The sequence below is a fragment of the Prevotella sp. lc2012 genome, from assembly GCF_900107065.1.
Lineage (GTDB): Bacteria > Bacteroidota > Bacteroidia > Bacteroidales > Bacteroidaceae > Prevotella.
The window spans coordinates 922,745-968,558 of the sequence record NZ_FNUF01000001.1 but is presented as its reverse complement, the minus strand read 5'-3'; the positions used below and the strand labels follow the sequence as shown (position 1 = coordinate 968,558).

The 45,814-nt window shown below is 49.6% G+C and carries 38 protein-coding genes, 2 tRNA genes and 1 other RNA gene; 22 read left to right on the top strand and 19 right to left on the bottom strand.

All coding sequences use genetic code 11. The features are described from left to right. Window positions 1-237: 237 nt before the first annotated feature. Window positions 238-1,035 carry an alpha/beta hydrolase gene (locus BLU99_RS04190; protein ID WP_091899886.1) on the top strand — a complete coding sequence of 266 codons (798 nt, stop codon included), beginning with the start codon at window positions 238-240 and terminating at the stop codon, window positions 1,033-1,035. Window positions 1,036-1,142: 107 nt separating this feature from the next. Here BLU99_RS04190 and BLU99_RS04185 read toward each other — a convergent pair. Continuing rightward, a tRNA-Thr gene (locus tag BLU99_RS04185) sits at window positions 1,143-1,216 on the bottom strand. Next, an RNA gene (ffs, locus tag BLU99_RS04180) (signal recognition particle sRNA small type) lies at window positions 1,217-1,315 on the bottom strand. A 147-nt stretch (window positions 1,316-1,462) separates the two neighbouring features. On the opposite strand from ffs, the gene BLU99_RS04175 reads away from it, so the two are divergent. The 10 genes from BLU99_RS04175 (at window position 1,463) to BLU99_RS04130 (ending at window position 10,627) form a co-directional block, all read left to right on the top strand. Then, window positions 1,463-1,999 carry a DUF4199 domain-containing protein gene (locus BLU99_RS04175; protein ID WP_091899885.1) on the top strand — a complete coding sequence of 179 codons (537 nt, stop codon included), beginning with the start codon at window positions 1,463-1,465 and terminating at the stop codon, window positions 1,997-1,999. A 19-nt stretch (window positions 2,000-2,018) separates the two neighbouring features. Next, complete coding sequence (locus tag BLU99_RS04170) at window positions 2,019-2,972, top strand: glycosyltransferase family 2 protein (RefSeq protein ID WP_091899884.1); 954 nt, start codon at window positions 2,019-2,021, stop codon at window positions 2,970-2,972. Then, complete coding sequence (locus BLU99_RS04165; RefSeq protein ID WP_091899883.1) at window positions 2,969-3,448, top strand: DUF6452 family protein; 480 nt, start codon at window positions 2,969-2,971, stop codon at window positions 3,446-3,448. The genes BLU99_RS04170 and BLU99_RS04165 overlap by 4 nt, the downstream gene beginning before the upstream one ends. Before the next feature lie 40 nt (window positions 3,449-3,488). Beyond that, complete coding sequence (locus BLU99_RS04160) at window positions 3,489-4,088, top strand: DUF6048 family protein (RefSeq protein ID WP_369807694.1); 600 nt, start codon at window positions 3,489-3,491, stop codon at window positions 4,086-4,088. A 14-nt stretch (window positions 4,089-4,102) separates the two neighbouring features. After that, window positions 4,103-5,128: an FAD:protein FMN transferase gene (locus BLU99_RS04155; protein ID WP_091899881.1), complete on the top strand. Its 1,026-nt coding sequence runs from the start codon at window positions 4,103-4,105 to the stop codon at window positions 5,126-5,128. Between the two features lie 2 nt (window positions 5,129-5,130). Beyond that, the gene (locus BLU99_RS04150) at window positions 5,131-5,793 is read left to right on the top strand and encodes a Crp/Fnr family transcriptional regulator (protein WP_091899880.1); all 663 of its coding nucleotides are present in this window, start codon (window positions 5,131-5,133) and stop codon (window positions 5,791-5,793) included. Between the two features lie 81 nt (window positions 5,794-5,874). Beyond that, window positions 5,875-7,959: a M3 family metallopeptidase gene (locus BLU99_RS04145; protein WP_176771039.1), complete on the top strand. Its 2,085-nt coding sequence runs from the start codon at window positions 5,875-5,877 to the stop codon at window positions 7,957-7,959. A gap of 8 nt (window positions 7,960-7,967) precedes the next feature. Beyond that, window positions 7,968-8,408: a dCMP deaminase family protein gene (locus tag BLU99_RS04140; RefSeq protein WP_369807693.1), complete on the top strand. Its 441-nt coding sequence runs from the start codon at window positions 7,968-7,970 to the stop codon at window positions 8,406-8,408. Further along, window positions 8,401-10,104, top strand: coding sequence for a S41 family peptidase (locus tag BLU99_RS04135; RefSeq protein WP_091899877.1), 1,704 nt, complete (start codon window positions 8,401-8,403; stop codon window positions 10,102-10,104). Before BLU99_RS04140 ends, BLU99_RS04135 begins: the two co-directional genes overlap by 8 nt. After that, window positions 10,097-10,627, top strand: a complete 531-nt coding sequence (locus BLU99_RS04130; protein WP_091899876.1) for a 5-formyltetrahydrofolate cyclo-ligase — start codon at window positions 10,097-10,099, stop codon at window positions 10,625-10,627. The genes BLU99_RS04135 and BLU99_RS04130 overlap by 8 nt, the downstream gene beginning before the upstream one ends. Here BLU99_RS04130 and BLU99_RS04125 read toward each other — a convergent pair. Both BLU99_RS04125 and BLU99_RS04120 read right to left on the bottom strand, forming a co-directional pair. Further along, complete coding sequence (locus BLU99_RS04125; RefSeq protein ID WP_091899875.1) at window positions 10,624-10,914, bottom strand: DciA family protein; 291 nt, start codon at window positions 10,912-10,914, stop codon at window positions 10,624-10,626. The two genes, BLU99_RS04130 and BLU99_RS04125, sit on opposite strands and share 4 nt — an antisense overlap. Continuing rightward, window positions 10,907-12,040 carry a DNA replication/repair protein RecF gene (locus BLU99_RS04120; RefSeq protein WP_091899874.1) on the bottom strand — a complete coding sequence of 378 codons (1,134 nt, stop codon included), beginning with the start codon at window positions 12,038-12,040 and terminating at the stop codon, window positions 10,907-10,909. The genes BLU99_RS04125 and BLU99_RS04120 overlap by 8 nt, the downstream gene beginning before the upstream one ends. 156 nt (window positions 12,041-12,196) lie before the next feature. Here BLU99_RS04120 and BLU99_RS04115 point away from each other — a divergent pair, with 156 nt between their 5' ends. Together BLU99_RS04115 and ribH are read left to right on the top strand one after the other, a co-directional pair. Further along, the gene (locus tag BLU99_RS04115) at window positions 12,197-12,874 is read left to right on the top strand and encodes a tetratricopeptide repeat protein (RefSeq protein ID WP_091899873.1); all 678 of its coding nucleotides are present in this window, start codon (window positions 12,197-12,199) and stop codon (window positions 12,872-12,874) included. A gap of 16 nt (window positions 12,875-12,890) precedes the next feature. Further along, on the top strand, window positions 12,891-13,367 hold the full coding sequence (gene ribH, locus BLU99_RS04110; RefSeq protein ID WP_091899872.1) for a 6,7-dimethyl-8-ribityllumazine synthase: 477 nt from the start codon (window positions 12,891-12,893) through the stop codon (window positions 13,365-13,367). Between the two features lie 81 nt (window positions 13,368-13,448). On the opposite strand, the gene BLU99_RS04105 is transcribed toward ribH, so the two are convergent. The 3 genes from BLU99_RS04105 to BLU99_RS04095 are packed head-to-tail and all read right to left on the bottom strand — an operon-like array spanning window position 13,449 to window position 18,216. After that, window positions 13,449-15,272, bottom strand: a complete 1,824-nt coding sequence (locus BLU99_RS04105; RefSeq protein WP_091899871.1) for an ABC transporter ATP-binding protein — start codon at window positions 15,270-15,272, stop codon at window positions 13,449-13,451. Continuing rightward, the gene (locus BLU99_RS04100; protein ID WP_091899950.1) at window positions 15,269-17,062 is read right to left on the bottom strand and encodes an ABC transporter ATP-binding protein; all 1,794 of its coding nucleotides are present in this window, start codon (window positions 17,060-17,062) and stop codon (window positions 15,269-15,271) included. The genes BLU99_RS04105 and BLU99_RS04100 overlap by 4 nt, the downstream gene beginning before the upstream one ends. Continuing rightward, window positions 17,062-18,216, bottom strand: coding sequence for a glucuronyl esterase domain-containing protein (locus BLU99_RS04095; protein ID WP_091899870.1), 1,155 nt, complete (start codon window positions 18,214-18,216; stop codon window positions 17,062-17,064). Before BLU99_RS04095 ends, BLU99_RS04100 begins: the two co-directional genes overlap by 1 nt. Window positions 18,217-18,495: 279 nt before the next feature. Here BLU99_RS04095 and BLU99_RS04090 point away from each other — a divergent pair, with 279 nt between their 5' ends. The 5 genes from BLU99_RS04090 (at window position 18,496) to BLU99_RS04070 (ending at window position 23,706) form a co-directional block, all read left to right on the top strand. Continuing rightward, the gene (locus BLU99_RS04090) at window positions 18,496-19,245 is read left to right on the top strand and encodes an exodeoxyribonuclease III (protein ID WP_091899869.1); all 750 of its coding nucleotides are present in this window, start codon (window positions 18,496-18,498) and stop codon (window positions 19,243-19,245) included. A gap of 1 nt (window position 19,246) precedes the next feature. Continuing rightward, window positions 19,247-20,044 carry a polyphosphate polymerase domain-containing protein gene (locus BLU99_RS04085; protein WP_091899868.1) on the top strand — a complete coding sequence of 266 codons (798 nt, stop codon included), beginning with the start codon at window positions 19,247-19,249 and terminating at the stop codon, window positions 20,042-20,044. Between the two features lie 33 nt (window positions 20,045-20,077). Further along, window positions 20,078-20,731 (top strand): DUF4956 domain-containing protein, encoded by a 654-nt coding sequence (locus BLU99_RS04080; protein WP_091899867.1) that lies wholly within the window; start codon window positions 20,078-20,080, stop codon window positions 20,729-20,731. Window positions 20,732-20,752: 21 nt separating this feature from the next. Further along, entirely contained in the window at window positions 20,753-21,532 is a 780-nt protein-coding gene (locus BLU99_RS04075) for a DUF2490 domain-containing protein (protein ID WP_091899866.1), read from the top strand. A 149-nt stretch (window positions 21,533-21,681) separates the two neighbouring features. After that, complete coding sequence (locus tag BLU99_RS04070; protein ID WP_091899865.1) at window positions 21,682-23,706, top strand: M13 family metallopeptidase; 2,025 nt, start codon at window positions 21,682-21,684, stop codon at window positions 23,704-23,706. 55 nt (window positions 23,707-23,761) lie between these two features. Here the strand turns inward: BLU99_RS04070 and BLU99_RS04065 are convergent, their stop codons facing one another. The 3 genes from BLU99_RS04065 to BLU99_RS04055 all read right to left on the bottom strand — a co-directional run bounded on the left by BLU99_RS04065 (window position 23,762) and on the right by BLU99_RS04055 (window position 27,497). Then, entirely contained in the window at window positions 23,762-25,786 is a 2,025-nt protein-coding gene (locus BLU99_RS04065; RefSeq protein WP_091899864.1) for a protein-disulfide reductase DsbD family protein, read from the bottom strand. A 3-nt stretch (window positions 25,787-25,789) separates the two neighbouring features. Beyond that, window positions 25,790-26,785, bottom strand: a complete 996-nt coding sequence (locus BLU99_RS04060) for a carbohydrate-binding domain-containing protein (protein WP_091899863.1) — start codon at window positions 26,783-26,785, stop codon at window positions 25,790-25,792. Window positions 26,786-26,948: 163 nt separating this feature from the next. Then, a complete protein-coding gene (locus BLU99_RS04055) occupies window positions 26,949-27,497 on the bottom strand; it encodes a hypothetical protein (protein ID WP_091899862.1) in 549 nt (182 codons plus the stop codon). A 152-nt stretch (window positions 27,498-27,649) separates the two neighbouring features. Here BLU99_RS04055 and BLU99_RS04050 point away from each other — a divergent pair, with 152 nt between their 5' ends. Beyond that, a complete protein-coding gene (locus tag BLU99_RS04050) occupies window positions 27,650-29,344 on the top strand; it encodes a SulP family inorganic anion transporter (protein WP_091899861.1) in 1,695 nt (564 codons plus the stop codon). Between the two features lie 60 nt (window positions 29,345-29,404). Here the strand turns inward: BLU99_RS04050 and glmM are convergent, their stop codons facing one another. The 6 genes from glmM to BLU99_RS04020 all read right to left on the bottom strand — a co-directional run bounded on the left by glmM (window position 29,405) and on the right by BLU99_RS04020 (window position 40,876). Beyond that, window positions 29,405-30,790, bottom strand: coding sequence for a phosphoglucosamine mutase (gene glmM / locus BLU99_RS04045; protein ID WP_091899860.1), 1,386 nt, complete (start codon window positions 30,788-30,790; stop codon window positions 29,405-29,407). 17 nt (window positions 30,791-30,807) lie between these two features. Then, on the bottom strand, window positions 30,808-31,443 hold the full coding sequence (locus tag BLU99_RS04040) for a DUF4827 domain-containing protein (protein ID WP_091899859.1): 636 nt from the start codon (window positions 31,441-31,443) through the stop codon (window positions 30,808-30,810). Between the two features lie 116 nt (window positions 31,444-31,559). Beyond that, entirely contained in the window at window positions 31,560-32,600 is a 1,041-nt protein-coding gene (locus tag BLU99_RS04035; RefSeq protein ID WP_091899858.1) for a DHH family phosphoesterase, read from the bottom strand. Further along, window positions 32,601-33,542, bottom strand: coding sequence for a glycosyltransferase family protein (locus BLU99_RS04030; protein ID WP_091899857.1), 942 nt, complete (start codon window positions 33,540-33,542; stop codon window positions 32,601-32,603). Between the two features lie 135 nt (window positions 33,543-33,677). After that, the gene (locus BLU99_RS04025) at window positions 33,678-36,059 is read right to left on the bottom strand and encodes a translocation and assembly module lipoprotein TamL (RefSeq protein ID WP_091899856.1); all 2,382 of its coding nucleotides are present in this window, start codon (window positions 36,057-36,059) and stop codon (window positions 33,678-33,680) included. 5 nt (window positions 36,060-36,064) lie between these two features. Then, complete coding sequence (locus tag BLU99_RS04020; RefSeq protein ID WP_091899855.1) at window positions 36,065-40,876, bottom strand: translocation/assembly module TamB domain-containing protein; 4,812 nt, start codon at window positions 40,874-40,876, stop codon at window positions 36,065-36,067. Window positions 40,877-41,847: 971 nt separating this feature from the next. Between BLU99_RS04020 and BLU99_RS04015 the strand changes: the two genes are divergently transcribed. After that, window positions 41,848-42,462 carry a formate/nitrite transporter family protein gene (locus BLU99_RS04015; protein WP_091899854.1) on the top strand — a complete coding sequence of 205 codons (615 nt, stop codon included), beginning with the start codon at window positions 41,848-41,850 and terminating at the stop codon, window positions 42,460-42,462. 176 nt (window positions 42,463-42,638) lie between these two features. Continuing rightward, on the top strand, window positions 42,639-43,082 hold the full coding sequence (locus BLU99_RS04010; RefSeq protein ID WP_091899853.1) for a hypothetical protein: 444 nt from the start codon (window positions 42,639-42,641) through the stop codon (window positions 43,080-43,082). A 116-nt stretch (window positions 43,083-43,198) separates the two neighbouring features. Here BLU99_RS04010 and BLU99_RS04005 read toward each other — a convergent pair whose 3' ends face one another. From BLU99_RS04005 to BLU99_RS03995, 3 genes are all read right to left on the bottom strand, one after another. Beyond that, window positions 43,199-43,894 (bottom strand): RluA family pseudouridine synthase, encoded by a 696-nt coding sequence (locus BLU99_RS04005; protein ID WP_091899852.1) that lies wholly within the window; start codon window positions 43,892-43,894, stop codon window positions 43,199-43,201. A 4-nt stretch (window positions 43,895-43,898) separates the two neighbouring features. Then, window positions 43,899-44,636, bottom strand: coding sequence for a 3-oxoacyl-[acyl-carrier-protein] reductase (gene fabG, locus BLU99_RS04000; RefSeq protein ID WP_091899851.1), 738 nt, complete (start codon window positions 44,634-44,636; stop codon window positions 43,899-43,901). A 61-nt stretch (window positions 44,637-44,697) separates the two neighbouring features. Next, window positions 44,698-45,291, bottom strand: coding sequence for a TetR/AcrR family transcriptional regulator (locus BLU99_RS03995; protein WP_091899949.1), 594 nt, complete (start codon window positions 45,289-45,291; stop codon window positions 44,698-44,700). A gap of 193 nt (window positions 45,292-45,484) precedes the next feature. On the opposite strand from BLU99_RS03995, the gene BLU99_RS03990 reads away from it, so the two are divergent. Beyond that, window positions 45,485-45,557, top strand: a tRNA-Met gene (locus BLU99_RS03990). Window positions 45,558-45,814 lie beyond the last annotated feature (257 nt).

Genomic DNA, 45,814 nt, shown 5'->3' with positions numbered 1-45,814 from the left:
TAAGCCCGCCTGCGCCGATGGTACTGCAATGCAATGCGGGAGAGTAGGAGGCCGCCACTTTTTCTTCAACCGAAGCCCTGGAACAGCAATGCTCCAGGGCTTCTTCGTTTTCCACGGTCCCTGAGTCCATCCTTCACGGTCCCTGAGCCTGTCGAAGGGCCATCAAACCTTCGCGTATTTTGCTTGTCTTTCCGTTTTTTTTCTTATCTTTGTAACCGAATAATATCTGTAACTAAAATGAAGAGAATTCTACTAACAATGATGGCCCTGATGTCTCTTACGATGGCGTGGGCTCAGGTGTATAAAACAGTGAGTGACATCAGCTATACAGTAAAGACAGATCCCTATGCTCAAGAACGACTGAAGTTGGATGTGTATTATCCTACTAATCTGAAGGACTGTCCAGTTGTCGTATGGTTTCACGGTGGAGGTCTGGAAGCCGGACAGAAGGAGATTCCGCAGAAACTAAAGGATATGGGTTATGTGGTGGTAGGTGCTAATTATCGTTTGTTGCCTAATGTCACAATCGACAAGACCATCGATGATGCCGCAGAGGCTGTCGCCTGGGTGTTCCGTCATGCGAAGGAATATGGTGGCGACCCGCATAAGATTGTGGTGACAGGTCATTCGGCAGGCGGTTATCTAGCCATGATGCTCTGTCTGAACAAGGTTTGGTTGAAAAACTATAAAACAGATGCTGACAGTGTGTGGATGTATGTTCCGTTCAGTGGACAGGCTATTACACATTATAATGTCCGGAAGATGCAAGGAATACCACCGTTTCAGCCCACCATCGATGAATATGCACCGCTTTACTGGGTGCGCCCTGATTGTCCGCCACTGGTACTGATCTGTGGAGACCGAGAACAAGAACTCTACGGCCGTTATGATGAGAATCAGTATTTGGCCAGGATGATGAAGCTCGTTGGTCACCAACACACCTATCTCTATGAGATTGATGGTCATGATCATGGGGCGATGGTCGACCCCTCCTTCCACATCCTCAATACTCACATCTCCCAGATGCAGAAATAGTATCTTTGCATCAGCAGACATACCTATATTATATAATAGGTGTAATGAGATATCTTTTATGATAGACGAAAAAAAGGATTGGCTTTAACCAATCCTTTGCTGTTTTGAGCCTCTTGTCGGATTCGAACCAACGACCCCGAGATTACAAATCACGTGCTCTGGCCAACTGAGCTAAAGAGGCGGGTGGGCAGCTACCTGCATCGCGCCGCTACAACCTAATACCCTTGCTGCGTTCCCACCCTGGGGGATTCAAAGGGAGCTGGCCGTACAGGACTGCCCGTTTTGCGGCTGCAAAGGTACATATTAAAATTCAGAAATAAGAATTCGGAAATAAGAAAATGTATCAATTTAACGATTTTTTGAGGCTGCGAACTCGTTATATGTGGGAAAATGCTTAATTTTGCATCTTGAACGTTTATATGTTAAAATGACACCACTGGAATATAAGCAATTGAAGGCATACGCCAGACAGGATGGGTTCTTTCTGTTCCTCTTGTGGGCTGCCAGTTTTGCCAGTTATATATATGGTCTCACCAACCAGTTGTTGGCGATGGTTGCCATCGTATTGGCTGTGATGACACCTTTCTTTGTAGCCGGTCGTCTCCGTAAGTTCCGCGATGAGGGTAGGGAGGGCATTATCTCCTTCCGTCGAAGCTATGCCTACACCATCTTCGTGTTCTTCTACGGAGCGGTGCTTCTGGCGGTATTGCAGTTCTTGTATTTCGCCTATATGGACCACGGCTTTGTGCTAAGTTCTCTTTCGAAGATGCTGTCGTCGGATGAAGGACGTTTGTTAGTACAACAGTATGGTATGACGCAGATGATTGACGAGAGTCTTTCTCAGATGGCTGCTGTCCGGCCGATAGATCATGCACTGAATTTTTTGACGATAAATATTATTCTGGGTTTTATCTTCGGTATTCCCATCAGTCTGGTGATGCAGCGGAATGTGGCCCCGAAATAGCCTATAAAGAAATAGAAGAATGGATATATCAGTTGTTATACCTCTTTATAATGAGGCGGAGTCGCTGCCTGAGTTGTATGCGTGGATTGATCGTGTGATGAACGCGAACGGGTATACGTATGAGGTGATCTTCGTGAATGATGGCTCTACAGACGACTCGTGGCAGGTGATTACAGACCTAAGTAAGACGTCTGAGCATGTGAGGGGCATCAAGTTCCGCAGGAACTATGGTAAGAGCCCTGCTCTGTATTGTGGTTTCGAACAGGCACAGGGGGATGTGGTGATCACCATGGATGCTGACTTGCAGGACTCACCCGACGAGATACCGGAACTCTACCGTATGATCAAGGAAGAGGGCTACGATCTGGTGAGTGGCTATAAGCAAAAGCGCTATGACCCAATCTCGAAGACCCTGCCCACTAAGCTCTTTAACGCGACTGCCAGGAAGATTAGTGGTATCAAGAATCTGCATGACTTCAATTGTGGTCTGAAGGCTTATCGTCAGGCCGTCGTAAAGAATATCGAGGTGTATGGTGAGATGCACCGTTATATTCCTTATCTGGCAAAGAACGCGGGTTTCAACAAAATTGGCGAGAAGGTAGTGCAACACCAGGCTCGGAAATACGGTTCGTCGAAGTTCATGGGACTGAACCGCTTCGTCAACGGTTATCTGGATCTGCTGACTCTCTGGTTCTTGAGTACCTTCGGTAAGAAGCCGATGCACGTGTTTGGTTTCTTGGGAACGATCATGTTCTTTATCGGTTTCCTGGCTGCCTTCTTGATTGGTGCCGACAAACTGTGGTGCTTGGCCAATCATATTCCGCAGCGTCTGGTGACAGACTCTCCTTATTTCTATATAGCCCTGACGATGATGATCATCGGTACCCAGTTGTTCCTGACAGGCTTCTTGGGTGATTTGATCAGTCGCTCGTCAAGTGGTCGTAACGACTATCAGATAGAGACGACAATATGAGGAAACTGACCTTTTGCTTCTGCTCTATCCTGCTGGCAGCTTGTTCATCTATCGATTGCCCGGTGAATAATACCGTGACCACCCGCTATTGTTTTTACAATACTGATGGTGACTCCCTGGTCTTGATGGATACGCTGACAATCTCTACTGTCCGTCAGGATGGCACGGACTCGATCATCCTTAACAGAAATGTAGGTAAGGCCTCGTTCAGTCTTCCTGTCAGTTATTCTCATCCGGAGGATATCTTGGTGTTTAATGTCTATAATAAGACTATGAGCATCTTTGATACCGTTTGGGTAAAAAAGGACGATATCCCGCATTTCGAATCTGTCGATTGTAATGCCTCTTTCTTCCATCGACTCACGGACGTACGTCATACAAAGCATTTCATTGATTCTATTGTGATAAAAAATCCATCAGTGGATTATGACAAGAATACCACACATTTCTATATCTATCCGAAGGTTAGCGATTAGTCTGCTGATGCTCTTGACGGTACCAACTGCTCAGGCACAGATGAAGTTTTTCAAAATGCAGAAAGACTCCATCCCCTTGTTCCGTGGTTTCTCCGTGTCGTTCGATCTTGTGGGTGCCGGACAGATGGCACTCTCAGACTACGGACAGTACGAGGGGGCTCTGCGAATCAATCTGCACGACGAGTGGTTCCCAATTGTCGAGGCAGGACTAGGAAAAGCCAGTCATGATGATGAGGTGACGGGTATGTGTTATAGTACGTCGGCGCCTTATTTCAAGATTGGTGTGGACAAGAATCTCCTGAAGTTTAAACATGGGCCCAACCGTCTATATGGTGGCCTGCGCTATGCCTTTACCTCGTATAAGGTTGATATCTCCTGCCCGGAATTCCCTGATCCTGTGTGGCAATGGCCGACCGGCTACGGAATGAATGATGTGGCATGTAACTACCACTGGCTGGAGGCTGTTATCGGTGTCGACGCCAAGGTGTTCGGTCCGCTTCATCTGGGTTGGAGCGTTAGGTATAAGAGGCGTATCGCCCATTCCGACGGTGAGATCGGAAAAACATGGTATGTCCCTGGTTTCGGCATTTATGGTGACACGCGTCTGGGAGGTACCTTTAATGTGATTATCGATATCTAAGCCGGTTGACGACTATGGAGGATAAACAGAAGAAAAAACTGATGTGGCAGCTGCCATTCTTGGCGCTTCTCATCGTCGGAACAGTCCTGGTCATCCATCAGCAACGCTCGATGCCTTATCAGAAGAATGCTGACCTAATCTTCGGCACATCTTATCATATTACCTACCAATGCGACTCGGATCTCAGTCGGAGCATCAAGGCAGAGTTGATGAAGGTTGACCGGTCGTTGTCGCCATTTAACAAACAGTCAATAATCACTGCCATCAACCAGAACGAGGAGGTTGTGCCCGATCAGATGTTCATGGATGTCTATCAGATGGCCATGAAAGTGTCACGGGAGACTGACGGAGCCTTCGATATCACGGTCGCTCCTTTGGTCAATGCCTGGGGGTTTGGTTTTAAGAATGGTATCGAACCTACGCGTGGACAGGTTGACAGTCTGATGGAGATTGTGGGTTATAGGAAACTGTCGCTGGAGAACGGAAAGGTTAGGAAAGGTGATCCGAGGATGATGCTCGATTGTTCTGCTATTGCGAAAGGTTATGGCTGCGATGTCGTGGCCCGACTGTTGCGCAAACGAGGTGTACAGAACTTCATGGTGGAAATTGGTGGGGAGGTCGTGACAAGCGGTCTAAACGAAAAACGTCTTCCATGGAAGATTGGAGTGACGAAACCAACCGATGATTCTCTAAATGTCGGGAATGAGTTGCAGACTGTTCTTAATGTGACCGATAAGGCGATGGCTACCAGTGGAAACTATCGTAACTTCTACTATAAGGGCGGCAAGAAATATGCTCATACCATTGATCCGAAAACGGGTTATCCAGTACAGCATAATATTCTGTCGGCTACGGTGCTGACAAACAACTGTGCGACTGCTGATGCCTACGCCACCTCATTCATGGTTATGGGTCTGGAGCGTGCCCAACAGATTCTGGAGCGCCATCCTGAACTGATGGCCTATTTTATCTATAGTGACGAACATGGGCGCAACGCCGTATGGTTCTCACCATCTCTGCGTGATAAGATAGCGGAATAGCTATGAGGATATATGACCAACTGCTTCAGTTCCCGCTGTTCCAGGGAATGAGCCACGATGATCTGGAGATTGTCGCGGGACATACTCGTCTCGGTTTTACGAAAGTGGGGGCGGGGAAACCGGTGCAGATGACGGGTGATGCCTGCAGTCAGTTGTATTTCCTGATTAACGGTGTTATCAAGATTGAGACCTTCTCGGAAGACCGTCAATATTCGGTTGTGGAACAGATGTCGGCGCCTTATATTCTTCAGCAGGAGGCTATATTTGGCTATTTCCAGCGTTACACGCATGATTTCACAGCGTTGACGGATGCGAACTTCATAACCATCGATAAAGAAGAGGTCGTCCGACTGGCGGAAGAATTCCTGGTGTTCCGCCTGAACCTGATGAATCTCTATGCCACACAGACACAGAAACTCTTAGGTCTGCCGTGGCGGCGGTGTCCACAGTCGCTCAGAGAGCGTGTTGTCCGTTTTTTTGTACTGCATTGTGTCTATCCGGCAGGGCCCAAGTCGTTCCATATTTTGATGACGCGTCTGGCCGAAGAATTGAACGACAGTCGCCTAAATGTGTCGCGTGCGTTAAACATGTTGCAAGGTGAGGGACTACTTGAGTTACACCGTGGTAGGATAGAGATACCACAACTGGAACGGTTGTTGATGTGAAATATTATAAAATAACAGGGGCAGATTTGTTTGGGTCTGTCTTTTTTTGTATTTTTGCATGCCGAATAATGTAGTGAAATGATGAACGAAAATATAGAAAGAAAGAATCCGTTTTTTCAGCCCTATGATACCCCCCATGGAGTGGCTCCCTTCGATCAGATCCGTCTGGAGGACTATGAAGAGGCGATGCTTGAGGGTATCCGCCGTGAAGACGAACAGATAGAGAAAATCATTAATAATCCTGAGAAACCGACCTTCGACAATACCATAGTCAGTGTTGATGATGAGAAGGATGGTGAAGGATACTATGATCTGCTGTCGCGGGTGTCGACAGTATTCTTCAATTTGCTCTCTGCTGAGACCAATGATGAGATGGATGCCTTGGCGCAGAAGATGAGTCCCATCCTGACCAAACATGCCAACGATATCCGACTGAATGAACGACTGTTCGAGCGTATCAAGTATGTGCATCGCCATCATCGTAAGTTGACACCAGAGGAGAAAATGCTTCTTGACAACTGTTACGATGGCTTTGTTCGCAGCGGTGCCTTACTGGATGCAGCAGGAAAGGAACGGTTGCGGCAGTTGACGGAGGAGGCATCGATGCTGGGGTTGCAGTTCTCCCAGAACCTGCTGAAGGAGAATAAGGCATTTACTCTGCATATCACAGATGAGGCGCAACTTGACGGACTGCCAGATACCGCTCGTGAAGCGGCTGCTCAGACCGCGAAGGAGCAGAACAAGGAGGGATGGGTGATCACGCTTGACTCACCGAGCTATAGTCCATTCATGACCTATTCGACACAACGTGAGCTCCGCCGGCAACTCTATATGGCGAAGAATACCGAGTGTACGCATGACAATGCGGAGAACAATGTGGAGATATGCAAACGTCTGATCAACCTGCGGCGTGAACTGGCACAGTTACTTGGACACAAGACCTATGCTGACTATGTGTTGAAACACCGTATGGCGGGTCATGTGCGTGATGTCTATAAGCTGCTGAACAACTTAATTGAAGCCTACAAACCGACAGCGCTTAAGGAGGTCAAAGAGATTGAGAAGATGGCACGGAAGATGGAAGGACGTCACTTCAAACTGGAGCCATGGGACTTCGGCTTCTATGCGCATAAGTTGAAGCTGGCGCGTTATCAGATCGACGCGGAGATGCTACGCCCCTATTTCGAATTGTCCAAGGTTATTGAGGGTGTCTTCGGATTGGCTAACAGCTTGTACGGCATCTCATTCAAGGAGAACAAAGATATACCCGTGTACCATCCAGACGTGAAAGCCTATGAGGTGTTTGACAGAGATGGGTCTTATCTGGCTGTGTTCTATGCAGACTTCCATCCTCGGCAGGGGAAGCAGGGCGGTGCCTGGATGACTGAATATCAGGGACAATGGATAGACCGGAAAGGAGTGAACAACCGTCCGCACGTCAGTGTGGTGATGAATCTTACGAAACCGACAGCGGAGAAACCTGCCTTGTTAACGCTAGGTGAGGTCGAAACCTTCCTCCATGAGTTCGGCCACTCTTTGCATGGGATGTTCGCAAATACTCGGTTTGAGAGCCTGAGTGGAACGAATGTGTGGTGGGATTTCGTGGAGTTGCCTTCTCAGTTGATGGAGAACTTCGCTATAGAGAAGAAATTCCTGCGTACCTTCGCCTTCCATTATCAGACAGGTGAGCCGTTGCCTGATGAACTGATAGCACGCATCGTCAGGAGTCGAAACTTCAATGTGGCCTATGCTTGCATGCGTCAGGTCAGTTTCGGTCTGCTTGATATGGCATATTATACCCGTAAGGAGGCATTCGACGAGGATATCATTACTTTTGAGAAGAAAGCTTGGGAGAAGGCTATGGTCACCGAGCAGTTACCTGACACCTGCATGACTGTTCAGTTCTCGCATATCATGGCCGGTGGTTACGCAGCGGGATATTACAGCTATAAATGGGCAGAGGTCCTCGATGCTGATGCCTTTAGTCTATTCAAGAAACACGGCACAATCAGTCCGCAGGTGGCGCAACGCTTTCGCGATTGTGTGCTCTCCAAGGGTGGAACGGAGAATCCGATGGTTCTCTATAAGCGCTTCCGTGGGGGCGAGCCCACTATTGATGCGCTCTTGAAGAGGAACGGCATCAGAAGGAATCATCACAAGAAATAATAACAACGATGGACGAGAAACAACAGAAGCTGGACATGCGCTATCTAAGGATGGCACGTATTTGGGCGGAGAATTCCTACTGCCAGCGTCGACAGGTGGGTGCTCTGGTGGTCAAGAACAAAATGATCATCAGTGATGGTTATAATGGTACGCCCAGCGGTTTCGAGAATGTGTGTGAGGACGATAATAACGTGACAAAGCCTTATGTGCTCCATGCTGAGGCGAATGCCATAACCAAGTTGGCACGGAGCAATAACAACAGCGACGGGGCAACCATCTATATCACGGCCTCACCGTGTATCGAGTGTGCCAAACTGATTATTCAGGCCGGCATCAAACGTGTGGTCTATGGTGAACAGTATCGTCTTACCGATGGCATTGACCTGCTGAAGCGTGCGGGTATTGAGGTGATATTCATGGATATTAATTCGACAAAAGAATATGAGTAAGAATAGGACAAACCGGTATACACCATTGTGGATGGCCTTATGTGTCGTCCTCGGTATCATGGTGGGCTCCTTCTATGCCAACCATTTTTCTGGCAACCGGCTGAATATTATCAATACGAGTGGAAATAAGCTCAACAACTTGCTGCATATTATTGATGACCAATATGTGGATACTGTCAATATCAATGAACTGGTTGAGAAGGCCATGCCGCAGATCCTTGGTGAACTGGACCCTCACTCGGTCTATATCACTGCGCGTGACGGACAGATAGCTAACGATGACCTGCGCGGCTCATTCTCTGGCATCGGTATAGAGTTCGTGGTCCGTCAGGATACAATCCGGGTGCAGAATGTCATCGGTAACGGACCGGCAGAACGGGCAGGCGTGATTGCTGGCGACAAGATAGTTGAGGTCGATGATTCTTCGTTCGTCGGTAAGAAAGTGACCAATGAAGAGGCCATGCATCATCTGAAGGGGCCGAAAGACACAAAGGTGAAACTCGGTATTGTGCGCTACGGTGAAAAGAAAATCCGTCATATCACGGTCACTAGAGGAGAGATACCGACCAAGAGTGTTACCGCTTGTTATATGCTCGACGAGCATAGTGGGTACATTAAGATCAAGAACTTCGGTGAAAATACATACCCCGAACTGCTCATCGCACTGGCTAAGTTGTCACAACAGAGCTTCGGTAACCTGGTTATAGACCTGAGGAGTAATACGGGTGGCTACCTGGAGTCGGCTGTGCAGATTGCGAATGAGTTCTTGTCGAAGGGACAGCTGATTGTCTATACCGAAGGAAGGCGCTATCCGCGTCAGGAGTATCGTGCTGATGGTCGTGGCTCTTATCAGCAGATACCACTGGTGATTCTCGTCGATGAAATATCTGCATCTGCCTCTGAGATTCTTGCCGGTGCCATTCAGGATAATGACAGAGGAACAATCGTCGGTCGTCGTTCGTTTGGTAAAGGACTGGTCCAGAAGCCGATGGAGTTCAGCGACCATTCCATGATCCGTCTGACTATTGCCCGCTATTATACGCCTTCTGGCCGTTGCATCCAGAAACCTTACGACGATAGCAAGAGTTATGAGGAGGACTGGATTAACCGTTACCAGCATGGTGAGTTCTTCTCGCAGGATAGCATCAAGCACACAGGGCCGGCTTATCATACCGCCAATGGTCGTGTGGTCTACGGTGGTGGTGGCATCACTCCTGACATCTTCGTGCCTGAGGATACGCTTGGGATGACGTCGTACTATAAAGAGGCTTCCATGTCGGGGCTGATTCTGCAGTTTGCCTATAACTACACCGATGAGCACCGTAGTAAACTGAGTACTTTCGATGAAGTGAAGGAGTTAGAGACTTACCTGAAGAAACAGAATACATTGGAGGAGTTTGTTTCATTTGCCGACAAGAACGGACTGAAACGGCGTAACCTCATGATACAAAAGTCGCGTAAGTTGTTGGAACGGTTTGTCTATAGTCGTATTATCTATAATATCCTCAATGATCAGGCGTGGACAGAGTATCTGAATCAAGATGACCCGGCTGTTATGGAGGCCCTCCGACTGTTCCGTAGTGGAACTGCCTTCCCTAAGAAAGGTGCCTCTGATACGAAGATTGCCAAGAAGGTTGCCATGCTCTTTGACGGACGTATACGAATGACAGGTACAACACGTATCGCCCATGCTTAAAGATGAGTTGCGCCTGCTGGTCAAGGAACGTAGACGACAGTACTCTCGACAGCAGCTTGAGACACTGTCGCAGACTGTCGTGAAGCGACTGGCACCGCATCTTCGTGATGCTTCTGTTGTCATGGCCTTTTATTCCTTGCCCGACGAGGTGGATACTCATCAGTTGATTGATGATCTTGTGGCTATGGGGAAAACGGTGCTTCTGCCAAAGGTGCTTGATGATGGAGGAATGGAGCTACGACGCTATACATCGGCTGCCGACTTGCAGGAGGGAGCTTTCCATATTATGGAAGCCGTAGGCGATTCTTTCACCGACTATAATCAAATAGATGTCGCATTGATACCAGGTGTGGCCTTTGATGCCCAAGGGCATCGATTGGGAAGAGGTAAAGGTTATTACGATCGTTTTCTTCGTGCATTGGGAACCGTTCCCCTACATACCATCGGGGTGTGTTTTGAATTCCAGAAGGTGGAGAATGTGCCTATTGAAAGGCATGACGTTTCCGTGGATATCGTGATCTAGTGAAAACGGATGTCGGCAATCACCTGACTGCCTACTTGTTCGTTCAATCGTTTTACCAGTTCTTGTCGTCGCATGGACAGGTCTGCGCGTAGAGCCGGACTAGTCAGGTGTACGAATAGCGTTTGATTACGGATATAGAGATCCTTGGTGTAGGTGGCTATAACCTCTCCTGCGACGCTTTGCCATGAGTCAATCAGTCGTTTCTGTAACAGAGGTGTCTCCAATCCCTGTACTCGCAGATTCCTTAGAATCAGATCTTTGATGCTCTTGACGTCTCTCTTAAACATGGCCGTTCTTCATTTCTATCTCTCCATCCGACACATGGAAGATCTTGTAGTCGTGTGACGAACGACTCAGTATTTGATCCAGATGTTCCCTGTTCGTGTCTGTGATGAAGATCTGTCCGAAGTCATCACCAGCCACCAGTTTGACAATCTGTTCTACACGTTCGGCATCGAGTTTGTCAAAGATGTCATCGAGCAGCAGCAGAGGAGTCGTATGACTGTTTGTTCGACGGAGAAAATCGAACTGCGCCAATTTTAGGGAGATGGCGAATGTCTTGTGCTGTCCTTGACTGCCTTCGCGTTTCATCGGGTGACCACCCAGAGTGAATTCCAGGTCGTCGCGGTGAATGCCGTGCAGGGAGAACCCCATGATACGGTCTTTCGAGCGGTCTCGTCTGATGACCTCCAGAAGTGGACCGCGCTGACAATGGGAGATATAGTTCAGGCCTACCTGTTCGTGGTTGCCGGATATGGTCTCGTAATAACGCTGAAACACAGGTGTTAACGCTTTTACGAAGGCATCACGACGTTGGAAGACAGCCTCACCTTCGACTGCCATCTGCTCCTCCCATAGACTGAGTATCTCTGGGTCTGGCTCTTCCTCCATCTTCAGCATGGCATTGCGTTGTTGAAGTGCCTTGTTATAACGGTTCATCGCCTCGATATAGCCATGGTCATATTGCGAGATGACCATATCCATCAGTCGTCGACGCTCCTCACTCCCTCCCTCAATTAGCAGGGTGTCCGAAGGTGATACGAATACCGCAGGAATCTGTCCGATATGCTCCGATAGTCGTTTGTACTCTTTTTTGTTGCGCTTGAAGTGCTTCTTTGTTCCACGCTTCATGCCGCAGTAGATCTGTAAAGTGGGGGAGTGCTCAGATTCCTTGTGCCAGTCGTCACTCAGATAGTCTCCTTCAATTACAAAGAAATCCTGTCCATGCCGGATCACCTGCGAGTCAATGGGATTGCTGGCAGAGTGGCAGAACGACAGAAAGTAAATCGCGTCGAGCACGTTGGTCTTGCCCACACCATTCTTGCCAATCAGACAATTAATCTTCGGCGAGAGGTCAAGCGTGGCCGTAGCGATATTCTTGTAGTTGATGAGTGAAAGTTTCTCGAGAATCATAATGCAAAGGTAGGCAATTTTTGATACATAATCAGGTGGAATGCCACAAAAATTAGTTAAAAACAAAAAACTCTTAATTCTTATTTCTTCATTCTTAATTAAAAATAGTATCTTTGCACGCACATTTTTAAAGAAAACAATAAAAAAAAGATTATAATGGCAAATACTAAGAATCAGCAGGCTGCTCCTACCATAGAGGAGACCCTGAGCAAGAGTGAGGCTTTCTTCCTGAAATACAAGAAGGCTATTATTGCAGCAGTTGTAGCAGTGATCGTTATCATTGCTGGTGTTATCCTTTACAAGACTTATGTTTCTGGTCCTAACGAGGTGAAGGCTAGTACAGCTATTTCTAAGGGACAGGCTTATTTCGAGCAGGGTCTTTTCAACGAGGCTCTCAACGGTGACAGCACAGGCTTTAAGGGCTTCGCCGCTCTCGCAAACGAGTACAGTAGCACCAAGGCTGGTAACCTTGCCAATCTCTATGCTGGTCTCTGTAATGCCCAGTTGGGTAAGTGGGAGGATGCCGTGAAGTTCCTTGAGGAGTATGATGGTGCCAAAGATCAGATGATATCACCTGCGGCAGAGGGCGCTCTTGGAAATGCCTATGCTCATCTGAACCAACTTGACAAGGCTGTGTCTCACCTGAAGAAGGCTGCCGAGAAGGCTGACAATAACTCTCTCTCTCCCACCTTCCTTATTCAGGCTGGTGAGATTCTTGAGAGTCAGGGAAAGAAAGATGAGGCTTTGAAATTGTATCAGGAGGTGAAGGAGAAGTACTTTAACTCTATGCAGTATCAGACCATCGACGAGTATATCGAGCGCGTAAAGGAATAATTGATAATTAAGGAATATGGCTACCGCCTTACATAACCTGAGCGACTACGATTTCTCAAAAGTACCCGATGCCTCGAACATGATCTTTGGTATCGTGGTGGCAGAATGGAACCCGGAGATTACGGGGGCACTGCTTCAGGGGTGCGTCTCAACGTTGGAAAAACACGGTGCTTTGCCGGAGAATATCCATGTGAAGACAGTACCGGGATCGTTCGAGTTGATATATGGTGCTCGTCAGATGACGCTCAACGACGGTTATGACGCTGTAATCATCCTCGGTAGTGTGATTCGTGGTGAGACTCCTCATTTCGACTATATCTGTCAGGGTGTCACAGAGGGTATTGCCCGTTTGAACGTTACTAGTAATATTCCGGTGGTCTTTGGACTACTGACGACCGACAATCTCCAACAGGCCCAAGATCGCGCAGGCGGTCGATTAGGCAATAAGGGAGACGAGTGTGCCGTCGTGGCTATCAAGATGGCAAAGTTCTAGAGAAAAAGTTTGAAAGATTTAATAAAATTACCGGGCGACGAGGGTAGACCGCATCGCTCGGTAATTTTTTTCTCTTTTTTATCAGGTGGTTAGTTCGTTACCTGTGTAAAGCTGGTAATACTTGCCTTGATGGGCAAGGAGTTCGGCATGAGTGCCGTGCTCGATGATACGACCGTGGTCGAGAACGATGATCTGGTCGGCATTACGAACCGTAGAGAGACGGTGGGCAATGACGAAGGTCGTACGACCCTGCATCAGTGAGTCCATACCGCGTTGCACAAGAGTCTCTGTACGCGTATCGATGCTTGAGGTTGCCTCATCGAGGATGAGCACGGGGGGATTGGAGACGGCTGCACGGGCGATGGCGATGAGCTGACGCTCACCCTGTGATAGGTTACCGCCGTCACCACTGAGTACAGTTTGGTAACCATTGGCCAGACGTCGTATAAAATCGTCGGCTCCTACTAATCGGGCAGCTGCGATACAAGCCTCGTCGGTGGCATCAAGTTTTCCATAGCGGATATTATCGAGCACGGTGCCGGTAAAGAGTTGGGTGTCTTGTAGTACAATACTCATTGACTGACGGAGCGACTCTTTGCGGATTTGAGTAATGGGGATGCCGTCGTAGAGAATCGTTCCTTTCTGGATATCATAGAAACGGTTGATGAGGTTAATGATCGTGGTCTTGCCAGCACCTGTTCCGCCAACAAAGGCAATTTTCTGTCCTGGGCTGGTGTTGATATTGATATCGAAGAGAACTTGTTTCTCGGGTGTATAGCCGAAATCGACACCGGAGAAGTCGACATCGCCCTTAGGATCCGTCAGGCTGATGGTGCCCTCATCGGTCTCAGGTTCTGCGTCCATGAGGTTGAACACCCGTTCGGCACCTACGGTGGCGTTGAGTACAGAGTTAATCTGCTGACTGACATGGGTGATTGGTTGTGTAAAACTCTTATTCAGTGTCAAGAAAGCTACGATAGTTCCGAGACTGATAGACCAGTTGCCGAGGGCAAGAGTAGCACCGACCACAGCAATGAGTACATAACCGAGGTTTGATAGGTTGCCATTGACCGGCATCACGATATTTGCAATTTTATTGGCATTATAGGTGCTATATCGCAGTTGTTCGTTGATATTCTCGAATTCCTGGATTGCTTGTTGTTCATGACAGAAAACCTTGACGACTTTCTGACCGGTCATCATCTCCTCGATAAAACCATTGACACGCGCAAGGTTCTGCTGTTGTGAACGGAAATAGGACCGGCTACGTTTACCGAGCCAGGTGGTGGCAATCATCATGACAACAGCCATCAGCATACTGACCATCGTAAGGGGGATGCTCAGCGCAACCATCGAAGCAAAAGTGACAGCGATAGTGATGAGGCTGTTAAACACCTGCGACAACGAGGTTGATATCATCTGTCGTAATGAGTCTACATCGTTGGTATAGACTGACATCATATCACCGTGTGAGTGCTGGTCGAAATAGCTGACGGGCAGTTGCTCCATCCGTTCGAAGATCAGTCGGCGCAGCCGGAGCATTGTCCCCTGTGACACGTTGATCATTAGGCGGTTATATAGATAGGAACAAATGACGCCAATGAACAGTACAAGACCGAGCTTGAAAAGAGCCTGTCTCAGTGAGGTATATTCTGGATCGGAAGTTTGTGTCAGTGGCGCGATATAGTCGTCGATGAGGGTACGTGTGAAGAGGGTGGATGCGAGTGTGGTCACCGAGGTGATAGCGATGCAGATGAGTACCGTTACAATGGCATACTTGTAATTGCTGAACACATACTTTGTAAGTCTCCAAATTACAGCGCGCTGACGACTGTCAATTCGTTGTATGCCGCCATGGTTCTGTGCCTGTGGTCCATGGGGACCTTTGAAACCGTTTTGCCTCATACATCACCTCCTTCCTTCTTGTCGAAATCGCCACAGTCAGCTTTCTGGATAGCGTTGATTTCCTGATAGAGCGCATTGTCACATAACAGTTGTTCATGGGTACCCAAACCGGTCAGTCGGCCGTTATCCATGACGAGGATGCGGTCGCAGTGTTCTACGGTGGAGATACGTTGGGCAATGATGAACTTGGTCATGTTGGACAGCTCCTCACGGAGAGCGCGTTGGATTTTTGCATCTGTCGTTGTGTCACAAGCTGAGGTGGAGTCATCAAGCACTAAGATACGCGGTTGTTTCAGGAGGGCTCTGGCAATGCAGAGACGTTGTCGCTGACCGCCGCTGACATTGATGCCTCCTTGCTCGATACGTGTGTTGTAGCCATCTGGCATCTGACTGATGAATTCATCGGCCTGAGCTAGTCGACAGGCATGGTGGCATGCTTCCTCGGTGGCTTGTGGGTTCCCCCAGCGGAGGTTGTCGAGGATCGTACCGGAGAAAAGGATATTGTTCTGCAGCACCACACTCACGGCATTACGGAGCGAGGTGAGGTCATAGTCTTTCACATTCCGTCCGCCTACCAAAACTTCACCCTGCTGTACATCATAGAGACGGGAAATGAGGTTGACGAGTGTTGATTTTCCGGAGCCTGTGCCACCGATGACACCGATAGTCTCACCGCTCCTGACGGTGAAACAGACGTTATAGAGTGCAGACCGTTTGGGAATATGTGTGGTTTCGGACAACTCGGATTCTTCAGTTTTTTTTGATTGATAATCAAAACGTACTTCTCTGAATTCCACACTACCGTCGGCAATCTCAGTGACAGGCTCACTGGGGTTCACAATATCTGGCTGTTCGTCGATGATCTCTGCCACCCGTCGACCACTGGCAGCACTTTGGGTGAGCATGATGAAGATCATGGAGAGCATCATCAGTGATTGCAAGATTGACATCACATAGGTGAACAGCGATGTCAGTTCACCGGTGGTCAGTGTACCACCTACGATGTAATGGGCACCCCACCATGAGAGCGCTATGATACAGCCGTAGACCACTAGGTTCATCACGGGGTGGTTGAGCGCCATCAGACTCTCTGCACGAACATATAGACGATATAATGCCTCGGCTGCCTTGGAGAACTTTTGGTTCTCATGTGTTTCGCGTACGAAAGCTTTCACCAGACGAATGGCACGGATATTCTCCTGCACCTCCAGATTCAATTCATCGTACTTGACGAAGACTTGTGAGAAGAGTCGGCTTACTCTGGAGATAATCTGATAGAGCGAGGTGCTGAGTATCAGCATTGCGATGATGAAGACCATACTCAGACGTGCATCGATGACCAGACACATGACAATGCTGAGCAGCAGACGGAAAGGGGCACGTACTGTGATGCGTAGGATTTGCTGATAGGCATTCTGCAGATTGTTTACATCGGTGGTCATGCGGGTGATAAGCCCCGATGTGGCATACCTGTCGATATTTGAGAAAGCGAAACGCTGGATATTGCGATACATTGCACTACGGAGGTTTGCAGCAAATCCTGAGGCAGCATAAGCGACACTCCGTCCGGCTTGGATACCAAAGGCTAACGAAAGGAATGCCATGCCGAGCATGATGGCGCCATAGAGATAAACGTTCTCCATGTTACCTGCATTGATACCCTTGTCGATGAGTGACGCCGTGACATAGGGAATGAGCACGTCCATCACAACCTCGAGGGCCGTCCATATAGGGGTGAGAATGGAGGCCGTACGGTATTTACCGATTTGTCGTCCGAGTGTTCTAAACATCAATACTTAATCCAAGGGGTGAGGTCAATTTTTCCTTCAAATGGGGATTTGAGGACGCCAGCTGTCTTAACATCGTTCTTGCCAAGAAGAAAGCGGTCGATAAACGCCTCTACCTCAGGAAATTGACTTTCTGGTAGTTGGCAGTGGGGGTGACCACCGTTGATGGAGTAGCCTATACGGTCGTCGATGCCGAACTGACTCCACACCTTACGTGCAGCGTTCATTGAAACATAGGCACTTTCGTCGGCAAGCCAGCGATAGTCGGTATTACCTAACATGAGTAACGCACGGGGACATACCATCGCGACAAGTTCATGATGATCGTATGGCATTAGATAAACGCTGTCGCCATGGAATCGCTCAAGCATGGACTCGAGGAACCAATGGTAGTCGGTACGGTCGAGATTCTCCACACTGTCAAGACGATGGCTATAGCGCCAAGAGGCAGCTCCTCCTCCTCCGGGTTCCTGAGCAATGGTTAAGGCAACGCGTTCATCGAAAGCACCGCAGAACAGAGCCATCTTTCCTGCATAGGAACAGCCGGAAACACCGATGTGCTTTGTGTCGATCTTCGTCTGTTCTGGACCAAGTTGTTCCAGTCCATCGATAAGACGACTGAATCCCCATGCCCATTCACTATAGGCTCCGTTATCCTTCAACTCAGGGTAAAGACGGTCGAAATTATGCTCACCGCGCTCATGATGTTTTCCCCATTGACCGTAATCATTAACTTGTTTTTCGTGGAAGTTCATCACAGCGATGGGACGGTTCTCGAATAGTGGCTTGGGCAGAGCCAGCATACTGGTACCGACCATCAGAGCATAGGGTGGCTGACCGACCGTGGGATACTGGATGACGGAACTGAGGGTGAGAGTCTCACCGTTGACTGTAACGTCGACGATAAGCGTGTCGCCCGCCATACGAGCTTTCACTGCTTCTGATTCCACTTCTGGTTTCTGACCGATACCGTAGTGTTGTATCATCTCAGCAATTTGTTGTCGTCTTACGCCCCAGTCTTTTATTTCTGTTACGCGTGTTTTACCGTCGTTCATCAGCAGAGGATCGGGCAAATCAATCTGTGGTGTGACCAACTGCGCCAAACCTATTGTCGTGCAGCCTAGCATGATGATTAATAATAGATGTCTCTTAAGCATGTTGTTATAGTTTTATGTTCCGATGTTTGCAAAGGTACGAAATAAAAGCGAAAAGTTTAGCATTTCTCTCATTTATTCGTATCTTTATAGTCTAACGATAGTGAAGTTGCGATATCATGACATAAAAAAGAAAGAATTCCTTTGTTCTGCGCTCGACTTTTCGTAACTCTGCGTCCTTCGACCGCGAAGTTACTACGTCTCGGCAAAAAAAGAAACAAGTTTCTTTGTTTTGCGCTCGACTTTTCGTAACTTTGCAAAATAAATAAAACAATCCGTTATATGAAACTGATCTCTTGGAATGTGAACGGTCTCCGTGCCTGTGAGGGTAAGGGCTTTCGTGATGTGTTTAAGACTCTTGATGCCGATTTCTTCTGTCTACAGGAGACGAAAATGCAAGCGGGACAACTCGACATGCAGTTTGATGGCTATCGGTCGTTCTGGAACTATGCCGACAAGAAAGGTTATTCGGGTACAGCTGTCTTCACACGTCATCAGCCACTGAATGTGTCTTATGGTATTGGTATTGACGAGCATGATCACGAAGGACGTGTCATCACTCTGGAGATGGAAGATTTCTTCCTCGTCACTTGTTATACGCCGAATTCGCAGGACGGTTTGAAACGATTGGATTATCGTATGGTGTGGGAGCATGATTTCCGCGAATACCTGAAAGGACTTGATGCAAAGAAACCTGTAATCCTCTGCGGTGATCTAAATGTGGCGCATGAGGAGATAGATATCAAAAACCCCAAGACTAACCGACATAATGCCGGCTTTACCGACGAAGAACGTGAACAGTTTTCAATCTTGTTGGATAATGGGTTTACTGACTCGTTTCGTTTTAAGTATCCTGATGAGGTGAAATACTCCTGGTGGTCGTACCGTTTCCAAGCACGTCAGAAGAATGCAGGATGGCGTATCGACTATTTTGTAATCTCTGATCGTCTGCGCGATTGTTTAGCGGATGCCGCTATACATACAGAGATCTATGGTAGTGACCACTGTCCTGTGGAATTGGTTCTTCAATGATATGACAGACATACTGAGCCGATATGAGAGCATCACTCTGGATGAGATGAAAAGCATCCGTCTGATGAACCGCATCGACACCAAGTTCGTAACGACGGTGCCGACACTCTGTCGGTTGCTGGAGATTGCACGTGATGACTATTTTGTGCAAGAGACTGGTGGACTACGTATCTCTCCATATTATACACTCTATTTTGATACAGACGACTATGTGATGTATAACCGTCATGAGGCTGGTCATTTAGAACGACAGAAGATCCGTATCAGATCGTATGTCGATGCAGGTCTGAGTTTTCTGGAGGTAAAGACAAAGAACAATCATAGGCGGACAAAGAAGAAACGCATGGCGATAGATGGTTTCGATGCCTTGCATCCGGATCATAATCTTCGTTTTGAGCGGCAAGATAAAAAGTTTGAGGCCTATGATGATTTCATCCGCTCTTATCTCAGATATGATCCAACGACGCTCAGTGGGAAGATGGAGAATCGTTTTGACCGTATCACGCTGGTGAATAAGGCGAAGACGGAACGTCTCACGATCGACACCAATCTGCGCTTCCATCATATCATAACTGATAAATATCGCTATATGGATGACATCGTTGTCATCGAGTTGAAACGTGACGGGCTGCAGCCGTCACCAATCCTCGGTATGCTCTGTCAGCTCCGTATCCATCCGCATGGGTTCTCGAAATACTGTATTGGCTCGGCCTTCACCAATGATAATTTACGTCGTAATCGAATCAAACCTCGTTTGAGGAGCGTCGAGAAGATTATGGGAATAGAACATACGTGGTAATAGTATAAGGAATAATCAATAAACTCAATAACAATGGAACATTTTATGCTATCTCATGATTTCATGATGATGTTTGTACGTCTGCTGATCAATGTGGTTGTTACATGGCTTCTCATTGATCGCTTGTACTATAAGAAGAGTCGCCGTCGTGATTTTTACTTCACGTTCATGCTGATTTCCGTCGCGATTTTCTTTATCGTCTTTTTCATGATTTTCGTGTTGGAGGATATGAAGGGCAAGACCTCCATGGGTGTGGGTATCGGACTCTTCGGTATCTTCTCGATTATGCGCTATCGTACGGATGCCATGCCTGTGCGCGAGATGACTTATCTCTTCGTTACAATCGCCCTTGCTTTGGTCAATGCTGTTTCTGTGGCAGTTCCGCTCTTTGAGGTAATTCTTACCAATCTTGTCATCGTACTTGCCGTATGGCTGTGTGAGTTCCACCTGAAGACCTGTCCTACAAAACTTGTACAGTATGACCGTATTGAGTTGATTACGCCAGACCGCCGTGAAGAACTGAAGGCCGACTTGGAGAAACGTCTGGGACTGAAGATAGTGAAAGTAGATGTTGGATCTGTAGATTTCCTTCGTGATATGGCCATGCTCCGTATCAGTTATGAAGGAGAAGCTTCGGCAGTGAGTCAGGAGCTGAAACTGTCGAAGGATCAACTCAAAGAGTTTTAGAGGAATAGAAGGATTGAAGAAATGAAACGATGTGTCTTATTCCTGATGATTTTGTTGCCGATGATGGCAGCAGCTCAGAGAGATGATTTTGGTCTTGACTTCTCTGTGGAGGTAGAAAAGAAGATTAACAAACAGTGGTCTTTGGAACTCGAGGGAGAATTACGGACACGAAACGATGCAAAGACGAATGATCGATGGAGTGCTGGTGTTGGCCTCGATTATAAGATATCGAAATGGCTGAAAGCTTCCGCTGGCTATACTTTTCTCTACGATAACAATGAACGTATCTCCTATTTCCAAGCAAACGATGATGAGGTAATCGACGGTGATGTAGAGATTGGTGATCCAAAGAAATGCGCCCGTTATTGGGCTCCGCGTCATCGTTTTGATATTTCACTGATTGCCGCAAAGAAGCTCATCGGCGATTTCAAGTTCTCTTTACGAGAACGATGGCAGTACACTTGGCGTCCGGAATATTGTGTTAGTGAACGTTGGAGTTATTACACCAACGCATATGACGGGAAACCGAAAACCTATCACGAGAAAGGGAAAAACGTGCTTCGTAGTCGACTGCAGGTGGAATATGATAGGAAAGGACTAGTACTCACGCCTTTTGCCAACATAGATTTTTTTAACGCGTGGAGTCTGCAGAAGGTGCGTTATCATGTGGGAGTTGACTGGAAACTGTCGAAACAGCATACGCTTAGTGCTTTCTACCGTTATCAGACTGTACGGAGTGATGATGACGACAATGAACCTAACCGTCATATGATAGGAGTTGGATATCAACTTAAGTTCTAATAGAACACACCTATTCTTTATGAGTGTTTTTCTTTTTTTTTGATTGCAAAAAAAAGTTAAAAGCGTAAATCTCTGTAGCTTTTATCTACTCTTTGGTCGTCTAATAGATAATCAGAATATAATCAATATATAAACGAAAAAATTAACGTATGAAACAGAACTTGTTTTTTGCAGCTTGTCTGTTGGTGGCGACATCAGCAACGGCTCAGACTGTATCGTCGGGTATCGACCCTGCGAATCTTGATACCTCGGTCAAACCGGGTGATGATTTCTACCAATATGCTGCTGGCGGGTGGCTGAAGGCTCACCCTCTCGATGGTGAGCATACGGATAATGGTGCATTTACCGATCTATATGAGGAGAATCAGATACGTATTCAGGAGTTGATCCTGCAGTATGCGGATAGTCCACAGGAAAAAGGTTCATTGGGACAGAAGATCGGCTCGCTCTACAAACTCAGAATGGATAGTGTGCGTCTGAACCGTGAGGGCTGGGCTCCGTTGAAGCCTGTGCTTGATCGTATTGCCGCCATCAAAGACCGTCGTGAATATCAGCTCGTCACAGCCCAGATTGACCGTCGTGGTGAGGCGACGATGATGTATGGCATTGGAATAGATGCTGATATTCGTAATGCCGGCATGAACCTCGTGTCTGTTGGACAGGGCGGTCTGGGCCTGCCAACTCGTGACTATTATCTGAACGATGATCCGCAGAGCACCCAGATTCTTGAGGCATATAAGGAATGTATGAAGACTCTTTTTATGATGGTAGGCAACGACTCCGTGACTGCTCAGAAGAAGATGCAGGCTGTGCTCGAAATCGAGACGCGTATTGCCAAGGCCAGCTATAGTAGGGTGGAACTCCGTGATATCGACAAGAACTATCATAAGATGTCCTACAACCAGTTGGTTGTTGACTTCCCTGGCATTGACTGGGGGAATGTGTTTTTCGCTTCTGGCTTCCCTACTTTCGAATGGATTGATGTGTCGCAGCCAGAGCCTATCCATGAGGTGGAGAAAATCTTGGCTGAGGCTTCGCTCGATGACCTGAAGGCATATGCTGAGATTAAGATCATCTCTGGAGCTGCTAGTCAGTTGAGCGATGATTTCCGTGCCGTGGCTTTCAAAATGAGCAGTGTGATGAGTGGTGTTCAGCAGGATCGTCCTCGTTGGAAGCGTGCCGTATCTACCGTCAGCAGTGTCTTGGGTGAGGCCATCGGTCGACTGTATGTGGAGAAGTATTTCCCAGAGTCGAGTAAGCTGCGTATGCTCGATTTGGTTCATAACCTCCAGAAGGCTTTGGCGCAGCGTATTGATGAGGCCACATGGATGAGTAATGAGACGAAGGCGCTGGCGAAGGATAAGCTTGAAAATTTCATCATCAAAATTGGTTATCCCGACAAATGGAGAGACTATAGTGGCTTGCAGGTGAATGACAGTCTTTCGCTCTATGAGAATATGGGTAACATCGCCGAATTCTTCCATAACGATGCTGTGAATCGAAAGGTGAACAAACCTGTTGATAAGACAGAGTGGGGAATGACACCGCAGACCGTCAATGCATATTATAACCCGACAACTAATGAGATATGCTTCCCAGCCGCCATCTTGCAGCCGCCGTTCTTTGATCCGCAGGCTGATGATGCAGTAAACTATGGTGCCATTGGTGGTGTGATTGGTCATGAGATGAGTCATGGCTTCGACGATCAGGGCTCTCAGTTTGATAAGACGGGTAACCAGCGTAACTGGTGGACAGATGCCGATAAGGCAAACTATGAGGCTCGTACAAAGGTGTTGGTCGATGCTTTTGGTAAGTATGAGACTGCCCCTGGCCAGTTTGTCAATGGTCAGCAGACATTGGGCGAGAACATCGGTGATAATGGAGGCCTGAACATCGCATATCGTGCACTTCAGAACGTAATGAAAGAGAAATCTTTGGGTACCATCGACGGCTTTACCCCTGAACAGCGCTTCTTCCTTGCGTGGGGCCGTGTGTGGGCAAGTAACATGCGTCCGGAATATGTGGAACTTCTGTTGAAGGTCGACGTACACTCACCAAATATGGCACGTGTAAATGGTGCTCTACCGCATATCAATGCCTGGTATGATGCATTCGGAGTAAAGAAGGGAGACAAACTCTTCATCCCGAAGAAGCAACGAGCACAGATCTGGTAAAAAGTGTGATATGAGATAAAATATAGAATGGGCTGCGATTAGCAACCCATTCTTTTTATTTCCGATAATTCGTCAGTCCTTGGTTAAGAAAGGTAAGATAGGCCTGAATATCTTCGTCATAGGAGCGGCTGCCATTGAGAGGACGCCCTTCGTTATCAAGCAGCACATAGAATGGTTGGGCGTTAGCACCGAACTTTACTCGTTGGAGATAAGACCATTTATCGCCGACAGTGCGTAGGGTGCGAGCCTGGCCGTTTTCCGTTACCTCGATTGGTTCAGGAAGTGTGGTCTTGTCATCAACATAGAGGGATATCAGCACATAATCCTGGTTCAGAATGTCGGCAACCTGTGTGTCTGTCCATACGGCTGCCTCCATCTTACGACAGTTCACGCATCCGAAGCCTGTAAAGTCGATGATGACGGGCTTATGTTCGGCCTTAGCTGCAGCCATACCTGACTCGTAATCGGTGAAACGTGCCTCGGTGACAGATTTCTGCAGATTAAAGTCCTGCGTGTTCATCGGTGGTGTGAAGGCACTGATGCCTTTTAGTGGTGCTCCCCAGAGCCCAGGGATCATGTAGACGGTGAAAGCTAGTGATGCCATCGCAAGGAAGAAACGAGGCACGTTCGTACGGCGACTCTCGTTGTCGTGTGAGAACTTCAACCACCCCAGTAGATAGGCGCCCAACAATCCGAAGATGACAATCCAGATGGAGAGGAAAATCTCTCGGTCGAGGATATGCCAACCATAGGCGAGGTCAGCTACGGATAGGAACTTCAAAGCAAAGGCCAGTTCGATGAAGCCAAGGGTCACTTTGATGACATTCATCCAGTCGCCTGATTTCGGAGCCGCCTTCAACAGTGATGGGAACATCGCAAAGAGTGTGAAGGGTATGGCCAAGGCGATGGCGAAGCCCAGCATACCGATGGTAGGTGCCACGATGCTACCCTGTGTGGATACGGCCACAAGAAGAAATCCGATGATTGGGCCTGTGCAGGAGAATGATACCAAGGCCAGTGTGAACGCCATCAGGAAGATAGAAAGCATGCCTGTGGTTTTCTCCGATTTTGCGTCAATCTTATTTGACCATGAAGAGGGGAGGGTTAACTCAAACGCACCAAAGAAAGACGCCGCAAAGAGTACCAGCAGCAGACAAAAGAAAATGTTGACGATGGCGTTGGTGGCCAGTGCGTTCAAAGCGCTGGCACCGAATAACATGGTCACGGCCAATCCCAGTAATACATAGATAACGACAATCGAGAGACCATAGCTGGCAGCCTCGCGAATCGCTTTCGTCTGTTCCTTGTTCCGCTTGAGGAAGAACGAAACGGTCATTGGAATGATCGGCCATACACAGGGGGTAAACAGGGCTATAAAACCGCCCAGTAGTCCTTCCAGAAAAATCATCCACCAAGAGAGAGCTTTATCAGAATCTGTCTCACCATTATATGCTTGTAACTCTTTGATGACGGGTTCCCATAGAAGGCTCTGGTTGTTGGCTGATAACGGCTGGTCAATGACCAGGGTGTCTGTTGTGGCAATCTGAGTTGGTTGACTGTCGTCATTCTGTGGAAGGAGACTTTTCTGTTGCTCCTTGTCGGAAGGTGAGGACTGACCAATAGGCTCTGTAGTCTTTCCCTTCTGTTTCAGGGCTACCTCTGACGGAGGTAGACAGACTTCATCATTACAGGCGCCATATTCTACATAACAGTTAATATCATATTCGGACTTCGTGAAACGGATCCGTTGAACGAAGGTGACCGCCTTCTCAAAATAACGGAGATCCATATCAAAAAGTTTGTCGTACTGCTTAATCTCGTGACCACGTGCCTGGAGTTTTCCAATAGTCTGAGCTCCATCCATCTTTACGATATGGAAGGCTGCAGAGACAGGACCTCCGTCGCCGAGATCGGTGGAATACACATGCCATCCCTGGTCGATAGTGGCAGAAAAAATCAGTTCTGCTTCACCACCTTTTAATTCCTTTAGCTGTGTAGTGAAGTGTATGGGGGTGAGCATCTGTGCTTGCATCGCAAGCACCATGAGCATCATGAATAGGGTAGATAGTAGTTTCCTCATGTGTTATTTCCCAAGAAATTGGATTTTTTTTGCTTGCTTTCCTTTCCTGAGAATATAGACTCCTTTCTGGGGCTGACTGCCAGCGGGGAGCTGACGGCCGTTGAGGTCATAGATGCTGTCAGCATGATCGAAGTCCGGTTCCTCTCTGTCCGTGCCGACAACTCTGATGCCTGTGGCATTCTCCATCACATCGATGAGTGGGAAATTCTGTATGCCACCTGTAAAGGTAACACTTCCTGCGGCTTTGATGGCAGATGCACCATAATCGCTGATGGCCAGCGTCCCTTCTGTCATGTAGAAGTTGCCTGTATCCTCATCTTCGGTTTCTGATCCTGCAAAAGGTTCCTCTCCTTTGAGCTCTACCTGTATACCGTCATCCTCTACACCACTGATGTTCACTGTGCCACTAGTCATCTTGAAGTATTGCTGACAGTGTATGCCGTCTTTTTTGGCACCAGTGATGTTGATGGTACAGTTCTTTATCTCCACGTACTCCTTGCTGAAGATTGCGTGACGAATGTTACTCACAATATTCAGTGTGCCTCTTCCAACAAACTCTGTATGTCCCTTGCTATGAAAACACCCTTTCGATTCTGTATCGGTAACTCCATCGGCGAGCGTACTAGTCGTACCACTCATCATACTGACTTTGATACGTTTACCGTCCTTGATGTGGATGGCCGTACTGTCGGGATTGGTCAACGTCAGACCGTTGAGTTGAAGGGTGGCCTTGTACTCACCTGTCATATAAAACTCACCGTCGGCACTGGAGCCACTGAGTTGGTAGATAATCTCACCAGGGTTATCGTCATTGGTGGATGTCTGTACCAGTTTGACGTGTGAAGAACTGCCACTGGTAACTGATACGTAACCAGCCACCTCTTCTGGTATGGTGATAGTGGCCTTATTGTCCTTGTAGACAACAGTTACTGTATAGTTATCCGCCCAGAGCGAGATGGAGGTCATGATGGCCGTGATGGCCACGAAGAGTCTTTTCATGTTTTATGTTTGTTTAAATCAATTCTTTGTCAGTAGTGCTGCAAAGATAGATATTTATTATAAACGGGGCAGATCCGTTCTACGAATGCCCCGTTTGTTTAACGAATCAGTGCTTTCAGAGTCTGACGTCTCTTCATCAGCACTATATAGCATTATTCCTGTCTTAGAGGCCCAGTGCCTTCTTGGTCTTGTCGGCGGCAGCGTCAACAGCCTCCCCGGCTTTTTCCTTGGCAGCATCCTTCACCTCTTCGGCCTTGTCGGCAGCAGCGTCAACGGCGTCGGCAGCAGCGTCCTTAACAGCATCACCTGCATTACCGATACCTTCCACGGCAGAACTCAGACCACTGACGATGGCATCAGCTGGAGCGGCGGTCAGTGCACTGATGGCAGTGTTCACAGCCTCGTTCTCACCAGCGAAAGCCTTGATCTTATCGGCATTCTCCTTCAGGAAATCCTGAACCTTGGCTACATACTCCTTAGCCATCTCAGGATTGGTGGTGATAAACTCCTTCACTTTTTCCTGCACGGTAGCGAGTACCTCCTGCAGCTTTCCTGCATCCTGAGCGTTGATTTGCTCCTGAAGGGCAGCAGTGATTTCACTGACAGCAGCCTCTACGTCCTGTGCTCCGTTGGCAGGAGCCTGAGCCTTGTTTCCGCACGATGCGAAACCGATGGCGATCATAGCGATCACAGCGAACAATACTTTCTTCATAATGCTTCTTTTTAATAGATTAATAAAAAAGTGAATTGATATTTGGCAACAAAAGTAGTTTTTTTTTCAATAACATATCACTTTCTTTTGTGCTTTTTAACTTTTTTCATACTTTTGCATCAGTTTTCCTGATAACATAAGGTTTTATAGACATGACAACTTTGGAATTTAAGCCGAAGCTTTTTTCGACATTACGACATTATGACCGTCGACAGTTCACTACCGACCTGTTGGCAGGTATTATCGTTGGTATCGTTGCGCTACCATTGGCCATCGCTTTTGGTATCGCATCAGGTGTGACGCCTGAGAAAGGTATTATCACCGCTATTGTTGCCGGACTGATTATATCATTCTTCGGGGGCTCGAAGGTACAGATTGGCGGTCCTACGGGCGCGTTCATTATTATTATATATGGTATCATCCAGCAATATGGGTTCGAGGGACTGACTATTGCCACTTTGTTGGCAGGTGTGTTCCTTATTCTTTTTGGCGTGCTTCATCTTGGTACGATTATCAAATATATCCCGTACCCTATTGTCGTTGGTTTTACCTCTGGTATAGCCCTGACAATCTTTACGACGCAGATTAAGGATCTCTTCGGCCTGACAATGGCTACTGTTCCTTCCGACTTCATTGAGAAGTGGTGGGCATATATCGGTGCCTTCCCTTCTGTCGACATATGGAGTGCTGCCGTTGGTATCGGCTCTGTCGTTATCATCGCTATCTGGCCGAAGATTGCTAAGCGTGGCGTCGTAGCTAAGCTTCCTGGCTCGCTGATTGCCATCATCGTGATGACTTTGGCAGTTGTCTTACTCAAACAATATGCAGGGGTGTCGACCGTCGAGACTATCGGCGACCGCTTCTCGATATCCAGTCAGTTGCCAGGTGCACAAGTACCTTCACTCACGTGGGATGTCATCAAGGGGCTCGTATCCCCTGCCATTACCATTGCCATCCTCGGTGCTATTGAGTCACTACTCTCGGCTACCGTGGCCGATGGTGTCATCGGCGATCGTCACAACTCCAATACAGAGTTGATTGCCCAGGGACTGGCAAATCTTGCCTCTCCAATCTTTGGCGGTATCCCAGCTACTGGAGCTATCGCCCGTACGATGACTAACATCAATAATGGTGGTCGTACCCCTGTGGCAGGCATTGTTCATGCAGCTGTTCTGTTGCTGATTTTCCTTTTCCTCATGCCATTGGCGCAATATATCCCCATGGCCTGCCTGGCTGGTGTACTTGTCATCGTGAGCTATAACATGAGTGGTTGGCGCTCGTTCCTTTCCATCATGAAGAATCCTAAGAGCGATGTTATCGTGCTCTGGGTCACCTTCCTGCTCACCGTCGTCTTCGACCTGACAATTGCTATCGAAGTGGGCCTTATCTGTGCATGTCTGCTGTTCATGAGACGTATGGCAGAGACGACAGACGTCAAGGTCATCAGTGACGAGATCAATCCCGAGGAGGAAGACAGTGACTTCCAGCTTGGAAATCTTGAGCATCTGACCATACCTGAGGGTGTGGAGGTCTATGAGATCAATGGTCCCTATTTCTTTGGGGCAGGAAATAAGTTTGAAGAGATTATGGGAGCATTGGGACGTCAGCGCCCGAAGGTGCGTATCATCCGTATGCGTAAGGTGCCCTTTGTTGATTCTACAGGTATCCATAACCTGACGAACCTCTGTCTGATGTCTCAGCAGGAGGGAATACAAGTGGTACTCTCAGGTGTGAGTCCATCGGTGCAGACGGTGCTTCACAAGGCAGGCTTCGATGCAATGCTTGGTGAAGAGAATATCTGTTCGCATATCAATCTGGCTCTTGAACGCGCCAAACAACTGATATAATAGAAAAAGCCCACCAATCGGTGGGCTTTTCTATTGTGCTCTTTTCTTTTCTTTTTATTTTTATTGCATGTCGTAGACAACCTGCATGAGCTGTTTGCCGAGGTCATCGGCCTGCTCCATAGTCTGGGCCTCACTATATACACGGATGATAGGCTCAGTGTTTGATTTGCGCAGGTGTACCCATCGATCAGGGAAGTCTATCTTCACACCATCTACATCGTTCACCTGGGCAGAGTTGTCCTTGGCGAACATCTCTTTAACCTTCACGAGGATGGCATCGACGTCAGTCTCAGGTGTGAGGTCTATGCGGTTCTTGGCTATCTGATACTCTGGGAAGGTGGCACGAAGCTCACTGACTGTGCAGCCTTTCTGTGCCAAAGATGAGAGGAACAGGGCGATACCCACAAGGGCATCACGACCATAGTGACTCTCGGGATAGATGACACCGCCATTACCCTCACCGCCAATCACGGCACCAACTTCCTTCATCTTAGTAGTCACATTCACCTCACCAACGGCAGCAGCGGTGTATTTGCCACCATGCTTTTCTGTCACATCGCGCAGGGCACGAGTCGAGGAAAGGTTGGATACGGTATTACCCTGCGTATGAGAGAGCACGTAATCAGCCACGCTGACGAGTGTGTACTCCTCGCCAAACATCTTGCCATCCTCACAGATAAAGGCCAGACGGTCGACATCGGGATCAACCACGATACCCAGGTCGAATCCGCCTTTCTTCATCTTATCCATAATGCCCTGAAGGTTTTTCTCCAGTGGCTCGGGATTATGAGCGAAATCGCCTGTGCACTCGCCATTCAGAATCTCGTAATCTACGCCAAGTGCTTTGAACAGGTCAGGCAGAATGATGCCGCCCACGGAGTTGATGGCATCCACACAAACGCGGAATTGACGTTTCTTGATGGCCTCTAGGTCGACCAACTTCAACTGAAGCACAGAGTCGATGTGGCGCTGGTTATAAGTATCATCGATGGTGCAGGTACCTAATTGGTCGACCTCAGCATAATTGAAGTCCTCCTCTTCAGCTATGCGGAGCACCTCAGCGCCGTCGGCAGCTGTCAGGAACTCACCCTCGCGATTGAGCAGTTTCAGAGCATTCCATTGGCGGGGATTATGTGAGGCGGTGATGATGATACCACCGTCAGCGCCTGCCATACGGACTGCCAGTTCTGTAGTGGGAGTCGTGGCGAGGCCGATGTCAATGACATCGTAGCCCATGCCCATGAGCGTTCCGACTACAACGTTGCGGACCATGGGTCCGGAAATGCGGCCGTCACGGCCCACAACCACCTTCTTGCCCTTGGCCTCACGGCCGATGAATGTAGCATAAGCGGTGGTGAATTTTACGATATCCAGTGGATTAAGGGTGTCGCCAGTTGCTCCACCGATTGTTCCGCGGATACCAGAAATAGATTTGATAAGTGTCATATTACTAAAAATGTGCTTTATGATTCTCGCTGGAATGTGATCTCATAGAAGTACGGTATCACATTGCCGGAGGCATTGGCATGCCCCTGAGAGTGAGGTACAATCAGACGTACCATGCTGTACTCTTCGTCGGCCGACTGTGGGCGCCCTACGTTGACGTATGAAAGGGGCACGAGCCAACCAGAGGGCACCGCGGCACTTTCGTATACAGAGTACATGATACCACTCAAAAAAGAGGCTGTGAAGGAACTGCCAGTACGTGATATCTGCATAATGTCCGGCATCGCCACCACATAATACAACTCATTGTTGTTGTTGCAGAGGGTGATGGTGTCCTCAAGCAGATTGTATTCTGAGAAACGGCATATAAGTCTCGTCTTTTCGCCATCCTGTAACTTCGTCCCGCACCCCTGACGCACGATCTGCATGTAAACACCGTTCTTGTCGAACTTTACATATTCGTTGCGTGCCAGATCCGTGGTCTGCCCCTGCCGATTAAACTGGTCTTCGGAGATGACTACGATAGAAGAGTCGGAAATGAATTTTGCAATAGCATTACGCTCTTTCTCTTTCTTATCACCGTAGGTCTCATAGTCGTTACAACTTGCAAACACTGCGGCAGCGGCAATCAGTATGAACAGGATTCTTTTCATTTTTTTATTTTAACGATGCAAAAATAGTTATTTTATTTAAGAATGTGGCATGAAGGCGGAAGAAATTGCACAGACAGAGGCAATTTTCTTAACTCTTAACGCTTTATTCCAGACTCTTAACTCTTTTTCAACAGGTCTTCGTAGGCTAGGAAGGCTTTCTTGACGATGGCCTCGGCTTCAGCCATCGAACAGTATAGACGGCCACCAGAGGCATTGAGGTGCCCGCCGCCATTGAAGAACTCTGCCGCCATCTTGTTGCAGGGGAAGTCATCGACGGAGCGCAGGCTCACCCAGATGACGTTCTCCTTCTCCGTGTCTTCGCGCAAGGAGACGCTGAGCTTCTGTCCTTTGATCTGCAGGGGCAGGTTGACTATGCCTTCGGCATCGCCCTTGATGAAGTGGAAGTCGCGCATGTCTTTCTTTGTCAGAGTGAAGTAGGAGGCATGACGCGCGGGGTCTGTGACGAGTTTCTGGTACATCACGTAGCCCATCAGTCGCAGACGATCCTCGCTGTAGTTATTATAGACGTTACGGTAGATTTTGTCTTTGTTGATGCCTTTTGTGAGAAGTTGTGAGATGATGAAGAATATCTCTGGCCGAGTGGAATTGAACGTGAACCCTCCTGTATCGGTCATCATACCGCAGTAGACAGGGGTTGCGAAGTGCTTGTCCTGCTGTTCGAAGCCTCCTAGTTGCCAAACGATACTGAAGATCAGCTCACTGGTACTTGATGCCTCAGGGCATGAGAGGGTCAGCACGGCAGGCACGTCGGGGTTGGGATGGTGGTCGATGAGCACGCGCTGGGCTGGCGATTCCACCAGTGCCGACTGCATCTCTTCCACTCGACTGGGGGTGTTGTAGTCAAGACAGAAGATCAGGTCGGCAATCTTAAAGAGCATGTCGGCCTTCTCTGTGTGCTTGTCGTAGCGGATGATCTTTTCCGTGTTGGGAAGCCATCGGAGGAAGTCGGGATATTGGTCAGGGACGATGACCACAGGCTCCTTGCCTTGGGAGCGCAGGTATTCTGCCCAGCCAAGTGAAGAACCGATGGCATCACCGTCGGGACTGGTGTGACAGGTGATGATGATATTCTGTGCGTCGGAAATCAGCTGGCTCAACTGAGCCAGCTGATCTTCGCTCATGATATTGATGTTCATTTAAAACAGTTTATTGGGATAGACACCCTCGTCGACGAGCTGCTGGATACGGGCCACGGTCGACTCACGGTCGGCAGCATAGGTCACGCCGAACCACTTGCTGGTGGTGTCGAGCACCTCGACGGTGGCGGTGTTCTCATTGATGAGCTTGTTGACCATCAGAGGAATGAAGAACTCGGCTTTCAGGTTCGTCATGTTCTTCGGATCGCTGAGGAACTCCTTGAAATAGGCCTCGCTATACTCGAAATAGTCGGGAGTGAAGCCCCACATGTTCATGGAGACAGGCGTGTTGTCATCGACGACTACCCATTTGCCGTTCTCATCCTTATAACGGATGGGCTGATCGGCAGCACCTGCTTGTGAGCCGTCCTCGGCACAGCGTACGATCTCTGTACGCTCCACCACCGTCGTCAGGTGGTTCTTCTCGTTCTTTGAGCAGACACCACGTGCCACAGTACCGTTTTCTGACAGCGTATTTCCTACGCGGAAGCCTACCATCGCATACTGGTTTCTTGCCCCCTCAGGCAGACTGCTCAGATACTTGCCGATGACCATGAAGGCATCGCGATTGTAGAAGTCGTCGCAGTTGATGACGCAGAATGGTTCCTTGATCACATCCTTGCCCATCAGCACGGCATGGTTGGTACCCCATGGCTTCTGACGACCTTCTGGTACAGAGAATCCCTCGGGAAGTGCATCGAGTGCCTGGAAGCATAGCTCGCACTTCACTTTCCCTTCGTATTTCGAGAGGATTTGTGTACGGAACTGCTCCTCAAAGTCTTTGCGGATCACCCACACGATTTTGCCGAAGCCGGCCTGAATGGCATCGTAGATGCTGTAGTCCATGATGGTTTCGCCGTTAGGACCCAGTCCGTCGAGCTGTTTCAGTCCGCCATAGCGGCTGCCCATACCTGCTGCAAGCAGGAAAAGAGTTGGTTTCATAAGCGCTATATTACAATTAGTACAATTAGTGTTTGTTTTTAAATTGTCTGCAAAGGTACAAAAAAAGCCTCAGATTCCGCAGGTTTTCTCGTACTTTTTTATATTCATTCCGTGTTAATGGGTGAGATATGTCGTTTAGAAAGGATAGCCGATGGCGAAGTGCAGCGTGTGCGCATCTTTGAAGCGGTTGACGTTGAAGTATCCCGACTTGCCCGTATCGTACGGACAGTGCAGGGCCAAGCCCCAGTCAAGACGTATGACGAGGAAGCCCAGGTCGTAGCGCAGGCCGATGCCAGTGCCCAGCGCCATCTCGTCGAGCATCCTGGATGGCTTGAATGCCGTATGCTCGACAGGTGCGCCGTCGGTGTCGTTCTCATCCCATAGCTCGTCGAAGCTCCACACGTTACCTGCATCGAGGAAGACAGCTCCGTTCAGATCACCGAACAGTCTTGTGCGATATTCTAGGTTGGCTACGAACTTGATGTCGCCATTCTGGAAAAGATAGCTGGCCTGTCGCGAGAGCACGCTGCCGTCAAAGGCTCCTGGTCCGATCCTTCGTACGCCGAAGGCGCGAACACTGTTGGCTCCACCTACATAGAAACTCTCACTGAAGGGGGTGTAGTCGCTGTTGCCGTAGGCATAGATCACGCCGGCATTCACGTGTCCCACCAGTTGCGATGTGGTGTTCAGGCTCCAGGTCTTCGACAGATCCGTCTCCAGCTTGACAAACTGTGAGTAGGGCGTCTTGAAGAAGCTCTTTCCCTTCTCGTTAAAGCTGTGACCGCCCGCCATATCCCATAGTGAGACGAGGTTACCCGCCTCTTCGATGGTGGTCTCCCAGCGGATGGGGTGACGCAGGGACGACGGACTGGTATAGGTGTACGAGTATCGCATCTTCGGGATGAAATAGTCCGACATCGAGGCGATGAGGTAGGGGTTGACCTGCATCATGGAGTCGAACTTCTCCGTATGACTGTTCATATACTGGTACTTCACCGTCAGTGGCGACAGCTCGTGCCGACTGCTTGCCGATGGCTGCCAACGGTAGGTCCATTCGCCTGTCACGACGTGCATCTTGTAGTATTTCGGACGGCGCACGATGTCTGTTGATATTTTGGCGTAGGTGACAGGTGTGGTATAGAAACGGTGACGCCGCCGCCTGGTACCGTCAGGTGTACGACTGCCACCAGGGCGCTGACTGCGACGTATCCTGTCGCTGTTGTAGAAGGGGGCGATGATACGCGGGAATTCAATCGACGCATCGGCACCGTATTGATAGCTGCTCATGTCTGATCCGCCGCCACGCTCCCATTCGTAGGCACCGTGCAGGTTGATGTCGAGTTTCTCGCCGGCACGGAAGGCATTGCGTTTCGTGAGACCGATCTTTGCCTCAGGACCGTAGCGGCCACTGGTGCGCCCGATGGCGTTGCCCTCGATATAGAAGTCGTAGGGCTTGTCGAAGACACAACTCAGCCGCAGGTCGAGGGTATCGGTTCCTGGGCGCTGGGTGAACTGGAAATCCGTGCTGCTGAAGACACCTGTGGAGTTGATCTTGCCGACGGACTCCTGGTATCTGTCATAGCTGAACTCCTGACGAGGACGGAGGCGCAGGTCGCGTAACACCACACTGGGACGGATAGGAGAGCGCCGCCCGTTGAAATGGATGGTCAGGAACCGCCGACTGATGGAGTCAGTGAGCGTCTCGCGCATCGACTTGCGGAACAGCACGTCGATCTTGCCGACATACCATCTGTGGAGCACCGCCTCATCCAGTCCGTCGGCCAGCTGGAGCCGCAGCTGTGCCTTGTCTGCGGTAGCAAACGTGTCGGCCAGGTACGAGGTGTAGCTGGGGTTGAAGTAATAGTATCCGTTGTTCCTGAGTAGGGTACTGATACGGTTACGCTCTCCGTCAAGGACCGCCACACTCAATGGTGTGCCCCTGTTGATGAGCCGTTCCTCCCTGGTGGAGTCGATCAGTGCTTGTATCTCGGCGGGGAAATTCGTGTACGCCACCGAGTCGAGCGTAAAGAGGGAGTCGAGTCTGACGGTATAGCCGATCTTGCTTTTCTTCGGGTTCTTCCTTGGTACGGCCTCGTAGCTCACGTGTCCTCTGAAATAGCCGTTGTTGCGGAGAACGGAACTGGCTACCGAGGCTCGAAGGGCGGGGTTCACCTGACTCATCAGGACGGGAGCCTTGCCGAACGATTTCGTCATCCATTTGGCAAAGCCCGACTTCTTGCCTGAGAATTTATTGTAGACCCACAGGTGCCACGACCAGGGCATGGAGATATAGCTGCTGCCGAACAGGGAGCCGTTGGGCTCTGTGGCCAGGGCGGCCTCTACCTCTTCCTTCGTGGTGGTGAGGTGGTCGTCGTAGCTCTTCTCGGCATAGTTCTTCTCATCCTCGTAGACAATCTTTGTCAGGCCTACGAAGAGCTGGTCGTCGTCGGGGATGTTCTTGGTCATCGAACAGGATGCCAGCAGAAGTAGAAGGGGGATATATCTGACTACTTTCATAATTTCTATTTTTTCTTTGCTTCGACGGGCTCAGCAACCGCGGGACGGCGCTTTGCTTCGGCAGGCTCAGCAACCGCCGCGGTCCCTGAGCTTGTCGAAGGGCCAGCGGACGGGCCTACAGACGGCCCAGCGGAAGAACTTGTCGAAGGCCTTACCCTTACACTGTCGCGCTTGCTGGTTGGTTGCCGCATCAGCGTAGGCAAAGACTCTTTCTTCTTGAAATGGAAGATGTCCTTGAAATGATCCAGTTTCCGTCGCCAGATGAAACCACCACCATATTCACCTGTATAACCCTCGAGCCAGTCGTAGACGTTCTGGTTATAGAACAGCTTGATATACTTTGTGGCATCCTGGTTCAGACGATATTCCATACTCACGTTGTCGAAGAACGACTGGTTCTGTCCCATGGCGTCGCTCGATCCTGTCGATACCTTACCGCCTATCTGTAGCTTCAGACGGTTGTTCATGAATCGCTTGGCGAACTTAAAGGAGTAGTCGGTACGTGTACCACCAGAGGCGTCCGTCGAGTTGTCGATGCCCACGCTGAGGTCCAGCGTCTTCAGTGCCGATCCGGCGATGCTGTTGATCTCGCTCTGCAGGAACGAGCTCAGGGCCGAGTTCATCGAGAAGTTACCCGTATTACCGTCGGCCAGGTACATACCTGTAGTGAGCATCGTCACGGCGATCTTTCCGCGTTCCTCCGTCGACATCGTGGCGAGCTCGCTGCTGATGGTGTTATCCTCTGGTGCGTCGATGATGAACTCCAGTCCCATGTCGTTAAGGGTCTTGGTGATGACGACACCACAGTCGAAGGCCACACTGCGGCTCTGTCCGCCCTCGTTGCCGACGGTCGCCTTGGTGCGTTCGGTGGCGGTGATGTTCAGCCTGGGGTTCATCGGGTCGCCAGTGAACTCCACATAACTGCCGTCCTTGATCGCGAAGGTCTTCAGTGGGATGATGGGCAGTGAGTATTTCATCTCTCCGCTCGCCAGGGTGTAGCGACCTGTGAGGTTGATACCCTCGGCATTGTATCTCATGCGCAGGTCTCCGCCTCCCATCAGGTCGACGTAGTTGGTCTGTTCCGTGTTCAGGTTACAGACGATATGAGCGCCCTGCGACACGTTGATGTTCAGGTCGGCATTCAGGCCCGTGGGCACAGGCCGCGTGACGACAACCTGCGTCGTGTCTGAGAAGTCTGTGAACTTCACCAGCTCGTCCATGCGGTTATCTGTTGAGAGCGGTGAGTCGAGTAGCATATAGGTGAGGTCGGTGGTGCCGAGCACGTCGAGTCGTCCACGCATGCTCAACTCCTCCAATGGTCCCTGCATCCGGGCGTAGAAATTGACGAATGCCTTGCCATAGGCAATCGACTTCGCCTCTTGCCGTGCGTTGATCAGCAGCAGGTTGCGTGCCTGCATCCTCATGTCCATGGCGATGTGCTCGGTATCCGAGAAGTCGATGTTGCCCATCAGGTTCAGCGGCTCGTCATTATAGGCATAGAGACCGAAGTTCTCCAACAGCAGATGGCTGCCCACGATGCGTACAGGGTCGTTGTCGAAGCGCATGCGGATACCGTAGGGGATGCTGACGAGATAGGCCTCGTCGACATACACCTCACCGTTTACGTCGGGATGGGTGGTGGTACCTTTGATGGTCAGCGTGCCCTCGCCGTAGCCCTCAAGACCCACCAGCTGGTCGGGCACGAAACCGTTGGCCAGGGAGAGTGGCATACGGGTCATCGTGAAGGTGGCGTCGATCTTGCCGTCGTCGCCTGTCGTGGGTGCCTGGTAGATACCGCTGAGTAAGCCGAACTCCTCATCGTCGAGCATCAGACGGGCCTCGACGGCATGGGTGTCGTCTTCCTTCATCAGATACACCAGTTCGGTGCTGATGTTTCCGATGGGCGAGCCCTCGTAGGTCATGTCGTAGACGGCCATGTCGGAAACCACGGAGATATGCTCTTGTTGGTCTATCAGGATATGATAGTCGCCATGTAGCTTACCTGTGACCTTCGGCAGATAGGGCACCACCGAGGATATCTCGCCCAGGTCGAGACGGTTCACCGAGAGTGTCAGGTCTTGCAGCATCGATGCGTCCTGGTTTGCCGTGTAGAGCTTCAGACCCGTCTTGTCGTCGGCTATCAGGTCGACCTTCGCCTGTATCTTCTTGTCGCTGCCCAGGAAGATGAAATTGTCCTCGTTCAGGTTGAACTCCTTATAGCCGAGTGTCGGTCGTTCGGGCAGCAGTTTGAAGCGGATACCGCCATCCTCCATCTCTGCCGTAGCACCGACTCGTACGCCCAGCTTGCCGTGGTCGTCGTAGTAGCGTACACCTGCCAGGGCACCGTGCTCATGGATGTGTCCGTCGATAAGGGCATTGAACACGAACTGTGGGTTCCGGCGGTTGTTACGTATCTGTCCCTGATAGGTCAGCTTGTCGCCTTTCTGTGTGAGGTCCAGGCGGATGGTGTCGATGCGGATACTGTCGTAGTTGAGCGAGTAGAGGTGGCTCTTGCCGTTGATGCCCGTCTCGGGCGAGCTGGCCATGTCAACGCACAGCTCCTTGAAGTCGATATTGTTGATGTTCAGCAGATTGACAATAGGATTGTCGCGCTTGCTCTCCACATGGAGCTTCATGGTGGGCAGTAGCCGTTTGATGGCTTGTTGGTCGATGACCTTCTGGTTGTATTGCGCCATGACGGAGTCGGCGAGGGTGGTCATCTGTCTGAGCAGTCGCTCGTAGCCGCCTTTGGCATCGAGCTTCACGATGAGGTCGCCGCTCTGTGCCCGTACATAAGTCGTGTCTGTTGTGGTGCTCACCAGCAGTCCCATGTCCTCTGGACGGTAGGTCTTCTTGTCGTCTTGGATATAAAGCTCGCTGATGAGGCCGTTCACGTGATGCGTCTCCTTCATGTCCGAGGTGATGTCCAGATGCCCGCACATGCCGATGGTGAGTGGCTTGTCCATGAGTCGCATGCGGAAGAGATCGGCCTTGGCCAGGTCGGCGCTCACTGTGCCGTCGAACTTCTTGGTGCTGAGCAGGGCATCGATGCCTACCGTACCGTCGAAGAGCTCGTTATGTCCCGTGACGTTCACCCGTCCTCGGCCGTTCTGCAGATGGGCCTGGGCAGAGAGGTTCTTCAGGTTCCAACTGCCGTATTGTATCTGGCGCACGGTGGTGCTGGCTGTCAGACGACTGCGACTGGACAGGAAGTCGGTGCCGTAGCCCTTCGCCTTGATGTCGGCGGATACTGTATAGATGGAGTCCTTGGGCATGAAATGATGCACGTTCAGACTGTTGATGCTGATCTGGGCATCGTAGCTCATCAGGTCGACCGCCATCTCTCCTTTCTTGTTGAGCGGGATCTGTGCCGATCCCTTCATGCTCACGCTCCCTTTCCCCTCACGCGCCACGAGGTCGGTGGTGTATCGTGTGCCGTCGGCCTTCAGTGTGCCGTCGAGTGTGATGCCATAAGGTATGCGGTAGTTGCCCGACAGCTTGGGGTCAACCAGCGTTGTGACGAAATTGAGGTCCTGTGCTTGGGCGTTCATACGGAGGTCGGCCTTCAGCCGGCTCATGTCCGTCAGGTTCTCTGCCTTGCCGTTGAGGGTGAGGTGGAGCGCAGTGGGCAGTGAGATGTCCAGTCCTGTGAAGGTCATCTGCTGCATGTTCCCGTCTACCGATCCCTTGACGACGAGTGGGTGGTTGGGATACCGTTCCACGAATTTCTGCGGCATGTCACCCAGGAAACGCATGATGTCCTGTTTTCCCAGCTGACCGTTCAGACGGAGATGCATCTTCCCCGGGTTCTGGATGTCGGCCACGTTGAAGTCGACGTCGGCCTCCGCGAAGATGTCAGAGTCGGGTGTGCGCATCGTCATGCCCTGCAGACGAATGTTGCTGAACGACGGGTCGAGGCGCACACCACCCGTGGCATCCGTGATCTCCAGGCCGCTCTTCTCTTTCATGGCGGCATGACGGATCAGCAGTGAGGTGCCCTCTGGTGAGTAACTGATGGAGTCGATGTCGAGTGCGAGATGACTCATGTCGATGTGGTTGTAGTCGAGCCCCTTGACCTCTGGCTGGTAACGGTCGTCGTAGGTGAGACGGCCTTCGTGCCAACTGAGACTGCCCACACGGTAGATGCCGCGTCCCAGGTCGATGTCGGCCTGACGGGCGACGGCCTGGCCGAGGGTGATACCCATATTCAGCGTGTCGCCAGGCATGTGGATCGTCAGGTCGCTGTGTGAGGCACAGATGGAGTCGGCGTTGATAATCCATTTCATGGCCGACTCTGTGGTGTCTACGGCTGCCGTGTCGCTTAGGGCGATGTCGAGGCGTGCACCCGACAGACGGGCACCGTTGATCTCTGCCGTCTCCTTATTGAGGTCGATGCCCTTCGACGACAGTCGCAGTTCGTCGAGCTCGCCCTTGACACGCAGGTCGCTGATAAAGCCGTTGGTGTTGATCTTAGCCTGCTGGAATGCCAGCTCCTTGATGATCACCTGTTTCTTCAGCAACGGCAGGAGACGGATGTCGACCACCAACCTGCGCACGTCGGCAATGGTGTCTCTCACCTGTGGCAGTGAGTCGTTCTGCTTGATGGCACGGAATCCGTCGATACCAAGGTCGAGCGGAAAGGCCAGACGGACATGGTCTATGGTGATCTCCATGCCTGTCTTCTCCGAGGCGATGGCTGCCGCTTTCTTCACCGCCCAGTTCTGTACTGGCGGCAGATAGAGCAATACGGCGAGTATGATGAACAGTAGAAGGGGAGTGATTACCGCTATCCCGAACCACTTAAGAGTCTTCTTCATTCGTTTCTAATGGTCGATGGTGCAAAAGTACAATATTTCTTTGAAATAACACGTCAACTTTAGATATTTTCACTTGTTTTTTCGTATCTTGACCAGATGTGAGTATTTGCGGGGGCGAAAATGTCATCTGATTGATTTCTTGCTGCAAAATTACGAATAATCGCGCCAATCACCAAGCATTTTCCTTGTGCGAATTCAGTTGTTGCACGTTATTGCATGTTATGGCATGTTATGCCCCATAGTTCTATGCGTTTTGCCCCCTCTCTCAGACCTCGCCATATGCCGCCGTAGGTCGTTCCTTCCTACGGAGGTAGGTCGCTTCTTCCAACGAAAGTAGGTCGTTCCTTCCTACGGAAGTAGGCTGCGCCTTCCTATGGAAGTAAATAAAATTTGTCAGGTGCTCGGCCGATCCTGAACGCCCCGTATTCAGGGCGTTTCAGCGCCCTCGGGGTTTCCTCCGTGGAAAGGCCGACTTTCCTCCGATGAAACTCCTGTTTTCCTCCGAGCAAACCGTGCCGTTGCTGGGAGCCTGCTGTAGTCTTACCTTCGGATGCGTTGGCTGTGTAAATTTATTCTATCAATATTCGCTTTGCTGAGGCCTTGGACATTTTGGACAATTGGACAATTGGACAATTGGACAAAAAGTTTTTTTCTTTGTCGAAACCAAGACAAAGAAAAGAAATAATTAATATATTATATTATATTAATTATATTATATATTATAATATATAATATAATTAAATTATTGTCATTAGTACCGTCGATTCCAATCAAATTTTAGTTTTGTCCAATTGTCCAATTGTCCAATGTCCAATACGTCAGTTTTGCACTATCATATAAAATGTTAAATATTTTCTCTTGTTTTTGCGTAACTCTGCGGTCGTTCGACCGCGAAGTTACTTGCACTCGGCATAAAAAATAAGTGAACTTATTTTGTTCTGCGCTCGTTTTTTCGTAACTTTGTAACCATTATGAAGAAAGTGAGTTTATTACAGGAGATTTTTCCTTTGGCAATTCTTGCAGGTATCTGTATTTCAATTGGTTGCGTGGTGAACCTGCGCGTGGGTGGCGTGGCTGGTGCGGTGCTGTTCGCCTTCGGACTGACCACCGTGGTGTACTATGGACTGAAGCTCTATACGGGTACGGCTGGATTCATCCGTCGTCAGGGCGACTGGGCGATGCTGACGGTCGTTCTGTTGGGTAATATCGTGGGATGCCTGCTCTCGGCATGGCTCATCGCTTATGCTCAGCCCGACTGCGTAGAGCCGGCCTCGAAGATCCTTGCTGGCAGGTTGGCAAAGGGACCGTGGGCGTGCTTCTTGCTGGCCATCGGCTGCGGATTTATTATGACAACGGCGGTGGAGTTCGCCCGCAAGGGGAAAATGCTGCCACTCGTGCTCGGTGTGCCTGTGTTCATACTCTGTGGCTTCGCGCACTCCATCGCGGATGCTTTCTATTTCCTGGTGTCTCCTGCCGAACAGGTGGTGCAGGGGTCTGTATTGGTGGTGTATGTGTCTGAGGTGCTCGGCAACTTTGTCGGCTGTAACCTCTATCGCTGGACGCTCTTTTTCTCGCCTAAACCTTGATATAATAGCATCGTCTTCTTTGCTCTGCTGCCTGATGGGGCAGTAGGGGAATCCCTCGTATCTTTAGGGGAAATCCTCCTCCGTTTTAGGAACATTCCTTTTGAAACGGAGCAGGATGTGTGTATCTTTGCATCAACAAAAGCAAATTAAAGTATAACCATTTAAACTCAACGATTATGAAGAAGATGATGATTCTGAGCATGCTGATGACGATAGCCATCACTGCCAATGCTTTAACACGTACCGAGGCCAGGCATGAGGCAAAGTATATGACGGATAAGATGACACATGAGCTCCATCTGATGCCAGCACAGTATCACGCAGTCTATGACATCAACTTCGACTATCTGCGCAGTGTCAATCATCATAGCAATGCCTATGGAAAGAGCTGGAAACACCGTAACCGCATGCTACGCAGAGTGCTCACGGCCTCACAGTACGACAGGTATATCCGTCTGTCTCACTTCTATCGTCCGATGCCGAAGCCCGCACCGATGCCGAAGCCCGCACCGATGCCGAAGAGGCACGCTCCGCATCATCGCCATCATCCTGCACCCCATCATACGCATGCGTCACTGGTGGTACACGGCTCGAACGGTCATGTGAGCATTCACTTCTGACTTGCAATAATCCATATATGCCCGATGTGCATATCGGGACCGTTAAAGGGAATTCCAGAAATGGAATTCTCTTTTTTTTGTTTATGAATGTAATTGACAATATTAATGTCCGCGTGTCAGCGGTTCGCTGGGACGAGGGCCTGCCAGAGCGGGTCTTGGGGGATGGGGGCGTCGACAATGATCGGCGCTTTGGATACGGGATGGATGAACTCCACGCGGCGTGACATCAGGGAGATGCTGCCGTCAGGATTGCTTCGTGGGGCTCCGTACTTGAGGTCGCCCTTGATGGGACAGCCCATGGCTGCCAACTGACAGCGTATCTGATGGTGGCGGCCTGTCATCAGGTTCACCTCCAGAAGTGTGTAATTGTCTGACTGTCCGATGGTTCTGTACTTTAGAATGGCTTTCTTGGCATTAGGTTTCTCATGGTCGTAGGCATAACTCTTGTTCTGCTTCTCGTTACGTACGAGCCAGTGGGTGAGCGTATGCCATTCTCCTGTATCCTGGCTTCTGGTTCCTGTCTCTTTCTTCACAATCGCCCAGTAGGTCTTGTGCACTTCTCCCTCGACGAACATCTTGTTGAGGCGTGTGAGGGCCTTGGAGGTACGGGCAAAGATGACCAGTCCGCTGACGGGACGGTCGAGACGATGCACCACGCCGAGGAAAACGGCTCCTGGCTTCTGGTACTTTTCTTTGATATAATCTTTTACAATATCAGAGAGGGGGCGATCGCCAGTCTTATCGCCCTGGACGATCTCCCCACTCTGTTTGTTGACAATGATAATATGGTTGTCTTCGTAAACGACCTCCATAATCCTACATGTTCATACCACCGTCGACCTGAATCACCTGACCGCTGACATAGCTTGAGAGGTCGGATGCCAGGAACGTAGCCACGTTGGCGATATCCTCAACCTGTCCACCACGGCGCAGGGGAATCTTGTTGATCCATTCCTTGCGGATGTCATCTGGCAGAGCCTGAGTCATGGCTGTGTCGATGAAGCCTGGGGCGATGGCGTTGGCACGGATACCCTTCGGACCCATCTCCTGACCAATACTCTTGGCGAGGGCAATCAGACCGGCCTTGGAGGCGGCGTAGTTGGCCTGACCAGCATTTCCGTGAACACCTACGACAGAGGCCATGTTGATGATCGAACCGCCACGCTGACGCATCATCACGGGGATGCAGGCGTGGATGAAGTTAAAAGCAGACTTCAGGTTGACGGCGATGACGGCGTCCCACTGCTGCTCTGTCATGCGGAGCATCAGACCGTCTTTCGTGATTCCTGCGTTGTTCACCAGGATATCGATGCTTCCAAACTCTTCCTTTACGGCCTTGACCACCTCTTCTGTCTGTGCGAAATCGGCAGCGTTGGATGCGTAGCTCTTGGCCTTGACGCCCTTGGCGGCAATTTCCTTCTCCGTCTCCTCGTTAACGGCGAGGTCGGTGAATGCGATGTTCGCGCCTTCTTCGGCAAACTTCAGTGCGATAGCTTTTCCGATACCGCGTGCAGCTCCTGTGATCAGGGCTGTCTTACCTTCTAGTAATCCCATAATTATTCTTTAGTTCTTTTAATGGTTATAATGTTTATAATGTTTATTCTTAATATGGTTTTTATTTCTTCTGGAACTTTCCAAGTGCTCCGTAGACGACCTTGGCTACCTGAGGCTTGGTGTCTTCCTCTTTCATGCCATGCGCGATGCGCCCATATATATAAGGTACCTCGAGACCCTTGATACAATAGTGGGTGATGTCGGCCACGAGCTCCACATTGTCGATGTCGAACTCACCGTCTTCCTTGCCTTCGGTGTAAACCTTGCGGAAGAGCTCTATCTCGGCATCGTCGAAATGCTTGCGCACCTTCTCGACCATCCAGATGTTACGGAAGAACTCGGCACGCAGGTTGCCGTTGCGCACCACTGTCTCACGAATCATGCTCAGATGGGTGTAGATCAGCTCGATGATCTTGTCCTGAGGACGGATCTTGCGGGCTGCCACCTCGTCGAGCTTGTCGCTCAGGCGCTCCAGCTCACTCTCGATGACAGCATAGTAGATCTCTTCTTTCGACTTAAAATAGGTATATAATGTACGACGCCCCTTGCCTGATTGCAAGGCAATGTCGTTCATCGTCGTATTCTCCAGTCCGTTCATGGCGAACAACTGGCGTGCTACGTCTACCAGTTTTTGTCTTGTCTTGGATATGGACATATTTTTTTCCTCCTTGCTTTTGTGGAATTGCACACGGCAATTATAATGTGCAAAAGTAAAGGATTTCTTTGAAATGAACAAAGAAAAGGACGTGAAAAGTTATAAAAACAATGTTTTTTCAAAAAAATGGCCTAATTATTTGGTTAGCTCGAAAAATAGTTGTACCTTTGCACCCGCTTAAGAAAAACAACATCGCGGAGTGGAGCAGTTGGTAGCTCGCCAGGCTCATAACCTGGAGGTCGCACGTTCGAATCCTGCCTCCGCAACTACGGAACCCGACAGTAGTCGGGTTTCTTTCGTTTACGGAGGATTCGACCGTGTTCCCGGTCGACGTTCTTTGACCAAGGTCAAAGCGTTTGCAAGCAAACGATTACGAATCCTGCCTCCGCAACAATGAAGTCCGAATGCTCGGACTTCTTTTTTTTGCTCCGTCTGGTTCTCACGTGCTCCCGTATGGGCAAAAATAAAATCCGGTCGCCAAGTTTGTACCTTGGCAACCGGATTTGTATAGTTCTTGAAATAG

Bases quoted from the DNA above. Each gene is read 5' to 3' on its own strand.
- BLU99_RS04190 (WP_091899886.1), top strand. From the start codon at position 238: ATGAAGAGAATTCTACTAACAATGATGGCCCTGATGTCTCTTACGATG.
- BLU99_RS04175 (WP_091899885.1), top strand. From the start codon at position 1,463: ATGACACCACTGGAATATAAGCAATTGAAGGCATACGCCAGACAGGAT.
- BLU99_RS04170 (WP_091899884.1), top strand. From the start codon at position 2,019: ATGGATATATCAGTTGTTATACCTCTTTATAATGAGGCGGAGTCGCTG.
- BLU99_RS04165 (WP_091899883.1), top strand. From the start codon at position 2,969: ATGAGGAAACTGACCTTTTGCTTCTGCTCTATCCTGCTGGCAGCTTGT.
- BLU99_RS04160 (WP_369807694.1), top strand. From the start codon at position 3,489: ATGAAGTTTTTCAAAATGCAGAAAGACTCCATCCCCTTGTTCCGTGGT.
- BLU99_RS04155 (WP_091899881.1), top strand. From the start codon at position 4,103: ATGGAGGATAAACAGAAGAAAAAACTGATGTGGCAGCTGCCATTCTTG.
- BLU99_RS04150 (WP_091899880.1), top strand. From the start codon at position 5,131: ATGAGGATATATGACCAACTGCTTCAGTTCCCGCTGTTCCAGGGAATG.
- BLU99_RS04145 (WP_176771039.1), top strand. From the start codon at position 5,875: ATGAACGAAAATATAGAAAGAAAGAATCCGTTTTTTCAGCCCTATGAT.
- BLU99_RS04140 (WP_369807693.1), top strand. From the start codon at position 7,968: ATGGACGAGAAACAACAGAAGCTGGACATGCGCTATCTAAGGATGGCA.
- BLU99_RS04135 (WP_091899877.1), top strand. From the start codon at position 8,401: ATGAGTAAGAATAGGACAAACCGGTATACACCATTGTGGATGGCCTTA.
- BLU99_RS04130 (WP_091899876.1), top strand. From the start codon at position 10,097: ATGCTTAAAGATGAGTTGCGCCTGCTGGTCAAGGAACGTAGACGACAG.
- BLU99_RS04125 (WP_091899875.1), bottom strand. From the start codon at position 10,914: ATGTTTAAGAGAGACGTCAAGAGCATCAAAGATCTGATTCTAAGGAAT.
- BLU99_RS04120 (WP_091899874.1), bottom strand. From the start codon at position 12,040: ATGATTCTCGAGAAACTTTCACTCATCAACTACAAGAATATCGCTACG.
- BLU99_RS04115 (WP_091899873.1), top strand. From the start codon at position 12,197: ATGGCAAATACTAAGAATCAGCAGGCTGCTCCTACCATAGAGGAGACC.
- ribH (WP_091899872.1), top strand. From the start codon at position 12,891: ATGGCTACCGCCTTACATAACCTGAGCGACTACGATTTCTCAAAAGTA.
- BLU99_RS04105 (WP_091899871.1), bottom strand. From the start codon at position 15,272: ATGAGGCAAAACGGTTTCAAAGGTCCCCATGGACCACAGGCACAGAAC.
- BLU99_RS04100 (WP_091899950.1), bottom strand. From the start codon at position 17,062: ATGTTTAGAACACTCGGACGACAAATCGGTAAATACCGTACGGCCTCC.
- BLU99_RS04095 (WP_091899870.1), bottom strand. From the start codon at position 18,216: ATGCTTAAGAGACATCTATTATTAATCATCATGCTAGGCTGCACGACA.
- BLU99_RS04090 (WP_091899869.1), top strand. From the start codon at position 18,496: ATGAAACTGATCTCTTGGAATGTGAACGGTCTCCGTGCCTGTGAGGGT.
- BLU99_RS04085 (WP_091899868.1), top strand. From the start codon at position 19,247: ATGACAGACATACTGAGCCGATATGAGAGCATCACTCTGGATGAGATG.
- BLU99_RS04080 (WP_091899867.1), top strand. From the start codon at position 20,078: ATGGAACATTTTATGCTATCTCATGATTTCATGATGATGTTTGTACGT.
- BLU99_RS04075 (WP_091899866.1), top strand. From the start codon at position 20,753: ATGAAACGATGTGTCTTATTCCTGATGATTTTGTTGCCGATGATGGCA.
- BLU99_RS04070 (WP_091899865.1), top strand. From the start codon at position 21,682: ATGAAACAGAACTTGTTTTTTGCAGCTTGTCTGTTGGTGGCGACATCA.
- BLU99_RS04065 (WP_091899864.1), bottom strand. From the start codon at position 25,786: ATGAGGAAACTACTATCTACCCTATTCATGATGCTCATGGTGCTTGCG.
- BLU99_RS04060 (WP_091899863.1), bottom strand. From the start codon at position 26,785: ATGAAAAGACTCTTCGTGGCCATCACGGCCATCATGACCTCCATCTCG.
- BLU99_RS04055 (WP_091899862.1), bottom strand. From the start codon at position 27,497: ATGAAGAAAGTATTGTTCGCTGTGATCGCTATGATCGCCATCGGTTTC.
- BLU99_RS04050 (WP_091899861.1), top strand. From the start codon at position 27,650: ATGACAACTTTGGAATTTAAGCCGAAGCTTTTTTCGACATTACGACAT.
- glmM (WP_091899860.1), bottom strand. From the start codon at position 30,790: ATGACACTTATCAAATCTATTTCTGGTATCCGCGGAACAATCGGTGGA.
- BLU99_RS04040 (WP_091899859.1), bottom strand. From the start codon at position 31,443: ATGAAAAGAATCCTGTTCATACTGATTGCCGCTGCCGCAGTGTTTGCA.
- BLU99_RS04035 (WP_091899858.1), bottom strand. From the start codon at position 32,600: ATGAACATCAATATCATGAGCGAAGATCAGCTGGCTCAGTTGAGCCAG.
- BLU99_RS04030 (WP_091899857.1), bottom strand. From the start codon at position 33,542: ATGAAACCAACTCTTTTCCTGCTTGCAGCAGGTATGGGCAGCCGCTAT.
- BLU99_RS04025 (WP_091899856.1), bottom strand. From the start codon at position 36,059: ATGAAAGTAGTCAGATATATCCCCCTTCTACTTCTGCTGGCATCCTGT.
- BLU99_RS04020 (WP_091899855.1), bottom strand. From the start codon at position 40,876: ATGAAGAAGACTCTTAAGTGGTTCGGGATAGCGGTAATCACTCCCCTT.
- BLU99_RS04015 (WP_091899854.1), top strand. From the start codon at position 41,848: ATGAAGAAAGTGAGTTTATTACAGGAGATTTTTCCTTTGGCAATTCTT.
- BLU99_RS04010 (WP_091899853.1), top strand. From the start codon at position 42,639: ATGAAGAAGATGATGATTCTGAGCATGCTGATGACGATAGCCATCACT.
- BLU99_RS04005 (WP_091899852.1), bottom strand. From the start codon at position 43,894: ATGGAGGTCGTTTACGAAGACAACCATATTATCATTGTCAACAAACAG.
- fabG (WP_091899851.1), bottom strand. From the start codon at position 44,636: ATGGGATTACTAGAAGGTAAGACAGCCCTGATCACAGGAGCTGCACGC.
- BLU99_RS03995 (WP_091899949.1), bottom strand. From the start codon at position 45,291: ATGTCCATATCCAAGACAAGACAAAAACTGGTAGACGTAGCACGCCAG.